This is a genomic window from Marinobacter nauticus (genome assembly GCF_003634635.1).
GTDB lineage: Bacteria > Pseudomonadota > Gammaproteobacteria > Pseudomonadales > Oleiphilaceae > Marinobacter > Marinobacter nauticus.
The window spans coordinates 173,015-223,009 of sequence record NZ_RBJB01000006.1 but is presented as its reverse complement, the minus strand read 5'-3'; the positions used below and the strand labels follow the sequence as shown (position 1 = coordinate 223,009).

Sequence of the window (49,995 nt, the reverse complement as noted above, 5' to 3'; positions counted from 1 at the left end):
ACTGGCGAGAGCCGTGCTTTCGATCAGATCGATAACGCACCGGAAGAGCGTGCGCGTGGTATTACCATCGCGACCTCTCACGTAGAGTACGATTCTCCGACCCGTCACTACGCCCACGTAGACTGCCCGGGCCACGCTGACTATGTGAAGAACATGATCACTGGTGCGGCACAGATGGACGGTGCGATCCTGGTTTGCTCCGCAGCTGACGGCCCCATGCCGCAGACTCGTGAGCACATCCTGCTGTCCCGTCAGGTTGGCGTTCCTTTCATTGTCGTGTTCCTGAACAAGGCCGACATGGTAGACGACGAGGAGCTGCTGGAGCTGGTTGAGATGGAAGTTCGTGACCTGCTGAGCCAGTACGACTTCCCGGGTGACGACACTCCGATCATCACCGGTTCTGCCCTGATGGCGCTGGAAGGCAAAGACGACAACGAAATGGGTACTACCGCTGTCAAGAAGCTGGTAGAAGCCCTGGACGACTACATCCCTGAGCCGGAGCGTGCGATCGATCAGCCGTTCCTGATGCCGATCGAGGACGTATTCTCCATCTCTGGTCGTGGTACCGTAGTAACTGGTCGTGTTGAGCGTGGCATCATCAAGGTTGGTGACGAAGTGGAAATCGTGGGTATCCGCGACACCACCAAGACCACCTGTACCGGTGTTGAGATGTTCCGCAAGCTGCTGGACGAAGGTCGTGCCGGCGAGAACGTTGGTGTTCTGCTGCGTGGTACCAAGCGTGACGACGTTGAGCGTGGTCAGGTTCTGTGTGTGCCGGGCTCCATCAAGCCGCACACCAAGTTCGAGTGTGAAGTGTACGTACTGTCCAAAGAAGAAGGTGGTCGTCATACTCCGTTCTTCAAGGGCTACCGTCCGCAGTTCTACTTCCGGACCACTGACGTGACCGGTTCTTGCGAACTGCCGGAAGGCGTAGAAATGGTAATGCCGGGTGACAACGTGAAAATGACCGTCACCCTGATCGCTCCGATCGCCATGGAAGATGGCCTGCGCTTCGCGATTCGCGAAGGTGGTCGTACCGTTGGTGCCGGCGTGGTCGCCAAGATCATCGAGTAACCTTCGGGTTACTCGTTTGTTGTTGCGCTGAGTTGTTTCGGTGCAGGCCAGTAGCTCAATTGGCAGAGCAGCGGTCTCCAAAACCGCAGGTTGGGGGTTCGATTCCCTCCTGGCCTGCCATTTTTCAACATCCGGATACATAAGCTGATTCCTATGGAGTCAAAAGCCGTTCAGTCGACCAGCCGTTTCGATGCTCTGAAATGGCTGGTTGTTTTTGTTCTGATTGCCGTTGGTGTGGTTGGTAATCAGTATTTCAGTGCCGAGTCTGTGCTGTATCGGGTTCTGGCTCTTGTTGGGCTGGGTCTTGTTGCTGCATTTGTTGCGCTGCAGACCGAGCGTGGCCGTCGTTTTGCCACCCTGTTGAAGGAAGCACGCGTAGAGATCCGGAAAGTCGTCTGGCCCACCAGGCCTGAGCTGGTTCAGACCACGATTATTGTTGTGGTGTTTGTTCTGGTTGTGGCTCTGATCTTGTGGGGTATGGATTCGCTGATCAGCTGGCTGGTCGCCGGCTTCATCGGCTAACGGGAGTGGGCAATGGCTAAACGCTGGTACGTCGTTCATGCGTATTCTGGCTTTGAAAAGCACGTAATGCGCACTCTGAAGGAGCGTGTGGCGCTCGAAGGCATGGAAGACAAGTTTGGCGAGATCCTGGTTCCGACCGAGGAAGTCGTCGAAATGCGCGATGGCAAGAAGCGCAAGAGCGAGCGCAAGTTCTATCCCGGGTACGTATTGGTCCAGATGGAAATGGATGATGCCTCATGGCATCTTGTCAAGAATACTCCTCGGGTACTCGGCTTCATTGGTGGTACCAAGGACAAGCCTGCACCTATTACCGAACGCGAGGCTGAGGCAATCCTGCGTCGTGTAGAAAGCGGTGCTGACAAGCCCAAGCCGAAGACCTTGTTCGAGCCGGGTGAGATTGTGCGCGTTGTTGAAGGTCCGTTTGCAGACTTCAATGGCGTTGTTGAGGAAGTCGACTACGAGAAGAGTCGAGTTAAGGTTGCGGTCCTGATCTTTGGCCGTTCAACTCCGGTAGAGCTGGAGTTTGGTCAGGTCGAGAAAGACTGAGCGTAGCCTGAAAACCTGAGAGCTCGCGCGCCACGGCGACGCGGGCTTTTTGTGTCTGCTGAAGGCAGTTATATAAACGGGGAGCCGAAAGGCGTCAGAACCCACAGGAGAACTATCATGGCAAAGAAAATTGAAGCCTATATCAAGCTTCAGGTTGCTGCCGGTCAGGCCAACCCGAGTCCCCCCGTTGGTCCGGCCCTGGGTCAGCGCGGCGTAAACATCATGGAATTCTGTAAGGCCTTCAATGCCAAGACTCAAGGCATGGAGCCGGGCTTGCCGATTCCGACTGTCATCACTGTATACAGTGATCGCAGCTTTACCTTTATTACCAAGACCCCGCCGGCGCCGGTGCTGCTGAAAAAAGCGGCTGGCATCAAGAGCGGTTCCGGTCGTCCTAACACGGACAAAGTGGGTACGGTAACCCGTGCTCAGCTGGAAGAAATTGCCAAGACCAAAGAGCCGGATCTGACTGCTGCCGATATGGAAGCAGCGGTTCGTACCATTGCCGGAACTGCCCGCAGCATGGGCCTGAACGTGGAGGGTCTGTAAGATGGCAAAGCTGAGCAAGCGTCAGAAGCTGATTCGTGAAAAAGTAGACTCTACCCGTGCCTACTCGGTTGATGAAGCGGTAGCACTGTTGGCCGAGCTGGGCCAGAACGTCAAGTTCAAAGAGTCTGTAGACGTAGCCGTTAACCTTGGTGTTGATGCGCGTAAATCTGACCAGGTCGTACGTAGCAGCACTGTTCTGCCGCACGGTACTGGCAAGACTGTTCGTGTAGCTGTGTTCACTCAGGGTGCCAATGCCGAGAAAGCCACTGCTGCCGGTGCAGACGTGGTAGGTATGGACGATCTGGCTGACGAAGTGAAGAAAGGCAATATGGACTTCGACGTGGTTATTGCCACTCCGGATGCCATGCGTGTTGTTGGTCAGCTGGGCCAGATCCTGGGTCCCCGCGGCCTGATGCCGAACCCGAAGGTTGGTACTGTAACTGCAGACGTTGAGACTGCGGTCAAGAACGCCAAAGCCGGCCAGGTTCGTTACCGTACTGATAAAAACGGCATTATCCACGCTCCGCTGGGTAACGTTGAATTCTCTGCGCAGAACATCAAGGAAAATCTTGAAGCTCTGGTGGCAGATCTGAAAAAGGCCAAGCCTGCATCGTCGAAGGGTGTGTATCTGAAGAAGATCACCATTTCTTCCACGATGGGTCCTGGCCTGACTATCGATCAGGGTACTCTGAGCATCTGAGGCTCTGAGCGGTAGTTACTTTGTAGTCTGGGCGGAAGCCAAGGCTGTCAAAGACCGCAGGCCCCCGCAGCGCCCTTTTGAAGGGCGCCTCAAGGGTTAAAGCAACGCCTGCGCAGACGGTGTGACGACGTTCTCTCTGAACCCAAACACCGTTAGGCGTCCCGCGAGGGACATAGATGGGTTTGCTGGCATAAGCCGGCGAAATCGAGGAGAAAACCAGTGGCAATTAGACTCGAAGACAAGAAAGCGATCGTCGCTGAAGTCAACGAGACTGCTGGTACTGCTCTGTCTGTGGTTTTGGCTGACTACCGTGGTGTCACCTCAGGTGACATGACGGCGCTGCGTGCCAAGGCTCGTGCCGAAAACGTGCGTCTGAAGGTTGTTCGTAACAACCTGGCAAAGATCGCGATTCGTGGTACCGAGTTCGAGTGCATTGATCCGGCGCTGGTTGGTCCTACCATTCTGGCTTTCTCAATGGAAGATCCGGGTGCCGCTGCGCGCCTGCTGAAGGATTTTGCCAAAGAGAAAGAGGCGTTCGAAATCAAGGGTCTGGCTGTCGGCGGTGAGCTGATGGGTGCAGAACAGATTGATCGCCTGGCTACGCTGCCGACGCTGCACGAAGCGTTGACCAAGCTGGCCATTGTTACACAGGCACCAGTTACCAAGCTTGCACGTACCCTGAACGATATTCCGGGCAGGATCACACGTGTTGTAGCTGCAGTCCGGGATCAGAAGCAAGACGCTGCTTGATTCTGTTGAACACCATTTTTTACATTTTTGGGAGAAAGTCATGGCTCTGTCTAAAGACGATATTTTGAATGCAATTGCTGAAATGAGCGTAATGGAAGTTGTTGAGCTCGTAGAAGCAATGGAAGAGAAGTTTAACGTTTCTGCTGCTGCCGCTGTTGCTGCCGCTCCGGCTGCTGCCGCTGCTGGCGAAGCCGCCGAAGAGAAGACCGAGTTCGACGTAGTTCTGACCGGCGCTGGCGAGAAGAAAGTAAACGTTATCAAGGCCGTTCGTGAACTGACTGGTCTGGGTCTGAAAGAAGCCAAGGAAATGGTTGACGGCGCACCTTCTACTGTTAAGGAAGGCGCAAGCAAGGACGAGGCTGAAGAAGCCAAGAAGAAGCTTGAGGAAGCAGGCGCTTCTGTTGAGCTCAAGTAAGAGTCGGCTGTTGATCGACACCGTGCGTTAAGCATGGACGGGCTGGTGGCTTCGTGCCACCGGCCTTTTTCTGTTGTATATGCTATAGAGTCTGGTGTGCAATTGCAGGTTGATGTCAGATCTATAACCTACAGCCAGAGTCTTGTTCAAGACGGCGCGATAAGCCGAGCAACTCGGCCCCGAAGCAGAACATTTGATTGCTTCTTGATACCAGGTATCAGGTCTAAAGCTGGGGAATGCAGATGACTTACTCCTACACTGAGAAAAAGCGGATTCGCAAAGACTTTAGTAAATTGCCTTCCGTGATGGAAGTCCCCTATTTGCTGTCAATTCAGCTGGATTCGTTCCGGGACTACCTCCAAATGGAAACTGCGCCTGAAGACCGCCGGGAAACTGGTCTTCATGCAGCATTCAAATCCGTATTCCCGATCGTCAGTTATTCTGGCAACGCCGCGCTCGAGTATGTGAGCTACCGAATCGGCGAGCCAGTCTTTGACGTCAAGGAATGTCAGCTCAGGGGCGTAACTTACGCCGCGCCGCTACGGGTGAAGGTCCGCCTGATCATTTATGATAAGGAATCGTCTAACAAGGCGATCAAGGACATCAAAGAGCAAGAAGTCTACATGGGCGAAATGCCCCTGATGACCGAGAACGGTACCTTTGTTGTTAACGGTACCGAGCGCGTTATTGTTTCCCAGCTCCACCGTTCACCTGGTGTGTTCTTCGATCACGACAAGGGTAAGACCCATTCCTCCGGCAAGCTGTTGTACTCAGCCCGGGTGATTCCTTACCGTGGCTCCTGGCTGGACTTCGAGTTCGATCCGAAGGACGCCGTCTTCGTTCGTATCGACCGCCGTCGTAAGCTGCCGGCCTCCATTCTGTTGCGTGGCCTGGGCTACACCTCCGAGCAAATGCTCGAGATGTTCTTCGAAACCAGTAAGTTCAGCCTGGGCGCGGAAGTGTGCAAGCTGGAGCTGGTACCAAGCCGTCTGCGTGGCGATATCGCAACCTTCGACATCAAAGACAATGACGGCAACGTGATTGTTGAAGAAGGCCGCCGGATCACTGCCCGTCACATCAAGCAGCTGGAAAAAGCCGGTATCACCGAGCTGGAAGTACCGACCGAGTATCTCTACGGTCGTGTCCTGGCCAAGGACATGATCGATCAGTCTACCGGCGAAGTGCTGGTGGAATGCAACACCGAACTGACCGAGGAAGTGGTTACCAAGATCCTCGATGCCGGTGTTAAAGACATCGAAACCCTGTACACCAACGACCTGGATTGCGGTCCGTTCATGTCGGATACCCTGCGTATCGACCCGACCCGCACCCCGCTCGAAGCGTTGGTGGAAATCTACCGCATGATGCGCCCGGGCGAACCGCCTACCAAGGAATCTGCGGAGAATCTGTTTAACAACCTGTTCTTCTCCGAAGAGCGTTACGATCTGTCCGCCGTTGGCCGGATGAAACTGAATCGTCGCCTGGGCCGGGAAGAAAGCACCGGCGAAGGTACGCTGACGCACGACGATATCATCGACGTACTGAAGACCTTGATTGCCATCCGTAACGGCCAGGGCCAGGTGGACGACATTGATAACCTGGGCAACCGTCGTGTGCGTTGCGTGGGTGAAATGGCCGAAAACCAGTTCCGTGTTGGTCTGGTGCGTGTTGAGCGTGCAGTGCGTGAGCGTCTGAGTCTCGCCGAAAGCGAAGGCCTGATGCCGCAGGACCTGATCAACGCCAAGCCGGTTGCGGCCGCTGTGAAAGAGTTCTTTGGCTCCAGCCAGCTGTCCCAGTTCATGGATCAGAACAACCCGCTGTCCGAGGTTACCCACAAGCGTCGTATTTCTGCGTTGGGCCCAGGTGGTCTGACCCGTGAACGCGCCGGCTTCGAAGTCCGTGACGTACATCCGACCCACTACGGCCGTGTGTGCCCGATCGAGACTCCGGAAGGCCCGAACATCGGTCTGATCAACTCGCTGGCAACCTACGCCCGGTCCAACTCCTACGGCTTCCTTGAGAGTCCGTACCGGAAGGTGGTCGATGGTGTGGTGACCGACGAGGTGGTTTACCTCTCTGCGATTGAAGAGAGCAACTACGTGATCGCCCAGGCCAGCGCTGCTACCGATGAAGGCAAGCGTCTGACTGATGAGCTGGTTACAGTGCGTCACCAGAACGAATTTACCGTAGCGCCTCCGGAAGCGGTTAACTTCATGGACGTATCTCCGCGCCAGGTTGTGTCGGTCGCGGCGTCTCTGATCCCGTTCCTGGAGCACGACGATGCCAACCGGGCCCTGATGGGTGCGAACATGCAGCGCCAGGCGGTCCCGACCCTGAAGTCGCAGGTGCCGCTGGTGGGTACCGGTGTTGAGCGCACGGTGGCTCAGGACTCTGGCGTGTGTGTAACCGCGCGTCGCGGTGGCGTGATCGAAAGCGTGGATGCGGCCCGTATCGTGGTTCGCGTCAACAACGAAGAAACCGAAGCCGGTGATGCAGGTGTGGATATCTATAACCTCACCAAGTACACCCGCTCCAACCAGAACACCTGTATCAACCAGCGTTCTATCGTGCGTCAGGGTGACGTGATTGCCCGTGGCGATGTGTTGGCGGATGGTCCTTCTGTGGATCTGGGTGAGCTGGCTCTGGGTCAGAACATGCGCATCGCGTTCATGCCCTGGAACGGTTACAACTTTGAGGACTCCATTCTCATCTCCGAGAAAGTGGTTCAGGAAGACCGTCTGACCACCATCCACATTCAGGAACTGACCTGTGTGGCTCGTGATACCAAGCTGGGCAGCGAAGAAATCACCGCAGATATTCCGAACGTGGGTGAAAGCGCACTGTCCAAGCTGGATGAGTCTGGCATTGTCTACATCGGCGCTGAAGTGGGCCCCGGCGACATTCTGGTTGGTAAGGTAACGCCGAAAGGCGAAACCCAGCTGACCCCGGAAGAGAAGCTTCTGCGTGCCATCTTTGGTGAAAAAGCGTCTGACGTTAAGGACACATCTCAGCGTGTGCCGACCGGTACCCGTGGTACGGTCATTGACGTTCAGGTCTTCACCCGTGACGGTATCGAGAAAGATGCCCGAGCGCTTTCGATCGAGAAAGAGCAGCTGGACAAGTACCGTAAGGACCTGAAAGACGAGTACCGCATTGTTGAAGGTGCGACGTTCGAGCGTCTGATGGCCGCTCTGAAAGGTCAGGAAGTGATCAGTGGTCCTGGCCTGAAAAAGGGTGCGAAGCTGGAAGAAGCCTACCTGGCGGAACTGCCGCGAGCCGACTGGTTCAAGCTGCGCATGAAAGACGAAGCTTTGAACGAGTTGCTGGAGAAATCCGAGCAGGGCCTCGAGGATCGCAAGAAAGAGCACGAAGCTCGCTTTGACGACAAGAAGGGCAAGCTTCAGCAGGGCGATGATCTGGCTCCTGGCGTACTCAAGATTGTTAAGGTTTACCTGGCAATCAAGCGTCGTATTCAGCCGGGCGACAAGATGGCTGGCCGTCATGGTAACAAGGGTGTTATCTCTGCGGTTATGCCGATTGAAGACATGCCCTACGACGAGTTTGGCAATACCGTCGATATCGTTCTGAACCCGCTCGGTGTACCGTCGCGGATGAACGTTGGTCAGGTGCTTGAAACTCATCTGGGTGCTGCGGCTAAAGGCCTGGGTGAGCGGATCAGCCGCATGCTTGATGAGCAGCGCAAGGTGGCTGAGCTTCGCAAGTTGCTGGACGAGATCTACAATCATTCGGACGAAGTGTTCAAGGTTGACCTTGACAGTCTGACTGACAAAGAGATTTTCGAGCTGTGCAACAACCTGCGTGGTGGCGTTCCCATGGCAACACCGGTCTTCGATGGTGCCAAGGAAGCCGAGGTGAAGAGAATGCTTGAGTTGGCTGGCCTGGATACTACCGGTCAGACCAAGCTCTATGACGGCCGTACCGGCGATGCGTTTGATCGTCCGGTAACTGTTGGCTATATGTACATTCTCAAGCTGAACCACCTGATCGACGACAAGATGCACGCTCGTTCTACCGGCTCTTACAGCCTGGTTACCCAGCAGCCGCTGGGTGGTAAGGCTCAGTTCGGTGGTCAGCGCTTCGGTGAGATGGAAGTCTGGGCTCTGGAGGCATACGGTGCCGCCTATACCCTGCAGGAAATGCTCACCGTCAAGTCTGACGACGTAAACGGTCGGACCAAGATGTACAAGAACATTGTCGATGGCGATCATCGTATGGAGCCGGGCATGCCTGAATCCTTCAACGTTCTTGTCAAGGAAATCCGCTCGTTGGGTATCGACATCGAGCTGGAATCCGAGTGAGCCGAATTGTTTTTGGCAGCGTGAGCGGGCACTCCGTGTGCCCGCCCGAGATTAACGCCATCCGGAGCTTTAACTGATGAAAGATTTGCTGAATCTTCTCAAGAGCCAGAATCAGAGCAAGGAATTCGACGCCATCCGCATTGGCCTGGCGTCGCCTGACATGATTCGTTCCTGGTCTTTTGGCGAAGTAAAAAAGCCTGAGACCATTAACTACCGTACCTTCAAGCCGGAGCGTGACGGTCTTTTCTGTGCCAAGATCTTCGGCCCGATCAAGGACTACGAGTGTCTGTGCGGAAAATACAAGCGCCTCAAGCACCGCGGTGTCATTTGTGAAAAGTGTGGTGTCGAGGTTGCCCTGGCGAGCGTTCGTCGTGAGCGCATGGGCCATATTGAGCTGGCCAGCCCGGTCGCCCATATCTGGTTCCTGAAGTCGCTGCCGTCCCGCATCGGTCTGATGCTGGACATGACCCTGCGTGACATCGAGCGGGTTCTGTACTTCGAGAGCTTTATTGTTATCGATCCGGGCATGACCACTCTGGAGAAGGGCCAGCTCCTGAACGATGAGCAGTATTACGAAGCCCTGGAAGAGTTTGGTGACGAGTTCGACGCCCGCATGGGTGCGGAAGCCGTCAAGCAATTGCTGGAAGACATCGATCTGCAGGCAGAAGTTGACGCGCTGCGCGAAGAAATTCCGCAGACCAACTCCGAAACCAAGATCAAGAAATTCAGCAAGCGCCTGAAAATTCTGGAAGCGTTCCTGTATTCCGGTAACAAGCCAGGCGACATGGTCATGACCGTGCTGCCGGTTCTTCCGCCGGACCTGCGCCCCCTGGTTCCGCTGGATGGTGGCCGTTTTGCCACTTCCGACCTGAACGACCTGTACCGTCGGGTGATCAACCGGAACAACCGTCTCAAGCGCCTTTTGGAGCTGAATGCTCCGGACATCATCGTGCGTAACGAGAAGCGGATGCTGCAGGAAGCTGTGGATGCCCTGCTGGACAATGGCCGTCGTGGCCGTGCCATCACCGGCACCAACAAGCGCCCGCTGAAGTCCCTGGCTGACATGATCAAGGGTAAGCAGGGTCGTTTCCGTCAGAACCTGCTGGGTAAGCGTGTTGACTACTCCGGCCGTTCGGTGATCGTGGTAGGTCCGTACCTGCGCCTGCATCAGTGCGGTCTGCCGAAGAAAATGGCTCTGGAGCTGTTCAAACCGTTCATTTTCTCAAAGCTTGAGCACCGCGGACTGGCGACCACGATCAAGGCCGCCAAGAAGATGGTCGAGCGTGAGGAAGGCGTGGTCTGGGATATCCTGGATGAGGTCATCCGTGAGCATCCGATCCTGCTGAACCGTGCGCCGACCCTGCACCGTCTGGGTATCCAGGCGTTCGAGCCGGTTCTGATCGAAGGTAAGGCCATTCAGCTGCACCCGCTGGTGTGTGCGGCCTACAACGCTGACTTCGATGGTGACCAGATGGCGGTACACGTACCGCTGACTCTGGAAGCCCAGCTCGAAGCCCGCGCGTTGATGATGTCTACCAACAACGTGTTGTCGCCCGCCAACGGCGAGCCCATTATCGTACCGTCTCAGGACGTGGTACTGGGGCTGTACTACATGACCCGTGAGCGTCACGCCGCTCTGGGTGAAGGTATGGTCTTTGCTGACGTCAAGGAAGCCCATCGCGCTTACGGTGCCGGTCAGGTTGACCTGCAGGCGAAGGTTAAGGTTCGGGTCAAGGAAGTTGCGGTTGACGAAGACGGTAATCGTACCGAGAGCTTCCGCATTGTCGATACCACCGTTGGTCGCGCTCTGCTTTACGATATCGTGCCGGACGGCCTGCCGTTCGAGATCGTCAACAAGCCGATGGTGAAGAAGGCGATTTCCAACCTGATCAACACCTGTTACCGGGATGCTGGTCTGAAAGACACGGTCATCTTCGCTGACCAGTTGATGTACATGGGTTACCACTACGCAACCCGTTCCGGTATCTCGATCGGCTTTAACGATTTCGAGATTCCGCCGGAGAAGTACGAGCTGGTGGATGCAGCCTCCGACGAAGTAAAAGACATCGAAAACCAGTACGCATCCGGTCTTCTGACCCAGGGTGAGAAGTACAACAAGGTGATCGACATCTGGTCCCGTGCCAACGACAAAGTGTCCAAGGCAATGATGGAGCGTCTGTCCAAAGAGCAGGTTATTGGCCCTGATGGCCAGCCAGTGAAGGGCGAAGACGGTGAAGACCTGATGCAGGAGTCCTTCAACTCCGTCTACATGATGGCCGATTCCGGTGCGCGGGGTTCCGCCGCCCAGATCCGTCAGCTGTCCGGTATGCGTGGTCTGATGGCCAAGCCGGATGGTTCCATCATCGAAACGCCGATTACGGCTAACTTCCGTGAAGGTCTGAACGTACTCCAGTACTTCATCTCGACTCACGGTGCTCGTAAAGGTCTGGCGGATACTGCACTGAAGACCGCGAACTCCGGTTACCTGACCCGCCGTCTGGTTGACGTGTCTCAGGATCTGGTGGTGACCGAGGAAGACTGTGGTACCGATGAAGGTCTGCTGATGACGCCGCACATCGAAGGCGGCGACGTGGTTGTCCCGCTGGGCGACCGGGTTCTGGGTCGTGTGACGGCTCGCGATGTGTTCACGCCGACTGACAAGGACAACGCCGTTGTTCCAGCGGGCACACTGCTCGACGAGAAGACCGTCGAAATGGTTGAGCGCGCGGGTGTAGACGAAATCTGGGTACGCTCTGCGATTACCTGTGAGACCCGTCACGGCATCTGTTCCAAGTGTTACGGCCGTGATCTGGCCCGTGGCCACCAGGTGAACGTGGGCGAAGCGGTAGGTGTTATCGCTGCCCAGTCCATCGGTGAGCCTGGTACCCAGCTGACCATGCGTACCTTCCACATTGGTGGTGCCGCGAGCCGGGCGTCTGCGGTAGACAATATCCAGGTGAAGCATGGTGGTACGGTACGCCTGCACAACCTGAAGTCGATCGAGAAAACCGACGGTTCGCTGGTGGTGGTATCCCGTTCCTCCGCGCTGGCCATTGCCGATGAGCAGGGGCGTGAGCGCGAGTGGTACAAACTGCCGTACGGTGCCGTGCTGTCTGTGAAGAACGGTGATCAGGTAGAAGCTGGTGTTGTGGTTGCCAAGTGGGATCCGCACACGCACCCGATCATCGCGGAAGCGAAGGGCACCGCCAAGTTCGTCAACATGGAAGAGGGCATTACTGTCCGTACCCAGGCTGACGAGCTGACCGGTCTGTCCACGATGGAAGTGATTGACCCGAAAGAGCGTCCGGCTGCGGGTAAGGACATTCGTCCGGCCATTCAGTTGGTCGACGACTCGGGAGAGGAAGTGGAGCTGCCCGGGGGCGGTACCGCGATCTTCTTCCTGCCGGCCAACGCTCTGGTAACCATGGCGAATGGTGCCAAGATCGAGCTGGGTGATGTGGTCGCCCGTATTCCGCAGGAAAGCTCGAAGACCCGGGACATCACCGGTGGTCTGCCTCGGGTTGCCGACCTGTTCGAGGCCCGTCGTCCGAAAGAGTCCGCGATCCTCGCGGAGATCAGCGGCGTGGTTTCCTTCGGTAAAGAGACCAAGGGCAAGAAGCGCCTGGTGATCACGCCGAAGGATGATGATGCCTATGAGGTTCTGATTCCGAAGCATCGCCAGCTCAACGTGTTCGAAGGTGAAACCGTTGAAAAGGGTGAGGTGATCTCGGATGGTCCGTCCAACCCGCACGACATCCTGCGTCTGCTGGGTGTGGTCGAGCTGGCCAAGTACATCACCAACGAAATCCAGGACGTGTACCGTCTGCAGGGCGTTGTCATCAACGATAAACATATCGAGGTTATCGTTCGCCAGATGCTGCGCAAGGTGGAAATCACCGATCCGGGTGATACCACTCTGCTGTCGGGCGACCAGGTAGAAATTACCCAGGTGATGGAAGAGAACGAGAAGGCGAATGCGGCAGACAAAGAGCCTGCACGCTTCGAGCGTCTGCTGCTTGGTATCACCAAGGCATCGTTGGCGACCGAGTCCTTCATCTCTGCGGCCTCGTTCCAGGAAACCACCCGGGTTCTGACCGAGGGTGCGGTGACTGGCAAGCGGGACTACCTGCGCGGTCTGAAGGAAAACGTGGTGGTAGGGCGTCTGATTCCGGCCGGTACAGGTCTTGCCTATCACAACGAGCGCCGTCGCAAGCGTGACCTGGAAGAGCAGGGCGTGACTGCGGCCGATGTTGAAGAAGCTCTGAGCGCCGAACTTAACCGCGAAAGCTGAGTTCGCGCGCGCCACCCTCGGGGTAGATACCTACCTCCAGGGTGGTTAAAAAGAGATCAGTCATCTTGACTGACTCGGGACGCAAGCTTAAACTTGCGTCCCTTAAATTTTACCCCCTGCATTGGGGGTAAGTTTCATTGGTATGGTTTTTTTGGAGTTTGCTTACATGGCAACGATTAATCAGTTGGTGCGTAAGCCTCGTAAGCGCAAGGTAGCCAAGAGCGACGTTCCCGCGCTCCAGGCTTGCCCTCAGCGCCGTGGTGTGTGCACTCGTGTATACACCACTACGCCGAAGAAGCCGAACTCAGCACTGCGTAAAGTGTGCCGTGTTCGTCTGACTAACGGCTACGAGGTTTCCTCATACATTGGTGGTGAAGGTCACAACCTTCAGGAGCACAGTGTTGTGCTGATCCGGGGCGGTCGAGTAAAAGACCTTCCGGGTGTGCGCTATCACACTGTTCGCGGTACTTTGGACACCCAGGGTGTACAGAACCGTAAGCAGGGCCGCTCCAAGTACGGTGCAAAACGACCCAAGTCCTGATGTCCCGAGCGGGTGTCTTTTATCGTTGCTTGTCAGAACGGTAAGAGTAAGGCTGAGTAGCAGATGGCTATCTCAGGGGTTCCTGAAGACCTTTTAGATATATAAGGGCTTATCGATGCCTAGAAGAAGAGTTGCAGCTAAGCGGGAAATTATTCCCGATCCGAAATTCGGCAGTGCACGTCTTGCCAAGTTCATCAACCACGTGATGGAGAGCGGTAAGAAGTCTGTTGCAGAGCGCATTGTTTATGGCGCGCTCGATATTGTTGCCGAGAAATCCAAGGAAGAGCCGATCGAAATGTTCGAGAAGGCCCTGGAGAACATCCAACCGATGGTGGAAGTAAAATCCCGTCGCGTGGGTGGTGCTACTTACCAGGTGCCTGTAGAAGTACGGCCTTCCCGTCAGAACGCGCTGGCTATGCGCTGGCTCGTCGAATACTCACGGAAGCGTGGTGAGAAGTCCATGGCGCAACGTCTGGCCGGCGAAATTCTTGACGCGGCAGACAGCAAAGGTGCCGCGGTGAAGAAGCGCGAAGACGTGCATCGTATGGCAGAAGCCAACAAAGCATTCTCTCACTTCCGTTTCTAACAAGCCGAGGTTTATATCGTGGCACGCAAGACTCCTATCAAACGTTACAGAAACATTGGTATCTGTGCGCACGTGGATGCGGGCAAGACCACTACAACCGAGCGTATTCTTTACTACACCGGTCGTAGTCACAAAATGGGTGAAACCCATGACGGCGCTTCCACTACAGACTGGATGGAGCAGGAGCAGGAGCGTGGTATCACCATCACGTCTGCCGCTGTTACAACCTTCTGGCAGGGTATGGACAAGCAATACCCCGAGCACCGCATCAACATCATCGACACACCGGGGCACGTTGACTTCACTATCGAAGTAGAGCGTTCTCTGCGGGTTCTCGACGGTGCGGTCGTTGTATTCTGTGGTTCTTCCGGTGTTGAGCCGCAGTCCGAGACTGTATGGCGTCAGGCCAACAAGTATGAAGTTCCGCGCATGGTGTTCGTCAACAAGATGGACCGCGCCGGCGCTAACTTTATGCGCGTTGTTGAGCAGATCCGTAACCGTCTGGGCGCGACCACTGTGCCCATCCAGCTGCCGATCGGCGCGGAAGACGATTTCGAAGGCATCGTTGACCTGCTGCGCATGAAGGCTATCTACTGGAACGAAGCTGACCAGGGTATGACCTACGAGCTTCGCGACATTCCGGAATCCATGAAGGCTGAAGCCGAGAAGGCTCGCGAGCAGATGATTGAAGCTGCTGCCGAAGCCAACGAAGAGTACATGGACAAGTACTTGGAAGGCGAAGAGCTGACCTACGAAGAGATCAAAAAAGGTCTGCGCGATCGTACCATCGCCAACGAAATCGTTCTGGCGACCTGTGGTTCCGCGTTCAAGAACAAGGGTGTGCAGGCGGTACTTGATGCCGTTATCGAATTCCTGCCGGCTCCGGATGAGGTTAAAGCCATCCGCGGTGAGGTTGACGACGAAGGTACAGAAGAGACTCGTCCGGTTGACGACGATGCGCCGTTCGCTGCTCTGGCGTTCAAGATCGCCACCGATCCGTTCGTGGGCACGCTGACCTTCTTCCGTGTTTACTCCGGTAAACTGGAATCCGGTAATGCTGTGTTCAACTCGGTTAAAGGCAAGAAAGAGCGTGTGGGCCGTATGGTTCAGATGCACGCCAACGACCGTGAAGAGATCAAGGAAGTTCTGGCGGGCGACATCGCTGCTGCCATTGGTCTGAAGAACGTGACCACCGGTGACACCCTGTGTGACGAGAACAACAAGATTGTTCTGGAGCGCATGGAGTTCCCTGAGCCGGTTATCTCTGTGGCGGTTGAGCCGAAGTCCAAGGCAGACCAGGAGAAGATGGGTGTGGCGCTGGGCAAGCTGGCCCAGGAAGATCCTTCGTTCCGTGTTCGCACCGACGAAGAGTCCGGTCAGACCATCATCTCTGGTATGGGTGAGCTTCACCTGGACATCATCGTTGACCGTATGCGTCGCGAGTTCAAGGTTGAGGCCAACATCGGTAAGCCTCAGGTCGCTTATCGTGAATGCATCCGTAAGCCGGTTGACGTTGAGGGTAAATTCGTTCGTCAGTCTGGTGGTCGCGGCCAGTACGGTCACGTAAAAGTGAAGTTGGAGCCGCTGCCTCTGGATGATGAAGATGGCGAAAACTTTATCTTTGTGAACGAGATCGTTGGTGGTGTGGTTCCCAAGGAATACATTCCGGCGGTTCAGCAGGGTATCGAGGAGCAGATGCAGAACGGCTGTCTGGCCGGCTATCCGCTGCTGGGTATCAAGGCGACGCTGTACGATGGTTCCTACCACGACGTCGACTCCAACGAAATGGCGTTCAAAATCGCTGGCTCCATGGCGATGAAGAAAGGCGCCCTCGAAGCAAATCCTGCCCTTCTTGAGCCGATCATGAAGGTTGAGGTTGTTACCCCTGAAGATTACATGGGTGACGTTGTTGGCGACCTGAACCGTCGTCGCGGCCTTGTGCAGGGTATGGATGAAGGCCCGGCGGGCAAGGTCATCCGTGCTGAAGTTCCGTTGTCGGAGATGTTCGGTTACGCCACCGACCTGCGTTCTGCAACACAGGGCCGGGCGTCTTATGCGATGGAGTTCTCCCGCTATGCGGAAGCTCCTTCGAACATTGCCGAAGCGATCATTAAAAAGGGTTGATCCCAGGACTTAAGAAACAGGAAGAGGTGTAACCGTGTCCAAAGCAAAGTTTGAGCGTAACAAGCCGCACGTAAACGTGGGCACCATCGGTCACGTTGACCATGGTAAGACCACTCTGACAGCCGCCCTGACTCGTGTGTGTCACGAAGTTTGGGGTACTGGCGAGAGCCGTGCTTTCGATCAGATCGATAACGCACCGGAAGAGCGTGCGCGTGGTATTACCATCGCGACCTCTCACGTAGAGTACGATTCTCCGACCCGTCACTACGCCCACGTAGACTGTCCGGGCCACGCTGACTATGTGAAGAACATGATCACTGGTGCGGCACAGATGGACGGCGCGATCCTGGTTTGCTCCGCAGCTGACGGCCCCATGCCGCAGACTCGTGAGCACATCCTGCTGTCCCGTCAGGTTGGCGTTCCTTTCATTGTCGTGTTCCTGAACAAGGCCGACATGGTAGATGACGAGGAGCTGCTGGAGCTGGTTGAGATGGAAGTTCGTGACCTGCTGAGCCAGTACGACTTCCCGGGTGACGACACTCCGATCATCACCGGTTCTGCCCTGATGGCGCTGGAAGGCAAAGACGACAACGAAATGGGTACTACCGCTGTCAAGAAGCTGGTAGAAGCCCTGGACGACTACATCCCTGAGCCGGAGCGTGCGATCGATCAGCCGTTCCTGATGCCGATCGAGGACGTATTCTCCATCTCTGGTCGTGGTACCGTAGTAACTGGTCGTGTTGAGCGTGGCATCATCAAGGTTGGTGACGAAGTGGAAATCGTGGGTATCCGCGACACCACCAAGACCACCTGTACCGGTGTTGAGATGTTCCGCAAGCTGCTGGACGAAGGTCGTGCCGGCGAGAACGTTGGTGTTCTGCTGCGTGGTACCAAGCGTGACGACGTTGAGCGTGGTCAGGTTCTGTGTGTGCCGGGCTCCATCAAGCCGCACACCAAGTTCGAGTGTGAAGTGTACGTACTGTCCAAAGAAGAAGGTGGTCGTCATACTCCGTTCTTCAAGGGCTACCGTCCGCAGTTCTACTTCCGGACCACTGACGTGACCGGTTCTTGCGAACTGCCGGAAGGCGTAGAAATGGTAATGCCGGGTGACAACGTGAAAATGACCGTCACCCTGATCGCTCCGATCGCCATGGAAGATGGCCTGCGCTTCGCGATTCGCGAAGGTGGTCGTACCGTTGGTGCCGGCGTGGTCGCCAAGATCATCGAGTAATCTGCTCGATTGATCAGGAAAAAGGGGCTGAGCGTTCAGCCCCTTTTTCTGTTTAGGTCGCAAATGTCGCTCAACCCTGTCAATGGCAATGCTGTTGACAGGGTTGGGTATTATGCATACAATGCGGCTCCTTTTTTTGAAGGTCGGCTAACTAGTAGCTGCTACGAGTGGAGTTTGGTGCATCATGCAAAGCCAAAAAATTCGAATCCGGTTGAAGGCGTTTGATTATCGCCTGATCGACCAGTCCACGCAGGAGATTGTCGATACCGCCAAGCGGACCGGCGCTCAGGTGCGTGGTCCCATTCCTCTGCCGACGCGGAAGGAAAAGTACACGGTATTGATCTCTCCGCACGTCAACAAAGACGCGCGTGATCAATATGAAATTCGTACGCATAAGCGTCTGCTCGACATTGTTGAGCCGACGGAAAAGACAGTAGATGCTCTGATGAAACTGGACCTGGCAGCAGGTGTAGACGTTCAGATCAGCCTCGGCTAATACCGCCCGGTATTAGTCTGTGTAACTGTCATAGGCCATAGAGGGTGCAAGCCCCGTACACTTAAGAGGTGAAACATGGCAATTGGTGTTGTCGGTCGTAAGGCCGGTATGACCCGTATTTTTACGGATGAAGGGCAGGCGCTGCCTGTCACGGTAATTGAGGTTGAGCCCAACCGCATTACCCAACTCAAGACCCTCGAAAGCGACGGCTACCGTGCAGTGCAGGTAACCGTAGGTTCTCGTCGTTCCTCCCGTGTAAACAAGGCGGCTGCCGGGCACTTTGCAAAAGCAGGTGTTGAAGCTGGTCGTGGCGTTTGGGAATTCCGTCTGGCTGATGGCGAAGGTGAAGACCTGGCCGCCGGTGGCGAGCTGACCGTTTCCGTGTTTGAAGACGGTCAGGTGGTTGACGCAGTAGGTCAGTCCAAGGGTAAGGGCTTCCAGGGTGGTGTTAAGCGCTGGAACTTCTCCATGCAGGACGCTACTCACGGTAACTCCCTGTCTCATCGTGCTCCGGGTTCCATTGGTCAGAACCAGACTCCGGGTAAGGTGTTCAAGGGCAAGAAGATGGCCGGTCAGATGGGTAATGCGCAGGTTACTGTGCAGAACCTGAAAATCGTCCGTGTCGATGCCGAGCGCAACCTGCTGCTGGTAAGTGGTGCCGTACCTGGCGCAACTGGCGGCGACGTTGTCATCAAGCCTGCAGTTAAAGCCTGAGGAGCGGTGCGATGGAATTGACAATTACTGGTAGCGGCAAGGGGATTTCTGTTTCCGACGCTGCGTTTGCCAAAGATTTTAACGAAGCTCTGGTGCATCAGGTGGTTACTGCTTACATGGCAGCTGGCCGTCAGGGTACCAAGGCCCAGAAGACACGTTCCGAAGTCAGTGGTGGTGGCAAGAAGCCATGGCGCCAGAAGGGTACTGGTCGTGCCCGTGCTGGTACCATTCGTAGCCCGATCTGGCGTTCAGGCGGCGTAACCTTTGCTGCCAAGCCCCGTGACTTCGAGCAAAAGGTTAACCGCAAGATGTACCGTGCGGCGATGCGTTCCATTTTCTCCGAGCTGGTACGCCAGGAGCGTCTGGTTGTGGTTGACGACATGAATGTCGATACGCCCAAGACCAAGGCCTTCACTGCCAAGCTGAGCGATCTGGGTGTGTCCAACGCCCTGATCCTGTCTGAGAATGTTGAGCAGAATCTGCACCTGGCTTCCCGCAACGTTCCCCATGTGGATGTTCGCGATGTGGCAGGTCTGGATCCGGTCAGCCTGGTTGCCTTCGAGAAAGTCGTGGTGACTGTTCCCGCTCTGAAGAAGATCGAGGAGATGCTGGGATGAATCAGGAACGTATTTACAAGGTCCTGTTGGGGCCGCACGTATCAGAAAAAGCGTCTCTGGCGGCAGAGCGTGGTCAGGTGGTGTTTCGTGTAGCGCCTGATGCGACCAAGCCCGAGATCAAGAAAGCCGTTGAGCAACTGTTCAACGTCACCGTCGAAGGTGTTCAGGTTCTGAACCGTAAGGGTAAGCTCAAGCGCACTATCCGCGGGTTCGGCAAGCGTAATGACATTCGTAAGGCTTACGTCAAGCTGGCAGAAGGTCAGGACATCGATTTTCTGGATGTGGAATAAGGTAAAGGGGTCGTAATATGCCGATCGTCAAAACCAAGCCAACATCTGCCGGACGCCGTCACGTTGTAAAACTTTACAACCCGGATCTGCACAAAGGACGTCCTTACGAGCCGTTGGTAGAAACAAAGAGTAAGTCTGGTGGCCGTAACAATGTTGGCCGCATTACTACTCGTCACATTGGTGGTGGTCATAAGCAGCACTACCGTGTTATCGACTTCAAGCGGACCAAAGATGGTATCCCGGCGGTCATTGAGCGCCTGGAATACGATCCTAACCGCTCTGCGCACATTGCGCTGGTCAAATATGCCGATGGTGAGCGTCGTTACATTATCGCTCCCAAAGGTATGAAGGCTGGTGATCCTGTGCGCTCCGGCGTCGACGCGCCGATCAAGGTGGGCTCCACGTTGCCGCTCCGGAACATTCCGGTCGGTTCCGTAATCCACTGCGTCGAACTCAAGCCTGGCAAAGGTGCACAGCTGGCTCGCTCTGCGGGCGCATCCGTACAGCTGGTTGCTCGGGAAGGGGCGTATGCCACCATCCGCCTGCGTTCAGGTGAAATGCGTAAGGTGCTTGTAGATTGCCGTGCCACTCTGGGCGAAGTGTCCAACAGTGAGCATAGCCTCAAGCAGCTTGGTAAAGCGGGTGCATCACGTTGGCGCGGCAAACGGCCAACAGTACGTGGTGTTGCTATGAACCCAGTTGACCACCCGCATGGTGGTGGTGAAGGGCGTACCTCTGGCGGACGTCACCCGGTTACTCCGTGGGGTGTTCCGACCAAAGGGCATAAGACTCGTAAGAACAAGCGTACTGACAAGATGATAGTACGTCGTCGTTCGGCCAAGTAAACGACTACATAGAGGTAATTGCTGTGCCACGTTCTTTGAAGAAAGGTCCTTTTATAGACCTGCATCTGTTGAAGAAGGTCGAGGCAGCTCTGGAAGCAAATGACAAGCGGCCCATTAAAACCTGGTCCCGCCGGTCAACAGTCTTCCCGGAGATGGTAGGCCTGACCATTGCAGTCCACAACGGCAAGCAGCACGTGCCGGTTTATGTCACCGAAGATATGGTTGGACATAAGCTGGGTGAGTTCGCGGCAACGCGTACTTATCGTGGTCATGCGGCCGACAAGAAAGCTAAACGCTGATTCTGAGGTAATAGAAATGGAAGTAGCAGCCAAGTACAAGGGCGCTCGCCTCTCAGCTCAGAAAGCACGTCTTGTCGCTGACCAAGTACGCGGCAAGGCTGTTGAGGACGCCCTGAACATTCTGACTTTCAGCCCTAAGAAGGCAGCGGTTGTGATCAAGAAAGCTCTTGAATCCGCCATTGCCAACGCTGAGCACAACGAAGGTCTGGACGTAGATGATCTGCGGGTTTCCACCGTGATGGTGGATGAGGGCCCAACGCTCAAGCGAATCAAAGCTCGAGCCAAGGGGCGCGCTGACCGTATTTTCAAGCGCACCTGTCATATCACCGTCAAGGTCGCCGACAAGTAGGAGATGCTCAGATGGGTCATAAAGTAAATCCAACCGGCATTCGCCTGGGTGTGATCAAAGAGCACAACTCAGTGTGGTACGCCGACAAAAAGGACTACGCGAAGAATCTTCTGAATGATATTCAGGTTCGCGAGTTCCTGGACAAGCGTCTGGTTAAGGCGTCTGTCAGCAAGATCGTGATCGAGCGCCCTGCTCAGAACGCCCGGATCACGATCCATACCGCCCGCCCCGGTATTGTTATCGGTAAGAAGGGTGAAGATGTTGACCGTCTGCGTCGCGAAGTCAGCGACATGATGGGTGTGCCTGTGCACATCAACATCGAAGAAGTCCGCAAGCCGGACCTGGATGCCCGCCTGGTAGCGCAAAACGTTGCCGGCCAGCTGGAGCGTCGTGTGATGTTCCGTCGCGCTATGAAGCGTGCGGTTCAAAACGCCATGCGTCAGGGAGCCAAGGGTATCAAGATTCAGGTTGGCGGTCGTCTTGGGGGTGCTGAAATCGCACGTTCCGAGTGGTATCGCGAAGGTCGTGTACCTCTGCACACACTGCGTGCAGATATTGATTATGCAACCTATGAAGCGCACACCACTTACGGCGTTATCGGCGTAAAGGTATGGATCTTCAAAGGTGAGATTCTTGGTGGTATGGAGCAGGTCCGTGCTGACAAGAAAGCCTCTGGGAAGAAAGGTTCTAAGTAAAGGGGCACTCTTATGCTGCAACCAAAACGCACCAAATTCCGCAAGGTAATGAAAGGCCGTAACACCGGTCTTGCTCAGCGCGCAAACAAGGTGAGCTTCGGTGAATACGGATTGAAGGCGACCAGCCGTGGGCGTATAACTGCGCGCCAGATTGAGGCAGCGCGTCGTACCATGACTCGCCGCATCAAGCGGGGCGGTAAGATCTGGATCCGGGTGTTCCCGGACAAGCCGATCACCGGTAAGCCGCTGGAAGTACGTATGGGTAAAGGTAAAGGTTCTGTCGAGTATTGGGTGGCTGAGATTCAGCCAGGCCGCATGTTGTACGAGATGGAAGGTGTCGCGGAAGAAATCGCACGCGAAGCTTTCACTCTGGCTGCCGCCAAACTGCCGGTACAGACCACCTTTGTTAAGAGGACGGTGATGTGATGAAAGCAACAGAGCTGCGTGAAAAGTCAGTCGAGGAGCTGAACAAAGAGCTGATCGACCTCCTGAAGGAGCAGTTCAACCTGCGCATGCGCAAGGCGACAGGTCAGCTGAATCAGTCTCACCTTCTCGGCAAGGTGAAGCGCGATATCGCTCGCGTGAAAACAGTATTGAACGAAAAGGCAGGACAGTGACATGACCGAAGCTACCCAAACTGCCAGAACTCTGAGCGGCAAGGTCGTGAGCAACAAGATGGACAAGTCCATCGTGGTCCTGGTTGAGCGTCAGGTTAAACACCCGCTGTACGGTAAGTACATGAAGCGTTCAACCAAGATTCATGCACACGATGAAAGCAATCAGTGCAACATTGGTGACACCGTAACCATCCAGGAAACCCGTCCGGTCTCCAAGACCAAGAGCTGGGCCCTGGTGGAAGTTACCGAACGCGCTGCCAAGGTGTAATTCGCCCGGAGAACAACCATGATTCAGACTCAAACAATGCTTGAAGTCGCGGATAACAGTGGTGCACGTCAGGTTATGTGCATCAAGGTCCTGGGCGGATCTCACCGGCGTTATGCAACCGTTGGGGATATCATCAAGGTAACCGTCAAGGAAGCCATCCCCCGCGGCAAGGTGAAAAAAGGCCAGGTCCTGAAGGCTGTTGTAGTACGTACCCGTAAGGGTGTGCGTCGTCCGGACGGTTCTCTGATCCGTTTTGACGGTAACGCGGCGGTACTTCTGAACAATCAGGACGCTCCCATTGGTACCCGTATCTTCGGACCGGTTACCCGTGAACTGCGTAACGAGAAGTTCATGAAGATTATCTCACTGGCACCCGAAGTACTTTAAAGGACCAGAGGCCGGTTATGAAAAAGATCAAACGAGATGACGAAGTAATCGTCACCACGGGGAAAGACAAAGACAAACGTGGTAAAGTCCTGAAAGTTCTGGACGACGGTCGCGTGCTTGTTTCTGGCATCAACATGATGAAGAAGCACACAAAGCCGAACCCGATGCTTGGCACCCCGGGCGGTATCGTCGAAAAAGAAGCGCCTATCCAGGCTTCCAACGTGGCTATTTTTAATCCGCAGACCGGCAAAGCCGATCGTGTTGGCTTCCAGATTAAGGAAGACGGCACCAAAGTGCGGATCTTCAAGTCCACGAACGAAGCTGTCGATAACCAGTAAGCGGTGGTGGTTACGATGCTTAACATGAAAGAGCAGTACACTAAGGAAGTGGTACCCGCCCTGCAGAAAGAGTTCGGTTACAAGAACGTGATGCAGGTGCCGCGTATCGAGAAAATCACCCTGAACATGGGTGTTGGCGAAGCGGTTGGTGACAAGAAGCTGATTGAAAATGCCGTGGCGGATCTCGAGCGCCTGGCAGGTCAAAAAGTGGTTGTTACCAAAGCGCGTAAATCCGTCGCGGGCTTCAAAATCCGTGAAGGTTGGCCGATTGGCTGTAAAGTGACCCTGCGCGGTGAGCGCATGTGGGATTTCTTTGATCGTCTGGTGCACATTGCGGTTCCCCGCATTCGTGACTTCCGCGGTCTGAACCCGAAATCCTTCGACGGTCGCGGTAACTACAGCATGGGTGTGCGTGAGCAGATCATCTTCCCGGAGATCGAGTACGACAAAGTCGACAAGATCCGCGGGCTGGATATCACCATCACCACCACTGCCGGTACCGACGACGAAGGTCGCGAACTGTTGAAAGCCTTTGGCTTTCCGTTCAAGAAATAAGGAACGAGTGACATGGCGAAGGTTTCAATGAAAAACCGTGAGCAAAAGCGCGAGAAACTGGTAGCAAAGTATGCTGCCAAGCGCGCCGAGCTCAAGGCGATTATCAAAAACCCGAATACCAGCGATGATGACCGTTGGGATGCACAGATGAAGCTCCAGCAGCTTCCGCGTGATTCATCTCCTTCGCGTCTTCGGAATCGTTGCCAGGTGACTGGTCGTCCCCACGGCGTTCTGCGCAAGTTCGAGCTGTCACGGATCAAACTCCGTGAATACGGCATGCGCGGTGACGTTCCGGGCCTGACCAAGGCAAGCTGGTAAGATAGGCCGCCTGACTTCGGTCAGGTGCCTGTTGGTAAGCGGTGCGGCAAGCCGCTGCACAACTAAAAAGATCAGGAGCCTCATACCAATGAGTATGCAAGACACGCTTGCGGATATGTTTACCCGTATCCGTAATGCCCAGATGGCGTCAAAAGCTGACGTAACGATGCCATCTTCAAAAATGAAGGTCTCAGTAGCCCAGGTCCTCAAGGACGAAGGCTACGTAGCAGATTTTTCTGTTTCAGCTGACGCGAAGCCCGAACTGACCATCACTCTGAAATACTTCGGTGGCAAGCCGGTTATTGAAGAGATTCAGCGGGTCAGCCGTCCGAGTCTGCGCCAGTACAAAGGCGCCGGGGAACTGCCGAAAGTAGCCGGTGGTCTGGGAGTCGCGATTGTCTCAACGTCCAGGGGCGTTATGACAGACCGCGCCGCACGAGCTGCAGGCGTGGGTGGCGAAGTCATCTGCACCGTATTCTAGGAGATACACATGTCCAGGGTTGCCAATAATCCTGTCGTGCTGCCTTCCGGTGTTGAGGTTAAGCTGAACGGACAGGAAATCAATGTGAAGGGTTCCAAAGGAGCGCTTCAGTTCACCATTCACCAGGCGGTTGAAGTAAAGCAGGAAGAAAATGTCCTGCGTTTTGCGGCCCGCGATGGTGCAAAACAGTCCCGCGCTCTTGCTGGTACTACTCGTGCGCTGGTTAACAATATGGTTACCGGCGTATCCACAGGCTGGGAGCGTAAGCTGCAGCTGACGGGCGTAGGTTACCGTGCGCAGGCGCAAGGTAAGAAGCTCAACCTGACACTGGGTTTTTCCCACCCGGTCGAGTATGAGCTGCCCGAGGGTGTTACCGCTGAAACTCCGTCCAATACGGAAGTTGTGATTCGCGGTATCGACAAGCAACAGGTTGGCCAGGTCGCTGCGGAAATCCGCGCGTTCCGTCCGCCCGAGCCGTATAAAGGCAAGGGTGTGCGTTATGCGGATGAGCAGGTCAGACGCAAAGAAGCCAAGAAGAAATAAGGCGGGACTATGAGCGCAAATAACGAAAGACTGCGTCGCGCGCGCAAAGTGCGCATGAAGATCCGTGAGCTGGGTACTGACCGTCTGTGCGTGCACCGTACACCGCGTCATATGTACGCCCAGGTTACGACTGCAGATGGCAGCAAAGTGCTTGCCACTGCCTCCACGTTGGATAAGGAACTGCGCCAGGGTGCAACCGGTAACGTGGACGCTGCCAAGAAGGTCGGTCAGCTGATTGCTGAGCGCGCCAAGGCAGCAGGCATTGAGAAGGTCGCTTTTGACCGCTCAGGTTACCGTTATCACGGTCGTGTGCAGGCTCTTGCCGACGCTGCCCGTGAAGCTGGCTTGCAATTCTAAGAGGTGGAGAAGATGAGCGTTAACGAACAGAAGGCGCCTGAGCTCCAGGAAAAGCTGGTTCAGGTCAATCGCGTCGCCAAGGTAGTTAAAGGCGGCCGTATCTTTGCCTTCACTGCACTGACTGTAGTGGGTGATGGTAAAGGTCGCGTTGGTTTCGGTCGTGGCAAGGCCCGGGAAGTTCCGGTTGCCATCCAGAAGGCCATGGAAGCTGCACGCAAAAACATGGTAGACGTAGCGTTGGACGGCACTACCCTGCAGTACCCGGTTCGGGCGCAGCACGGTGGTTCCAAGGTCTTCATGCAGCCTGCTTCTGAGGGTACCGGTATCATTGCCGGCGGTGCGATGCGCGCCGTACTCGAGGTGGCCGGTGTGCAGAACGTACTGTCCAAGTGTTACGGATCCACCAACCCGGTGAACGTAGTACGTTCCACCATCAAGGGTCTGCAGGCCATGAAGGCGCCTGAAGACGTTGCAGCCAAGCGCGGTAAATCCGTGGAAGATATTCTGGGTTGAAGTCATGGCGAACGCAAAAACGATCAAAGTAACTCTGACCCGCAGCCCGATCGGCTGTCAGCCCAAGCACAAACTGTGCGTCAAGGGCCTGGGTCTTCGTAAAATCGGTCACACCGTGGAAGTGGAAGACACTCCTTCCATTCGCGGCATGATCAACCGGGTAAATTACCTGGTTCGGGTTGAGGAGAACTAAGATGCGTCTGAACGAACTTGCTCCGGAACCCGGTTCACGTCCGTCCGCCAAGCGTGTCGGCCGTGGTATCGGTAGCGGTCTCGGCAAAACCGGCGGTCGTGGTCATAAAGGTCTGAAATCCCGTTCCGGTGGCTCCGTTGCTCCTGGTTTCGAGGGTGGTCAGCAGCCTTTGGCCCGTCGTCTGCCTAAGTTCGGTTTCACCTCGCGTCAGCAGCGTTACGTGGCGGAAATCCGCCTGAACGAGCTGGCCAAGGTTGAAGGCGACGTGGTGGATCTGGCGGCCCTGAAAAAGGCTGACATCATTCGCGAAGAAATTCGCGAGGCCAAGGTTATCCTGTCCGGCGAGCTGGACCGTGCGGTAACCGTGAAAGGCCTTCGAGTCACCAAGGGCGCACGCGAAGCGATTACCGCCGCGGGTGGTAAAGTCGAAGACTAAGACGAGTCGAGGACTAAATGGCCAAGACAGCATCATTGCCTGCGGGCGCCGGAAAAGGATTTGCAGAGCTGCGCTCGCGGCTCTGGTTCGTGTTTCTTGCGCTGCTGGTGTACCGGATCGGTGCCCACATTCCGGTTCCCGGTATCAACCCGGATCGGCTGGCGGCACTGTTTGATCAGAACCAGGGAACCATCCTGAGTCTGTTCAACATGTTCTCCGGTGGTGCGCTTGAGCGCATGAGTATCTTCGCACTCGGTATCATGCCGTACATTTCGGCTTCTATTATCATGCAGCTCATGACTGCGGTTAGTCCGCAGCTTGAGCAGCTGAAAAAAGAAGGCGAAGCTGGTCGTCGCAAGATCAGCCAGTATACGCGGTATGGTACGGTTATCCTGGCCCTGGTTCAGGGCTTTGGTATTTCTGTGGGTCTGGCATCACAGGGCGTTACCTTTAATGACAGCTTCAGCTTCCACTTTGTGGCGGTTGTTTCATTTGTCTGCGGTGCGGTCTTCATGATGTGGCTCGGTGAGCAGATCACCGAAAGAGGTATTGGTAACGGTATTTCGCTGCTGATCTTCGCGGGTATTGTTGCCGGTCTTCCTGGCGCCATTGGCCAGACTCTCGAGCAGGCTCGTAACGGTGAAATGAGCTTGCTGGTTGTTCTCGGGATTGGTGTTCTGGCGATTGCTGTTGTCGGTTTCGTGGTCTTCATGGAGCGTGGGCAGCGGCGTCTGACCATCAACTATGCCAAGCGGCAGCAGGGGCGTCGGGTATTTGCCCAGCAGTCCAGCCACCTGCCGCTGAAGGTGAATATGGCCGGCGTGATTCCGCCGATCTTCGCCTCTTCGATTCTACTGTTCCCGGCCTCTCTGGGGCAGTGGTTCGGTCAGGGCGAGGGCATGGAGTGGCTGAGCGATATCTCCCAGGCATTGGCACCGAGCCAGCCGTTGTATATTATCCTGTTCGCAGCAGCAGTTATCTTCTTCTGCTACTTCTATACAGCGCTGATGTACAACCCCAAGGAAGTTGCGGATAACCTCAAGCGTTCCGGCGCGTTTATCCCCGGTATTCGTCCCGGCGAACAGACGGCCAAGTACATCGATGGTGTGCTGACCCGTTTGACTCTGTTCGGTGCTATGTATATTGCAGCAGTGTCCCTGTTCCCTCAGTTCCTGATGGTGGCCGGGAATGTGCCTTTCTATCTTGGGGGCACCTCTCTGCTGATTGTTGTAGTCGTGGTGATGGATTTCATGGCTCAGGTTCAGTCGCACCTGATGTCTCACCAGTATGAATCGCTGATGAAGAAATCCAATCTCAAGGGCTATGGACGGAACGGCTGAACAAGCCGTTCCCCTTGAAAACTGGAGTCGACAATGAAAGTACGCGCTTCGGTAAAGAAAATTTGCCGTAACTGCAAAGTAATTCGACGCAATGGCTCAGTTCGAGTCATCTGCTCGGAGCCTCGTCACAAGCAGCGCCAGGGCTGATCCGTTTCGGATAAGCGCTGACATTGTAAAAGGGGTTCGGAATAGTGGCGCTTGACTCACAGGTGGGTCAGGCGCTATTATTTCGCGCCCTTTTTGTGGCGGAAAATTCACACAGCAAAGCTTTGAACGCGGAGTAATTTGGATGGCACGTATAGCCGGTGTCAATATACCCGATAACAAACATGCTGTTATCTCGCTGACCTACATCTTCGGTGTTGGCAAGACAACAGCCCAGAAGCTTTGCGATGCAACCGGCGTTAAGCCGGACGCCAAGGTCAAAGACCTGAGCGACGAGCAACTTGAAGCACTTCGTACTGAAGTGGGCAAGTTTACCGTCGAAGGCGATCTGCGTCGTGAAGTACAGATGAACATCAAGCGTTTGAAGGATCTCGGTTGCTTCCGTGGTCTGCGTCATCGTCATGGCCTTCCGGTCCGTGGCCAGCGCACCAAGACCAACGCCCGCACCCGTAAAGGTCCTCGCAAACCTATTCGTAAGTAACAGGTAGGCAAACATGGCAAAGCCAGGTACACGTACCCGTAAAAAGGTGAAAAAGACGGTTGTTGATGGCGTCGCGCACATTCACGCGTCCTTCAACAACACCATCGTGACCATTTCGGACCGTCAGGGCAACGTCCTGTCCTGGGCCACTTCTGGTGGTTCCGGTTTCCGCGGCTCACGTAAGAGTACACCTTTTGCTGCGCAGGTAGCAGCTGAAAGAGCCGGTAATGCGGCTGCTGAATACGGCCTTAAAAACCTGGACGTAGAGGTTAAGGGTCCTGGGCCCGGACGTGAATCTGCAGTTCGCGCGCTGAATGCGTGTGGCTACAAGATCACCAACATCACTGATGTGACGCCGATTCCCCACAACGGCTGTCGTCCGCCCAAGAAGCGCCGCGTCTAACACAGGAGACAGTGAAATATGGCTCGTTATATAGGCCCGAAGTGCAAGCTGTCTCGTCGTGAAGGGACAGATCTTTTTCTGAAGAGCGGCGTTCGCGCGCTCGATTCCAAGTGCAACATCGAGACTCCGCCGGGTATGCACGGCGCGCGTCGCGGTCGTCTGTCCGAGTACGGCGTTCAGCTTCGTGAAAAACAGAAAGTCCGTCGTATCTACGGCGTTCTTGAGAAGCAGTTCCGCAACTATTACAAAGAGGCCGCCCGAGGCAAAGGTGCAACTGGTGAAAACCTGCTGCAGCTGCTGGAAGGCCGTCTCGATAACGTTGTATATCGCATGGGCTTTGGTTCTACCCGTGCAGAAGCCCGTCAGCTCGTCTCTCACAAGGCGATCCTGGTCAATGATAAGCCGGTTAACATCCCGTCCTATCAGGTCAAGCCGGGCGACGTTGTGAGCGTGCGCGAGAAAGCCAAGAATCAGTTGCGTGTTAAAGGCGCTCTGGATCTGGCTTCAAGCCGTGCACCGGTAAGCTGGGTAGAGGTTGACGCCAACAAGATGTCCGGCGTTTACAAGTCAGTACCTGAACGTACTGAACTGCCGGCCGACATCAACGAGAACCTCATCGTCGAGCTTTACTCCAAGTAAAGCCCAGTTAGCAACGATAGCAGATAGGGGCGTCTATGCAGCGTTCAGTACATGAGTTATTGACACCTCGTACCATTGACGTGAAAGAATCCAGCGCCACGCGCGCCAAGGTGACCCTGGAGCCGCTCGAACGCGGTTTCGGGCACACCCTGGGCAGCGCGCTGCGTCGTATTCTTCTGTCTTCGATGCCGGGCTGCGCCGTGACTGAAGCACAGATCGACGGTGTCCTGCACGAGTACAGTGCCATTGAAGGTGTCCAGGAAGACGTCATCGAGATTCTGCTGAATCTCAAGGGCGTTGCCGTAAAGATGAACGGCCGTGACGATGCTGAGCTCACCCTCAGCAAGAAAGGTCCGGGCGTGGTGACTGCCGGCGATATCAAGCTGGACCACGATGTGGAAATCGCTAACCCGGAGCACGTGATCTGTCACTTGAGCGAAAACGGCGAAGTGAACATGCGCTTGCGCGTGGCACGAGGCCGTGGCTACGAGCCGGCTGATCAGCGTGGTCTGGACGAGGACGAAACTCGTGCCATCGGACGCTTGCAGCTGGATGCAACGTTCAGCCCGGTTCGTCGCGTGGCCTATGCCGTCGAGAGCGCTCGGGTTGAGCAGCGTACAGATCTGGACAAGCTGGTTATTGATCTGGAGACCAACGGTACCATCGATCCGGAAGAAGCGATTCGCCGGGCCGCTACCATTCTCCAGCAGCAGCTGGCTGTGTTCGTCGATTTCGATCATGAGAAAGAGCCTGAGCGTGTAGAGGAAGAGGAAGAAATCGATCCGATTCTGCTGCGCCCGGTTGATGATCTGGAGTTGACTGTGCGTTCAGCTAACTGCTTGAAGGCTGAAAACATTTACTATATCGGCGATCTGATCCAGCGCACGGAAGTGGAGCTGCTGAAGACGCCTAATCTAGGCAAAAAGTCGCTGACCGAGATCAAGGACGTTCTTGCGTCCCGTGGTCTGTCTTTGGGTATGCGTCTTGATAACTGGCCGCCGGCAAGCCTTCGTGGTGATGACCGGGTTCTGGGCGGTTGATCGCCGATTAGTTTAAGGTAAGGAATCAGAGCAATGCGTCATCGTAAGAGTGGTCGTAAGTTCAACAGGACCAGTGCGCATCGCAAGGCCATGTTCCGTAACATGACTGCGTCACTGGTTGAGCACGAGCTGATCAAAACGACGCTCCCGAAAGCCAAAGAGCTGCGTCGGGTAGCTGAGCCGTTGATCACGCTCGCAAAGAATGATTCGGTAGCAAATCGTCGTCTGGCGTTCTCTCGCCTGCGTAGCGATGCTGCGGTAGCCAAGCTGTTTGATGAGCTGGGCCCCCGTTACAGCGAGCGTCCGGGTGGTTATCTTCGTATTCTGAAGTGCGGTTTCCGTGCTGGCGACAATGCCCCGATGGCATTCGTTGAGCTGGTCGGCCGTCCTCTGGACATCGAAGCTGAAGAGATGGACGACGACGAAGAGTAAGTTCTTCTGAGTCCATAAAAAAACCGGGTTCCGCAAGGTTCCCGGTTTTTTTGTGCCCGTCGTTCGGGCGGGCTATTTGGTAAGCATCGGTTTGAGGTACCGTCCGGTGTGCGACGCCGGATTGGCGGCGACTTCCTCGGGCGTTCCTTCGGCAATAATCTGTCCCCCACCGGACCCACCTTCCGGACCGAGGTCGACAATCCAGTCTGCGGTCTTGATGACGTCCAGGTTGTGCTCGATGACGACGATGGTGTTGCCGTGATCGCGCAAACGCTCCAGTACGTTCAAAAGTTGCTGGATATCGTAGAAGTGCAGGCCGGTCGTGGGCTCGTCCAGGATGTACAGGGTTTTGCCTGTGTCCCGTTTGGACAGCTCCTTGGCCAGCTTGACCCGCTGTGCTTCGCCCCCCGACAGGGTCACTGCGCTCTGGCCCAGACGAATGTAGGACAGGCCCACGTCGATCAGCGTTTGCAGTTTTCTGGCGATGAAGGGGACTGCGTCGAAAAACTCCCGGCCCTCCTCAACGGTCATTTCCAGAACCTCGTGAATGTTTTTGCCTTTATACCGGACCTCGAGGGTCTCCCGGTTGTAGCGTTTGCCCTTACAGATGTCGCAGGGCACATAGACGTCTGGCAGGAAGTGCATTTCGACTTTGATGACACCATCGCCCTGGCAGGCCTCGCACCGGCCGCCCTTCACGTTGAAGGAGAAACGGCCAGGTTTGTAGCCGCGTGAGCGTGCCTCCTGAGTGCCGGCGAAGAGTTCCCTGATGGGGGTAAACAGGCCGGTGTAAGTGGCGGGGTTAGACCTGGGGGTCCGTCCGATAGGGCTCTGGTCAATGTCGATCACCTTGTCGAGCTGATCAAGTCCTTTCAGGCTCTTGTAGGGCGCATGATTGAGGCTGGTCGCTTTGTTCAGTTTGGCGGCCGCGACCGGATAGAGGGTGCTGTTAATCAGAGTGGATTTGCCTGAGCCCGATACCCCGGTAACGCAGGTCATCACGCCTAGCGGCAGCGTGAGCGTTACGTCCCGGAGATTGTTGCCGGAGGCGCCGGTCAGTACCAGCTTCTTGCCATTGCCCTTGTTTCGCTCAGAAGGTACCGAGATCTCCTTCTCGCCACTGAGATACTGACCTGTCATTGAAGCCGGGTTGGCAATAATCTCTTTCGGGGTTCCCCGCGCGACAATCTCTCCGCCGTGGACGCCAGCGCCGGGGCCAATGTCAATAACGTAGTCGGCAGCCCGGATAGCATCTTCGTCGTGTTCCACCACAATCACCGTATTGCCGAGGTCCCGGAGGTGGGTGAGGGTGGCAAGCAGTCGGTCGTTGTCCCGCTGATGCAGTCCAATGGACGGCTCGTCCAGAATGTACATCACGCCCACCAGGCCTGCGCCTATCTGGCTGGCCAGCCTGATGCGCTGGGCCTCGCCGCCTGAGAGGGTGTCTGCGCTGCGTTCCAGGGTGAGGTACTCGAGGCCCACGTTGACCAGAAATTGCAGGCGCTCCCGCACCTCTTTCAGGATTTTTTCGGCGATCTCACCTTTACGCCCGGGCAATGCCAGAGTGCTGAAGTAGCGATGGGCATCACCCACGGGGAGGTGGGTTATTTCCGGGAGGTTTCGCTCTTCGATAAAGACGTGACGGGCACTGCGACGCAGGCGCGAACCGCCGCAGTCTTTACAGGGCTGTGTGCTCAGGTTGCGAGCCAGTTCCTCGCGCATGCTCTGAGATTCCGTCTCGCGGTAACGGCGTTCCAGATTCGGCAGTATGCCCTCGAACGGGTGGGCCTTTTCCATGATATGACCGCGAGAGTTCACATAGCGAAAGGGAATGTCCTCGTTGCCGGAGCCGTACAGGAGCACCTCCTGGAAGTTTTCGGGCAGCTCTTCCCAAGGCGTTTCCAGGTCAATGCCGTAGTGTTCGGCAACACTGGTCAGCATCTGGAAGTAGTACACCGCACGACGGTCCCAGCCTTTGATGGCTCCTGAAGCGAGGGTCGCTTCCGGGCTCTGGATCACCTTTTCGGCATCAAAGAACTGGCGCACCCCCAGACCGTCGCAGGTGGGGCAGGCGCCGGCCGGGTTGTTGAACGAAAACAGGCGAGGTTCCAGTTCGCTCAGGGAGTAGCCGCACTGGGTGCAGGCATAGCGCGCCGAGAAGGTGTGTTCCTCGCCTTCTCCACTCATGGGCGCCACCAGAGCGATGCCGTCGGCCAGCTCCAGGGCGGTTTCGAAGCTCTCGGCCAGTCGTTGCTCCAGCCCCTCCTTGACTTTGAATCGATCGACCACAACGTCAATCTGGTGCTTGCGCTTCTTGTCCAGGGCAGGAACGTCGTCTATGTCGTATACCGCTCCGTCCACTCTCAGGCGGATGAAGCCCTGGCTGCGCATGGTGTCGATCACCTGCAGATGCTCACCTTTGCGATCCCGGATCACCGGCGCCAATATCATCAGCTTGCTGCCTTCCGGCATGGCGAGAACCTGGTCAACCATCTGGCTCACGGTCTGGGCTTCCAGCGGCTGGCCGTGATCCGGACAGCGGGGTTCACCAGCGCGAGCGAAAAGCAGTCTCAGATAGTCATAGATCTCGGTGATGGTCCCCACGGTAGAGCGGGGGTTGTGAGACGTGGATTTCTGCTCGATGGAGATGGCTGGCGACAAGCCTTCAATGTGATCCACATCGGGCTTTTCCATCATCGAGAGGAATTGCCGTGCGTAGGTGGACAGCGACTCGACATACCGGCGCTGGCCCTCGGCATAGAGCGTATCGAACGCCAATGAGGACTTGCCGGAGCCGGACAGACCGGTAATGACGATCAGTTTGTCCCTTGGCATATCCAGGTCGATGTTTTTCAGGTTGTGGGTGCGCGCGCCCTTGATCTGGATATGGTCCATAACACCTCGCTTGGTAAAAACTGCCAGTATATCGGTTTCGGGTCGTTCCGGCTAAGTGCGGAACGACCCGCTGTGCGGGTGTCCCGTCGCCGGGGTGGTTCTGGTACAATGCGTCGCCTGTGGTTACCGGCCGCTCACCATTCATTCAAACCGCACGGGTAGGCATGAACGCGCTCGAAAAACGCTCAGTTGTGGCTCTGGCTTCGGTATACGCCATGCGTATGCTGGGCCTGTTTATGGTCATGCCCGTGTTTGTGCTGCTGGGTACGGACCTGCAGGGTGCGACGCCAGCGCTATTGGGCCTGGCGATTGGTGCTTACGGCCTGAGTCAGGCGCTGCTTCAGATCCCCTTCGGCCTGTTGTCGGATCGGGTTGGCCGCAAGAAGATGATCTACCTGGGGCTTATTCTGTTTGCCAGCGGGAGCCTGCTGGCCGCGTCGACCGACTCAATATACGTTGTGATCGCCGGTCGGATTCTTCAAGGTGCCGGTGCCATCGCCAGTGTTTTGATGGCACTGCTGTCAGACCTCACCCGAGAGGAAGAGCGCACCAAGGCCATGGCCACGGTGGGCATTTCCATTGGCCTGTCGTTTTCCGTGTCGCTGGTGCTGGGCCCGTTGCTGGGCGCGGCCTGGGGCTTGTCTGGCATCTTCCACGTGACGGCAGTGATGGCCCTGTTGGCCCTTGTTGTGGTCGCCAGGGTGGTGCCTACGCCACATACCCATAAAGTCAGCGCCGATACCCATCCTGCCCGCGAAATGGTCGGGCGCGTTCTGGCCGATGGCCGCCTGCTGCGGCTCGACTTCGGAATCTTTGTGCTGCACCTGGTTCTGACGGCCCTGTTCCTGGTCTTTCCGACCATGCTTCAGGATCAGTTGGGATTGGCCAGCAGCTCCCACTGGTGGTTCTATTTGAGTGTGATGGTGCTTTCTTTCTTTGCCATGGTGCCCTTTATCATCATTGGCGAAAAGAAACGCAAAATGAAGCCGATACTGTGCATGGCCATTGCCTTGCTGACAGCGGCAACAGCAACGCTGACTCAGGTGAATGCCAGCCTCTGGGCAGCCTGGGGTGTGCTGTTTTTCTTTTTTATGGCGTTCAATCTTCTGGAAGCCAGTCTGCCTTCGTTAATCAGTAAAGAGGCTCCGGCTGCCAGTAAGGGAACGGCCATGGGGGTTTATTCCACCTCCCAGTTTTTTGGTGCTTTTCTGGGTGGAGCTCTGGGAGGTTATCTGCTGCAGAGCGCTGGCGTGGAGGGAGTGCTCTGGTTGATGGCCGGGTGCCTCCTGGTGTGGCTGCTGGCAGCCTTGACCATGCCGGCCCCGAGCTACACGACCAGCCTGGTTCTGGAGCTGAGGGATGCGCTGGAAAATACCTTTGACGACGTGGACCGTCAGCTACGAAGGCTGCCGGGCGTGAAGGACGTTGTGATTGTTGAAAATGCATCGACAGCCTACCTGAAGGTGGACCGTCAGCATTTTCGGGAAGATCAGCTTGCGGACTTTGACTTTGTCCGGCAGGGTAAGAGTACTTAAACACAGGATGCTGGCATGGATGGCTGGCACTCCGCAAAACATGATCAGGAGCATACGATGGCACGAGGCGTAAACAAGGTAATTCTCATTGGTAACCTGGGGCAGGACCCGGACACTCGCTATACCCCCAACGGCAACGCTGTGGTTAACCTGAACCTCGCCACAGACGAGAGTTACAAGGATCGCCAGACCGGACAGCTGGTGCCGAAGACCGAGTGGCATCGGGTTGTGCTGTTCGGCAAGGTGGCTGAAGTGGCTGGGCAATACCTGCGCAAAGGCTCCAAGGTCTACATTGAAGGCAAGCTGCAGACCCGGAAATGGCAGAACAAGGAAGGGCAGGATGTCTACACCACCGAAGTGGTTGTGGATATCAATGGCCAGATGCAGATGCTGGACAGCCGTGGCTCTGAGGGCGGTATGAATCAGGGGGCGCCCCAGGGACGGCCGCAGCAACAGCCGCAATACAATGCGCCGCCCCAGCAGGGTGGGCAGGCTGGTGGCTACAACAACCCGGCACCCCAGCAGCAAGGTGGCGGCATGCCTGAACCGATTGATGATTTTGATGACGATATTCCGTTCTAGTGATTAGTATATGGAGTTTGTAACGTTTTAGACGTTTCTAAGAGTTTAAGGCCCCGCTTTTGCGGGGTTTTTCTTTTTCTAGCCATTGAAAAAACTGTAAATAATTGTTTGGCGAAATAGGTAATGTTAAGTAGTATGATATTTGTAACTTACTGGGGTTTTTATGTGGAAGATTCGGCTAATGAAGTTGGAGACGGGAGAGAGAATCTATCTCCCTCTTGATGAAGATGGGTTGCCTGTTTTTTATCCGACGTACTTCGTGAGTCGAATGCTGAGAAGCAAAACCATCAACACCCAGAAAAACCAACTGCAGGAGTTGCGTTTGCTGAGTCGTTGGGAGTCCGAAAGCAAAATTTCAGTGGAAGATCGGTTTAAGCAAGGACAATCTCTTACTGAGTCAGAGATTATGTCCCTTGTGGATTTCTGCGGGTTTTCGCTAGGTACTGTTCGCAAGCTGGAATCTGGCGTCTCGCTGATGAGAGATGCTTATGGTTACGTCAATAGCAACGTCAAGCGGATGCGTTTGACCGTAATTCGCAATTACCTCGAGTTTTTGTGCAAACAGGTTTCAACTGATCCTAATCGGGGTGTTGAGGCAAAGAAACTGGCGAGTGCGTTAAAAAGCTACACGCCTAAAGGAAGAAATCACTTCGTTCATAAGGAAGAAAAAAAGCTTACTGAAGACCAGATTGAGGTTGTCGAAAAGCATCTCCTGCCTGGCTCCCCGGAAAATCCCTTTAAGTCTGACGCCTTGCAGTTGCGAAACATGCTAATGCTTCACCTGATGTTCGAGACTGGCGTTCGCCTCGGTGAGCTGATGGGTCTTCATGTTGAGGACATTGATGTGTATGAATCCCTCTTGAAGATTCGTCGTAGGCACCATGATCCCCGCGATCCTCGCAAACACCAGCCTCTAGCAAAGACGAAAGAGCGAGACATTCCTATTCCAAGTGACCTGGCTGAATTGATTGAATTTTATCTCTCTGAGTTTCGCGGTCGAATAAAAGCTGCTCGGAGACATCCAATTCTCTTCGTTGGACACCACAAAAAAGGTGAAGGTGAGCCTCTTTCTCTAGAGGGCGCAAATTATGTGATGAAAAAAATTAGGGAAGCGTTCCCTGTGATGGCCAGTGTCCACCCGCATTTGATGCGACATCACATGAATTACCGCTTTTCAAAGATGCTAGAAAACATCGAGGGTTGGGATGAAATGACACCCGAAGAGAAAGCTAACTTCGATTCACAGACTCGCGCAAATCTTATGGGCTGGTCAGAGAACAGTTCCATGCAGCAATACTACAACAGGCGGTATAACAGAGAGCTTATGGAGAGTGCGATGCGAAAGAGGGCAAAGCTCCAATCCGGAATCAGTAAGGGCGTGGAGAGAAGATGAGCATGCTTGCCGCACAGAAAATGGCTGCTCCTGAAGTAGAGCGCCTATTAAATAGTCCCCATATTTCGCGTAGTGGGTGTGAGTTCACTCCAAGTGAAGATCGCTGGCAGTTGGTTTATCACGGGGACAGTGGTGTATCCATGAGTAAGATTGAAGCTCTGTTCGAAGAAGAAGTTGCGCCCTATTTTCGACTGGCTGCTGCTCGTTTTTCAGGAGTGAACTCCGGTGATAGCGTTCTGAATGTCCTCAAGTACATGTCGATGATTGTCAATGACCATCCAGGCATCAATATCCTCGACCCAATCCAATTTATCTCACTCAAGGCTAAACGTGGGCAAAAACAAGAGTACCAGCTTTCGACTTTGAGGGGGTTTTTCCGATATTGGCATTCATCGGGATTATGGGGAGTTAGCAATGACTTCATTGATGCCACCCAAAACATCGTCTTTTCAGGTAATGAGAAAGGACGAGCGGTCAAAGAGTCCTGTCCTTATCAGGGACCATTCACTCCGATTGAAATGTCTGGAATTCTTTCAGGCATTAATAATGCCTACGGTACGAAACGGATTTCAATTTCTGATTATTTATTGGTCAAGCTGCTTGCTGAACTTGGTGTGAGGCGAAGACAGGTCGCTGAGTTAGTTTTTGGCGATTTTAGAGTGGAAGATAACAAGTTAACAGTCAGTATGCCGAGGGGTAAGCAGCGAGGAGAGGACTACCGAGAACAGTTTACAGATTTTGATGTTTCTGAAGATCTTTACCAAGCCGTTTTGCTTTGTAAAGAACAAGTCACTGATGAATTATCTGAGATTCAAAGTGACATTGGTTCTATTGCTGAGCACCTGCCGGTGTTCCCCAGATTCAACCGATTTCTTGTAGGCCAAGTGCGCTCAAGAAAAGATATAACTGCTGAGCATCATGAGACCCGCAACTCTCTGTCTAGCAGGCTAGATCGGATTGCACGTGTCATTGATATCCGTTCAGAGCGCACAGGAGAATGCCTACATTTGAGTGCGTCGCGATTTCGACGGACCCTGGCGACCGATCTGGTTCGGGAGGGTTACGGTCTCGGTCTTGTACAGCGGGCGCTCGACCATACTGATAATCAGAACGTTGGGGTTTACGCGGAAACTGCCGCCGAGATAGCCACTCGCATTGATATGCGTATCGGAAAGCTGATGGCACCTCTGGCGCAGGCTTTCGCGGGGGTGATCGTCAAATCTGAAAATTCCGCAATTCGGGGTACTGATGCAACCAGTCGTATCCGGACCCTGGATGGTCACGAAGCTATCGGGAACTGCGGAGATATGGGTTTCTGCGGTGCTGCAGCCCCCGTAGCCTGTTACACCTGTGTGAAATTCCAGCCATGGCTGGATGCCCCTCATGAAGAGGTCTTAGTGGAACTCTACGAGGATCGGAAAAGACACCTTGAAATCACGGGTGATGAGACCATCGCAGGAATACTGGATCGCCAAATCTTGGCAGTCGAAGACGTCATCAACCGCTGTGCCGCAATGAAGCAAGAGATGGCATTGGATTCCCAAGGAAAGGACCTTAAGCATGGCTGATGTCATTCATTTTAAGCCCCGCGGACAAGTTTCTGCTGAAGAAAACGTGTCGGCATTCATCGCTGATGTAAAGCGCATTACGGCGTTTGATCTACCCAACTACCCGCTTAAATGGAGTGCGGTAAACTGGACCGATTGGCTGAAAGGGGCAGGGTTTGTGAAACTCGGCATAAATGCCCCTCGGTTGCGCAAAAACGCAAACCCTCCACTTCAAGATGACGAAATTTTAGATGAAAAGATCATCGATTTTGCAAAAGCTTATTTTCTCTATCACCAGGCGATCCAGCGAACGAAGAGCATGCTGGAAATTCCCGTAGTGCGAGCGATTGAAGTCGCTCTTCTCGATTTGAGAGGTGCAGCAGACATCACTCTGTGTAATGAATCGGTGTTTGACCGAGCAGCGGAAATCGCTAAAGCGCATTTTTCGGAGGGTCGTGCTTATCACATCGGCGGTGCGCTTCAAAAGCTTGCCGCTTTTCTGAGCGAAAAAAAGATGGTGTTGGCGCCTCTTACCTGGAAAAACCCGATTTCGAAGCAAAAAGACCTCTCGCTGAACCATCAAAAGCGCAAGGAAGATGCAGATAAAAAGTTGCCGAGCACGGAGGTAATGGATGCGATTGCCGAGATCTTTGCCAGCCGCCCTATTGCTATCAGGGATATCGTGACAACCTCGACGGCAGCAATTCTATTGTGCGCTCCTGCACGAATTGGAGAAGTGAACGAGGCTGTAAAAGCACCGTTTATTGAAAAGATAACCCAAGATGGGAAGGTAGAGGTTTTCGTTAAATGGCATGGCGAAAAAGGTTATGGGCAGCACAACAAGCCCATTCCAGAAACCATGGTGCCGGTATACAAAGAAGCTGTCAGGCGGATTGTCGAAGTTACTGAGGATGCTAGGGCACTTGCGAACTGGCTTGAGCAAAATCCGGATGAGTTCCCGCCGCATCCTAATTGTCCAAAGATTGAAGCAGATGCCTTACTTACCCCTTTGCAGGCACTTGCCGCGCTCAATCTTGCAGAAGGCCGCACGGCTAAGACCTCGCTCAAACAGGCTCTCAAATCTCGAATTGCTTTACTCAAAAAAAGTGGTGGTGAAGCGCGCTATCCAGAGGCATGGAAAATCCTCAATGAGGGGATTAACAGCCTAGAAGGCATAGGTCGTGGAGATTCATCTTCAACATGCAATTTGACACTCAGAAAACTCAATACAGTATTGAGGCAATGCTGGCTGCCGCCATCGTTTCCCTATGTGAGTGATAAAAAAATCACTAAGTACAGCGATGCTCTTTTCTGTTTCTTTGAAAATGCACTCGCTACCTCTAGAAACCGGCCGACGCAGCTTTATAACCTAGAGCGGTTCACGAGTAATACCGTGAATATAGACCTTACTAAAGTGTCTGAGGGCCGCGACTATCTCAATCTGTTTGATCGTTGGGGTTATGTTGGCGATCGATACGCTTTGACAACTCACCAGTTCCGGCACTACATCAACACGATTGCGAACAAAGGTCATTTGGGCCAGTTAGAAATTGCGCGGTGGTCTGGTAGAGCAGATGTTTCTCAGAACCCGGTATACAACCATATGACCCCAGAGGAAGAGGTCGCCAACATGCGTCGGGCCGGAATCGGTAAAGAGACCTCAGTAGGCGTCTCTAATCTTGCGACTCGATCTCGAAATAACCAACCGATTCTAGTTTCTGAAGTCGGAGGGGACACCAGTCGTGGTGATCGCATTGCCCACGTTACTATCTACGGGCGGTGTGAACATGATTTTTCTCAAGAGCCATGCGGCAAATACCGCGGCTGCATTACCTGTAAAAAGCACAAATGCATCAAAGGTGATGAGGAAAAACTCCTGCGCATAAAGTTTGAGAGGGACCATATAAAAGTCGAGCTCGACAAAGCTGCTGCGGCTGCTAATGACGGGTGGGATGGCGCCGATCGTTGGCTCGAACACAAAATGAAGGCTTACGAAGCAGCGAATCAGCTTATCTCAATTTTGGAAAATCCCGAGATCGAAGATGGTGCTGTCATCAGGGCCACTGACGATGGCTTTACACCGCTCAATCGATCCATTGAGATGCGTGGAGAAACCAAGCGTTCAGAAAAAGCCAATCTAGCCGCGCCTCAGGATAAAAAAGCTGCCGATCTGCAGCGTCTAAGAGGCATTCTGGGGAGGTAGTTGTGGCAAAGCACTTAACTCAAAATGATGTGAAGAAAATTGTCAGAATGCTGCACGAGTGGCGCTACGAGCTTACCTGGAATCTGCTTGTTGATGCGTGCGAAGAAAAGCTGGGAATTTCAACCACGCGACAATCGTTACACCGCAAGTTTGAGATTAAAGAGACCTATAAACAAACCAAAGAGCGGCTGAAGGTCAAAGGGCAATACTACGCCAGGCCCAACTCTATCGATGTCGCGCATAAGCGAATCGAACAGTTGGCTGAAAAAGTGGTGGCTCTGGAAAGAGCAAATGAGGCATTACTTGAAAGGTTTGTTCGCTGGCAATACAACGCCTTGTCGAGGGGGTTAACCATGGAGCAGTTGGATAGACCCCTACCACCGCAAGACTTTGGCACCAGCACTAAAAGCGCTAAATAAGGGAGCCTAGTTCGGTATGAGTATGGACATGGGGCAGATCGGGATATTCCACATCTGTTTGCGGATCCCTTGCGTCTTCAAACTACTGACCTGGATGCCGCCATCGAATCAGGGCCTTAAATCGTATCGAGGCACGACGGATTATCCGGTTTTGGTGAGGCCGAATGAGGGCGTCTTTGAGCGCCCATGGTTTTATAAGAGGGCGGCTCGCGCGGTCCAGGGTCCTTCGATTTGATGAGCGTTTCCCTAAAACGCCGCTTGGAATTGGGTGCTAAGAACGCTTCGGTGCAGGTCAGCTTTCCTGCATCGTGGTTTAGCGAAGAGTTTGTCCCCGCTTTTGAGTAACCACATCTTTGATGCTCTCAACGAATGTCTCATAGCCTTTTGGAATGGCCAGATTCCTCTGGGCCCGGGTTATGGCGAGGTATACCCGAGAAAGGTTATCCGAAATGAAGGTCTCGTTCTTTTGTGGCGAGAACAGCTCTGGGCTAACCATGACGTTTGGAAATTGCCAGTTTTTGGAGTGATCGACTAAGCCTATGACGTAGTCGGTCTTACCCAGCTCCCCGATCCTCGAAGCAACATTCCGGAAATCCTCCTCTGAATAGCCTTTTTCAAACATTCGCCCAATCTTTTGAAAGACGAACCAGTTTCCAAATGCCGCTGTCAGCTCGTCCCAGTTGGCATACTTGAAGAGCAATGGGTGCCGGCCTCTTTGGCCCTTTCGAAGCCGAAATAAGCTTTCCGAAAAATAGATAAAGTCAGAGTGCGTTGCCGGTAGAAGCGCTACTGTAGAGTGGGAGTTCACCATCTGGTGTAAGTATTCGAAGATGGAGAATTGGCTGCCGCACAATATTGTGTATGCAGAGTTGGGTATCCTTCGTACATCATAAAAATGGATTTTCGTACTTGTATCCCGAACGCCCTCGAAAGGCTTCATGTTTTGGAATCGCGGGTGAACACTAAGTATCGGGTTAACGACCGAATCCATTTCGGGTCCGGCGCGCATGGAAAGCTCAATTTCTTTCTTCCTGATGCTCGTTGGAATTGCAGGAGGCTGCCCACCAATTCTCTGGAAGGAATCACTGAGCGAGCAGACGGACACGCCGGTGCTGTACAAAAGCTGCGTAAGTGCTGGTGTCAAATCATGGGCTTCGTCAACAATCGCAAATTTCAGATCGATAGCTCTCTGCTCAAGTCCTTCGCCGGTATAAATTCTGATCGCTTTCTTGGTCGGTACAAGAGAGGCCAATTTAATCAGGTGGTAAGTGCGAAGCGGCTGCCACTTTGAGGAGCGCTCACTGATCAGCTCATCCCAATACCTTTGCGTGTAGTCAATCAGACGAATTTGATCGTCAAACCGCAGTGAACGATGTTTCTTAATTAAATGCTGTTCCGTGACTCTTAAGTCGGTTGATTCGCAGAATTGATATAAGATTTTCCGAACGACGTTCTTGGCGACTTCCTCCGGGCTCATGGCTCCGATCTGAGTAAATCCCATATTGCGAGCGATAGTGAGATCAGTCACGTTATAGTCAGATCCTGTCCTGTCCCTCGAAATCAAAGATCGGGGCACGCCTGCTCCAGTAAGATGAGCCCAAGCTAAATTGGCGAACGTGAACTTATTTACAGGACCGTCCAGACCCTGGGTTAACGCGTCCAACTGCGCTCGTGTCTGTGCGAGGACAGCGGCATGCTTATCAGGCAAATCACGGTATATCTGCCTAATCAGATGCGTTTTCCCTACGCCACCAAAACCTTGGACATGAAGGTGCTCTTCGGGGTCATTCCGAACCACTGAGAAGATTCGATACTGGCGATCGTTTAGGCCTGTGGCTCTTACGTCGGGGCTTGCATTCCGCGGAACCTTTCCCAGCCGTCGATTGATGATCTCCGTGTTGAATTCAGGGTTAACTGAGCCGTTTGCGTGCGTCGGATCGGGTGCATCCCACTCTGAGTCGTGTTGCAAATCCACCCCTAATCGTGGGAGCAAGTCCAAACCTTTTCGCAGCGCTTTAGGGCTAAAGGTACTCTCGATGTGATCACGGAGTGCTCGATACACCTCCAAACTCTTCGTTTGCTCAAACAAGTCGTTTAGCTGGAACTGAATTAAATCTGCGGCCTTGAGTGGTTTATCAGCGAGACTTCTCACTTTGCTGAGTAGCAGCACACTTAGAATTTCTGGTCGATTGAGCGCTTTGAGGGCTTCGAGAGTTTCATCCTGATTGGACCTGTTCAGTAAGTCGAGAACTGAGCTTCTTTTTAGCGGAAGTACTGTCTTTGAGTATGTTGGTCTGGAGCCTTCCATGGGGGTGGTCCCTTTTCAGTTATCTGAATGTCTGAGAATAAAGTCCCATTCATTTTTTTTGAATTCTCGCGGCCAAATTCTGTGAACTTTTTGTGTCTCATTCGCGATTCCGCGAACGGCTGCATGGTAATCATTGATGGGGACAATTATGCTATCCGGGAGTCTGTCGGTTAGGAAGATCAACGGCTCACCGCCGGCACGGATGCCAGGCGAACGCGACACCTGCAAAGTGGTGTGACTGCCAGGGAGAGGACTGGCTTCGTACTGCGATTTCCAGTTCTCTGCGGCTTTCTGTCCTCAAAGTGAAAACATTGATCGGGTCGTGCCAGTAAGGCTAGACGCCATTGAATCTTGCCGCCGGCGCGGCCATCCGATTCATCCGCTCTCTCCGCTTTGCGCGTCTCCTTGTCGCTCTGTCCATCAGTTCAACTCTTCGCCCACTTGTTTAAGCAATCTCGTCAATGCAGTAACCTCTCTGACGAGACTATTCCCGGCATTGGCGGTAAAAAAAGGTGAGCTGAGTATGACCGAACCCAATTTGTTGGTTGTGGACCTGGAAGCCACCTGCTGGAGTGACCAGTACACGCCGGGTGGGGTGCCCCAAAGCATCCATAATATGGAAATTATCGAACTCGGTTGTGCTTTAGCCAATCGACAGGGGGATCTACTCGACGTGCACTCTTTTTTCGTAAGACCGTCCCGAAATCCCCTGTTAAGCGATTTCTGCACCGAGCTGACCGGCATCACTCAGTCGATGGTTGACTCAGCGATGACTCTGCCGCAAGCAGTTGAGGCCATGAACGACTGGTTGGGTGATTTGTCGGATGACTTCGTGTGGTGTAGCTGGGGCAACTACGACCGATTGCATTTGGAAGCCCAGAGCCGTTTGGATGGGGCGCAGCCGAAAATTCTATCGTGCGCTCACCTGAACCTAAAGCGGATCTGGCGTAGAACAACCGGCCAAAAGAAAAAGAACGGTCTGGCCAACGCACTGGCCTTTCATGATCTGGTTTTCGAGGGCAACCATCATCGGGGCGTGGACGATGCTCGCAACATTGTAAGGCTGCTGCCGTTCATGGACTGGTCGTTGGAATCGGAACTGCTGACAATTCCCATCTCAGACAATTCCTGAGGGTTTTGGTTTTGTGCTGAGTCATCTGAAGGATCATTTGTTCCATTCAGTCGATTGGTTCGATTGTGACTGCCCCAGCGAGGTCCAGCCCGTTGTTGATCAGTAATGTGAATAAATCGTCCGGGTCGATTCGTTGTTCGAATGCCTGTATGCGCCTCAGCCATCCTTCGGAACACAAACCACTGAAATAGGCCGGCAATCCCTCTGATTCGAATGGTTCCGACTGCAGTGGGAGACTGAGGCTTAGGCGCCGCCCGAATAGCAGATACTGCTTATCGTATTGAAATCGAACCCGACTACCGAATCTTTCGAGGTAGCCAGCCAAGCTACCGTCCATATACACGGCTGCTTTTGTACTGGTACGTCTCATAAAAGATGTCTCTTCAGCCATGAAGTCGTCTGTGGCGGGATCTTCTGAATCGAACCATTCATCCCAAACAGGCTCCATTGGGCGCTCATAACGTTCCACAGAACCTTTAAGGCGCTCGAGTGGTGTCAGTTCGTGAGCTAGTGGCTTGGCGAGCTCATCCGCGTGGGAAGTGTGCTTGTCCAACCCTTCCAGAAGCTCCTTCTCGGTGGGCCTTTTGTTCGTCATGGTCTTCTGTGCTCCGTCCTCATCAACTCATAGTAAAGCATTTGAGAGGGAAGCTTTTCCAATGACATTCACTACGTCTCATAAACTGGTCCATTAGTACCGATTAGTAACGCGGTTTACTAATTAGTAAATTTCGCTACTAATCGCTACTAAATGACCTGCACTTGTCTAAGAAGCTTTGAAACCACGCCGTCTCATGGGGCAAGGGCTGAAGATCGTACACGCGTACCACCCGAGCGAACCTCGCTACATAACCGCACCGGCCTTTGGGAGGCAACCACTGGTCGGGACCTTTGGCGCCCTTGCTCCGGTTCAAGGTAGCTTCGACGGGAAGTAAATTTGCGGGGTCATTTGCGAATCTTAGCCGCCTCTCATCACTCCAATCGCGAGCGCCGCGAGACCATGACCAGGCGAGCGGCACCACATGATCAATATCGATATCCGACGCATTCTGGATAACTTTGCCAGTGAAAGCGCTCACCCATCGGCCTGTTACCACTCGGCAACCCGTGTCCGTCGAAAACTGAACGTGTGTAGTGGAACTTGCCACCAACGCTTCAGCCCGGCTATTGCGGCAATCATTGTTGGCATCATCCCAGCCGTGGCCAAAGGCCGATCGCTGATATCCCTCCAGACCCTCTGAGGCGGCCTCAGAGGGCTTTATGGCGTTACCCAGTGATCCAGTCGATATTCCCGCAGGCAGCCGTCCAGCGGCCTCGAGGCAAGCTTTGACGGTCTCAAAAGGCTCGTAGTTCTGAGTTCGGTCGTACCAGGGGCTATGCGGCGGATGGCAAAAGCCACTGGTTGATCGTTTGATGACTCCTTCCGTTGCCCGTGCGTCAGTAAGCAGTAGGGCAAAGAGAATTAGAAAACTAGGAAGAATGAAAGCGCTCTTCATCATTCAGTCTTGGCTAGAAGGGTGTGGTATCGGTGCTTCCAATGGGGCCATTCAGCTTGGATCACTCTCATGAATCAGGACTATCATTGCCGTCGCCTTTGGAAATCGCAACTGCAATGCTGGCTGAGCAACCAACCGCATATTTTCCATAATCCAGAGATTATGCGCAGTGATAATCCTCCGAGGCGGCACTTACTCGTCTTGTCCTTTTCTTTCATTAATTTTCTTTGCCCAAAGACCTGTATGCATAGCCAGTATTAATTCAGGATAGTCGATATATGGTGTATATTGTTTATGCCTGGCCACTAAATGTGGGCCCGGCATCTCCTGAAGCAATGGCAATACGGAGGAATTCCAATGCCTATTTATGCAATATCGTATGACCTGAATTCGCCAGGTCAGAAATATCAGCGAGTAAAAGAGGCTATTGAAAGCTGCGGAGATTCCATCAAACCAATGGAATCATTCTGGCTTGTAGATAGCAATCTAACGTATTCCCAGATTTCCGAAAAAGTCAGGCAGGCCCATGATGCTAACGATCGGCACTTGGTTATGCGAATGTCGAGGGAGTATCAGGGATGGCTAACGCAAGATGCTTGGGACTGGATCAACCGACGTCAACACAAACTTGCGGCTTGAGGAACAGTGATGGCAGCGACGAAAGGTGGTAAGAAAAAGGTTCACGTGCCAGAGCACGTAAGGGTAGGGAAGAACGGAAAGCGCACAAAAGTACGAGAGCATTACCGTTCTACCCCAAATTGAAGCACTTAACTAAGGAATACTTCGTCACCGGGCTGCCACCCGGTGACGGTATTAAAGTTCTCACCGCTTCTTATATCAACCATCCGCGTGATTTTTTTTGTAACCGCGAGATTCTTTCCGGGGCTGAGAGTATGAGGGTTACGCTTGGTTATCGGAATCGTTTTCCGACCTTTGACCATTTACCACGCGCAAAGCGTTATCTGAGAGCGATCGGAGTTCTTTTATTTCCGATACCATCATTTTTAAGTGTTCCGCTATCTGCTTGTCCCAATTTCTGTCACTAACGTCGAAGTTTTCAAAGGACTGAATATCAATCCTAGACACGGTTTGGTGGGTACGCTTCCAAAAAGCCAGTGAGGGTTGGCTGCGGTAGGTGGCGGTTATGTCGAGGTAGTCACCATCAATACCTTGTCGGATTCCATCAAACTGACCCCAGGTAATGACACGTTTTGATCCGGGCCCAAAACAAGGGATCCCGTTCACGACTGGCCCCCGGTTCATCTGCGCAGGTTTAGGTGCCTTCTCAATGCCAAAGGCCTCTTGGGGGACAGGTTTTGTTGATTGAAAAGTAACATCCCATGCGGCACTTCGGCCTGTATTTTCGATAATCAGATTAATGACCGATGGCCGTTTCAAGTCTGGATCAGCGTAGACCACGACGTGCGGATCCTTCGCATCGCGGAACAGAAGGTAACTTATAAGTGTCGAAGTGGTTGCAACAATAACTGCGACAAGACTCACGATGAATGCGCTGAGTTCCACAGAACCTCCTTAACCGCTGGGCGTGGTCTGTCTGGAACTTGTCATACCGTATGCCATGTTTGAGCTTCCGGGTCGTATTCGGCAACACCTACAGCTACAAGTGACTGCAAGCCTTCCTCAACCGACTTCATAGGTTTGCGCTTGAACATCTCAGCCAAACTTTCCGTCGTGTGAGATCGCTTTGCGAGGGCCTCTCGGAGCACCCGAAGCTGATCGGGAATGGCTTTAGGGAACGTGACTTTGCCTTTGCTGGTAACAGCTTCCGATTTTGTAGCCGCGGCCTTTGGCGCGATATCTACTTCGGTCTGTACTGCATCGGGCGACTGGTACTCCGGACGCAGCCAGCGAACGATGCCACGAGATTCTTCCTCGGCACGCTGCTTGTTGAGCTCGACCAGTCGTATCAACAGTTCTTCCTCAGCTTCTGCTTGGTCGGCCGGTTTATCTGGAATTGGGGTTGTGGCTCCAGGGCGTCCTACCAGAATGTCGGCGAGGTCTGACCAGCCGTAGGCTTCGAAGACAGCTCGATCCAGATCGTCATAAAGTTCGCGCAAGACAGACACTATGCCATGTTTGTAGATGGTCTTTTCTTGGCCTTTAAGGTGCTGACCTGACCGAACCTTATCTAGAACGTTATAAATACCGGTTAGACTAAGGTCAGAATATTCGGATTGCTGTCGCTTTCTATAGTTGTCGATGGATTTTGCAAGCTCCCCGATTTTAATGGCCTGCTCAGCCTTGAGCAGAGGAAAAGGGAAAGTCTCGAAACATTGTCTTTTGTTATATCGAGGATCATTGCCAACACCTAATCGACCACCTGTGGAAAGGGACCATATAGTATGAACTCTGCTAGAGAGGATGCCCAGAACAGAGGGTTCTTCCGACGCAATGGCTATCAAAAGGTTACTGGGTGCAACATCCGCTGGGAGAAACTGAAAGAACCTGTGCTTCGAAGTTTCGACAGTAGCGATATATTGATTTAGTCCACCTAGCATCTTTCGTAAATCTGTACGAAGGCGTCTGTGAAGCCACCAATTTTCTCTCAATTTAATATCTCTATTTTGGTCGCGCTCTGGCTTCACTCGATCAACAATCCAATGATAGATCTCTGGGTACCTATCCCGAGTCTGCGTAACATCCAGACCATAGAGGTCTATAACAACCATACCACGCTTTTTACCAGTCAAATCTTGACCGTTTAAATATGTCCTAACGACAGGTTTCTCCAACGGCGGATGTGCTTCAAAGCAAGCCTTTCCGAAGGATTCCCGAGCAAAGCGTTCCGTGATGACAAAGCCATTATTCCCCGGTTCGAAGCCCTTATTGCTTATACCGAGATTACTTTGTAAAACTTCAGCAGCGGATGTGTTTGCACCTAAAGACAAGCCCGCAGAAATTTTCCCACAAGATTTTGATAAAAAAACCTTTTTAAAATCTTGTCCTGTATCGGCTTCACCAAGAACGCTATTTATTAGTCCCTCCGTATTCCCCGCAACTCCGACGGT

55 protein-coding genes and 1 tRNA gene (1 of these 56 running past the window's edge) are annotated in these 49,995 nt (G+C 54.0%); 50 read left to right on the top strand and 6 right to left on the bottom strand.

From position 1 onward, the window contains the following. The 42 genes from tuf (C7436_RS17485) to rplQ all read left to right on the top strand — a co-directional run. Positions 1 to 1,074: elongation factor Tu (tuf, locus tag C7436_RS17485; RefSeq protein WP_121208604.1), on the top strand; the 1,074-nt coding region annotated here is incomplete at its 5' end. Positions 1,075 to 1,118: 44 nt separating this feature from the next. Continuing rightward, positions 1,119 to 1,194 (top strand) — tRNA-Trp (locus C7436_RS17480). Positions 1,195 to 1,227: 33 nt separating this feature from the next. Continuing rightward, positions 1,228 to 1,596, top strand: coding sequence for a preprotein translocase subunit SecE (gene secE, locus C7436_RS17475; protein WP_011784235.1), 369 nt, complete (start codon positions 1,228 to 1,230; stop codon positions 1,594 to 1,596). A 12-nt stretch (positions 1,597 to 1,608) separates the two neighbouring features. Continuing rightward, positions 1,609 to 2,142 carry a transcription termination/antitermination protein NusG gene (nusG, locus tag C7436_RS17470; RefSeq protein WP_011784236.1) on the top strand — a complete coding sequence of 178 codons (534 nt, stop codon included), beginning with the start codon at positions 1,609 to 1,611 and terminating at the stop codon, positions 2,140 to 2,142. Between the two features lie 117 nt (positions 2,143 to 2,259). After that, on the top strand, positions 2,260 to 2,691 hold the full coding sequence (gene rplK / locus C7436_RS17465) for a 50S ribosomal protein L11 (RefSeq protein ID WP_011784237.1): 432 nt from the start codon (positions 2,260 to 2,262) through the stop codon (positions 2,689 to 2,691). 1 nt (position 2,692) lies between these two features. Further along, entirely contained in the window at positions 2,693 to 3,391 is a 699-nt protein-coding gene (rplA, locus tag C7436_RS17460; protein ID WP_011784238.1) for a 50S ribosomal protein L1, read from the top strand. Between the two features lie 219 nt (positions 3,392 to 3,610). Further along, the gene (rplJ, locus tag C7436_RS17455) at positions 3,611 to 4,141 is read left to right on the top strand and encodes a 50S ribosomal protein L10 (RefSeq protein WP_014420483.1); all 531 of its coding nucleotides are present in this window, start codon (positions 3,611 to 3,613) and stop codon (positions 4,139 to 4,141) included. Between the two features lie 40 nt (positions 4,142 to 4,181). Continuing rightward, positions 4,182 to 4,556 carry a 50S ribosomal protein L7/L12 gene (gene rplL, locus C7436_RS17450; RefSeq protein ID WP_011784240.1) on the top strand — a complete coding sequence of 125 codons (375 nt, stop codon included), beginning with the start codon at positions 4,182 to 4,184 and terminating at the stop codon, positions 4,554 to 4,556. Between the two features lie 242 nt (positions 4,557 to 4,798). Further along, complete coding sequence (rpoB, locus tag C7436_RS17445; protein WP_011784241.1) at positions 4,799 to 8,875, top strand: DNA-directed RNA polymerase subunit beta; 4,077 nt, start codon at positions 4,799 to 4,801, stop codon at positions 8,873 to 8,875. A gap of 76 nt (positions 8,876 to 8,951) precedes the next feature. After that, positions 8,952 to 13,166: a DNA-directed RNA polymerase subunit beta' gene (rpoC, locus tag C7436_RS17440; RefSeq protein WP_011784242.1), complete on the top strand. Its 4,215-nt coding sequence runs from the start codon at positions 8,952 to 8,954 to the stop codon at positions 13,164 to 13,166. Positions 13,167 to 13,332: 166 nt separating this feature from the next. After that, the gene (rpsL, locus tag C7436_RS17435) at positions 13,333 to 13,707 is read left to right on the top strand and encodes a 30S ribosomal protein S12 (RefSeq protein ID WP_008174844.1); all 375 of its coding nucleotides are present in this window, start codon (positions 13,333 to 13,335) and stop codon (positions 13,705 to 13,707) included. A gap of 115 nt (positions 13,708 to 13,822) precedes the next feature. Further along, on the top strand, positions 13,823 to 14,293 hold the full coding sequence (gene rpsG, locus C7436_RS17430; RefSeq protein ID WP_011784243.1) for a 30S ribosomal protein S7: 471 nt from the start codon (positions 13,823 to 13,825) through the stop codon (positions 14,291 to 14,293). Positions 14,294 to 14,311: 18 nt separating this feature from the next. Next, entirely contained in the window at positions 14,312 to 16,417 is a 2,106-nt protein-coding gene (gene fusA / locus C7436_RS17425; RefSeq protein WP_114434839.1) for an elongation factor G, read from the top strand. 34 nt (positions 16,418 to 16,451) lie between these two features. Beyond that, complete coding sequence (gene tuf / locus C7436_RS17420; protein ID WP_011784245.1) at positions 16,452 to 17,648, top strand: elongation factor Tu; 1,197 nt, start codon at positions 16,452 to 16,454, stop codon at positions 17,646 to 17,648. Positions 17,649 to 17,832: 184 nt separating this feature from the next. Next, entirely contained in the window at positions 17,833 to 18,144 is a 312-nt protein-coding gene (rpsJ, locus tag C7436_RS17415) for a 30S ribosomal protein S10 (RefSeq protein WP_004580743.1), read from the top strand. 75 nt (positions 18,145 to 18,219) lie between these two features. Next, positions 18,220 to 18,858, top strand: a complete 639-nt coding sequence (gene rplC, locus C7436_RS17410; protein ID WP_011784246.1) for a 50S ribosomal protein L3 — start codon at positions 18,220 to 18,222, stop codon at positions 18,856 to 18,858. Between the two features lie 11 nt (positions 18,859 to 18,869). Then, complete coding sequence (gene rplD / locus C7436_RS17405) at positions 18,870 to 19,475, top strand: 50S ribosomal protein L4 (protein ID WP_011784247.1); 606 nt, start codon at positions 18,870 to 18,872, stop codon at positions 19,473 to 19,475. Continuing rightward, positions 19,472 to 19,765: a 50S ribosomal protein L23 gene (rplW, locus tag C7436_RS17400; RefSeq protein ID WP_008174862.1), complete on the top strand. Its 294-nt coding sequence runs from the start codon at positions 19,472 to 19,474 to the stop codon at positions 19,763 to 19,765. Before rplD ends, rplW begins: the two co-directional genes overlap by 4 nt. Positions 19,766 to 19,782: 17 nt before the next feature. Continuing rightward, entirely contained in the window at positions 19,783 to 20,610 is an 828-nt protein-coding gene (gene rplB / locus C7436_RS17395; RefSeq protein ID WP_011784248.1) for a 50S ribosomal protein L2, read from the top strand. 23 nt (positions 20,611 to 20,633) lie between these two features. Beyond that, entirely contained in the window at positions 20,634 to 20,909 is a 276-nt protein-coding gene (gene rpsS, locus C7436_RS17390; protein WP_007154011.1) for a 30S ribosomal protein S19, read from the top strand. A gap of 16 nt (positions 20,910 to 20,925) precedes the next feature. Beyond that, positions 20,926 to 21,258, top strand: coding sequence for a 50S ribosomal protein L22 (gene rplV, locus C7436_RS17385; protein ID WP_008940674.1), 333 nt, complete (start codon positions 20,926 to 20,928; stop codon positions 21,256 to 21,258). 11 nt (positions 21,259 to 21,269) lie between these two features. Beyond that, positions 21,270 to 21,953 carry a 30S ribosomal protein S3 gene (gene rpsC, locus C7436_RS17380; RefSeq protein WP_011784249.1) on the top strand — a complete coding sequence of 228 codons (684 nt, stop codon included), beginning with the start codon at positions 21,270 to 21,272 and terminating at the stop codon, positions 21,951 to 21,953. A gap of 12 nt (positions 21,954 to 21,965) precedes the next feature. Then, a complete protein-coding gene (rplP, locus tag C7436_RS17375) occupies positions 21,966 to 22,379 on the top strand; it encodes a 50S ribosomal protein L16 (RefSeq protein ID WP_011784250.1) in 414 nt (137 codons plus the stop codon). Further along, a complete protein-coding gene (rpmC, locus tag C7436_RS17370) occupies positions 22,379 to 22,570 on the top strand; it encodes a 50S ribosomal protein L29 (protein ID WP_008174877.1) in 192 nt (63 codons plus the stop codon). The genes rplP and rpmC overlap by 1 nt, the downstream gene beginning before the upstream one ends. Position 22,571: 1 nt before the next feature. After that, positions 22,572 to 22,838: a 30S ribosomal protein S17 gene (gene rpsQ, locus C7436_RS17365; protein WP_011784251.1), complete on the top strand. Its 267-nt coding sequence runs from the start codon at positions 22,572 to 22,574 to the stop codon at positions 22,836 to 22,838. An 18-nt stretch (positions 22,839 to 22,856) separates the two neighbouring features. Continuing rightward, on the top strand, positions 22,857 to 23,225 hold the full coding sequence (gene rplN / locus C7436_RS17360; RefSeq protein ID WP_011784252.1) for a 50S ribosomal protein L14: 369 nt from the start codon (positions 22,857 to 22,859) through the stop codon (positions 23,223 to 23,225). Positions 23,226 to 23,242: 17 nt separating this feature from the next. Further along, positions 23,243 to 23,563 (top strand): 50S ribosomal protein L24, encoded by a 321-nt coding sequence (gene rplX / locus C7436_RS17355; protein ID WP_011784253.1) that lies wholly within the window; start codon positions 23,243 to 23,245, stop codon positions 23,561 to 23,563. A 15-nt stretch (positions 23,564 to 23,578) separates the two neighbouring features. After that, a complete protein-coding gene (gene rplE, locus C7436_RS17350) occupies positions 23,579 to 24,118 on the top strand; it encodes a 50S ribosomal protein L5 (protein ID WP_011784254.1) in 540 nt (179 codons plus the stop codon). A gap of 12 nt (positions 24,119 to 24,130) precedes the next feature. After that, on the top strand, positions 24,131 to 24,436 hold the full coding sequence (gene rpsN, locus C7436_RS17345; RefSeq protein ID WP_011784255.1) for a 30S ribosomal protein S14: 306 nt from the start codon (positions 24,131 to 24,133) through the stop codon (positions 24,434 to 24,436). A gap of 88 nt (positions 24,437 to 24,524) precedes the next feature. After that, positions 24,525 to 24,917: a 30S ribosomal protein S8 gene (gene rpsH / locus C7436_RS17340; RefSeq protein ID WP_011784256.1), complete on the top strand. Its 393-nt coding sequence runs from the start codon at positions 24,525 to 24,527 to the stop codon at positions 24,915 to 24,917. Positions 24,918 to 24,926: 9 nt separating this feature from the next. Continuing rightward, positions 24,927 to 25,460: a 50S ribosomal protein L6 gene (gene rplF, locus C7436_RS17335; RefSeq protein WP_011784257.1), complete on the top strand. Its 534-nt coding sequence runs from the start codon at positions 24,927 to 24,929 to the stop codon at positions 25,458 to 25,460. A 9-nt stretch (positions 25,461 to 25,469) separates the two neighbouring features. Continuing rightward, entirely contained in the window at positions 25,470 to 25,817 is a 348-nt protein-coding gene (gene rplR / locus C7436_RS17330; protein WP_011784258.1) for a 50S ribosomal protein L18, read from the top strand. Between the two features lie 12 nt (positions 25,818 to 25,829). After that, positions 25,830 to 26,330, top strand: a complete 501-nt coding sequence (rpsE, locus tag C7436_RS17325; RefSeq protein ID WP_011784259.1) for a 30S ribosomal protein S5 — start codon at positions 25,830 to 25,832, stop codon at positions 26,328 to 26,330. Between the two features lie 4 nt (positions 26,331 to 26,334). Next, positions 26,335 to 26,523: a 50S ribosomal protein L30 gene (gene rpmD / locus C7436_RS17320; RefSeq protein WP_008174894.1), complete on the top strand. Its 189-nt coding sequence runs from the start codon at positions 26,335 to 26,337 to the stop codon at positions 26,521 to 26,523. Position 26,524: 1 nt separating this feature from the next. Next, on the top strand, positions 26,525 to 26,959 hold the full coding sequence (gene rplO, locus C7436_RS17315) for a 50S ribosomal protein L15 (RefSeq protein WP_011784260.1): 435 nt from the start codon (positions 26,525 to 26,527) through the stop codon (positions 26,957 to 26,959). Between the two features lie 17 nt (positions 26,960 to 26,976). Further along, a complete protein-coding gene (secY, locus tag C7436_RS17310; RefSeq protein ID WP_011784261.1) occupies positions 26,977 to 28,299 on the top strand; it encodes a preprotein translocase subunit SecY in 1,323 nt (440 codons plus the stop codon). Between the two features lie 33 nt (positions 28,300 to 28,332). Beyond that, positions 28,333 to 28,446, top strand: coding sequence for a 50S ribosomal protein L36 (rpmJ, locus tag C7436_RS17305; RefSeq protein WP_008174902.1), 114 nt, complete (start codon positions 28,333 to 28,335; stop codon positions 28,444 to 28,446). 142 nt (positions 28,447 to 28,588) lie between these two features. Next, positions 28,589 to 28,945, top strand: coding sequence for a 30S ribosomal protein S13 (rpsM, locus tag C7436_RS17300; protein WP_011784262.1), 357 nt, complete (start codon positions 28,589 to 28,591; stop codon positions 28,943 to 28,945). Between the two features lie 13 nt (positions 28,946 to 28,958). Continuing rightward, positions 28,959 to 29,348, top strand: a complete 390-nt coding sequence (rpsK, locus tag C7436_RS17295) for a 30S ribosomal protein S11 (RefSeq protein ID WP_007153992.1) — start codon at positions 28,959 to 28,961, stop codon at positions 29,346 to 29,348. Between the two features lie 18 nt (positions 29,349 to 29,366). Continuing rightward, positions 29,367 to 29,987 (top strand): 30S ribosomal protein S4, encoded by a 621-nt coding sequence (gene rpsD / locus C7436_RS17290; RefSeq protein ID WP_014420494.1) that lies wholly within the window; start codon positions 29,367 to 29,369, stop codon positions 29,985 to 29,987. Positions 29,988 to 30,022: 35 nt separating this feature from the next. Beyond that, positions 30,023 to 31,027, top strand: a complete 1,005-nt coding sequence (locus C7436_RS17285; RefSeq protein ID WP_008174911.1) for a DNA-directed RNA polymerase subunit alpha — start codon at positions 30,023 to 30,025, stop codon at positions 31,025 to 31,027. A 33-nt stretch (positions 31,028 to 31,060) separates the two neighbouring features. Beyond that, positions 31,061 to 31,459 (top strand): 50S ribosomal protein L17, encoded by a 399-nt coding sequence (gene rplQ / locus C7436_RS17280; RefSeq protein ID WP_011784264.1) that lies wholly within the window; start codon positions 31,061 to 31,063, stop codon positions 31,457 to 31,459. A 72-nt stretch (positions 31,460 to 31,531) separates the two neighbouring features. Here rplQ and uvrA read toward each other — a convergent pair whose 3' ends face one another. Continuing rightward, the gene (gene uvrA, locus C7436_RS17275) at positions 31,532 to 34,354 is read right to left on the bottom strand and encodes an excinuclease ABC subunit UvrA (protein ID WP_121208603.1); all 2,823 of its coding nucleotides are present in this window, start codon (positions 34,352 to 34,354) and stop codon (positions 31,532 to 31,534) included. 164 nt (positions 34,355 to 34,518) lie between these two features. Between uvrA and C7436_RS17270 the strand changes: the two genes are divergently transcribed. The 6 genes from C7436_RS17270 (at position 34,519) to C7436_RS17245 (ending at position 42,033) form a co-directional block, all read left to right on the top strand. Beyond that, positions 34,519 to 35,889 carry an MFS transporter gene (locus C7436_RS17270; RefSeq protein WP_121208602.1) on the top strand — a complete coding sequence of 457 codons (1,371 nt, stop codon included), beginning with the start codon at positions 34,519 to 34,521 and terminating at the stop codon, positions 35,887 to 35,889. A 57-nt stretch (positions 35,890 to 35,946) separates the two neighbouring features. After that, a complete protein-coding gene (ssb, locus tag C7436_RS17265; RefSeq protein ID WP_011784267.1) occupies positions 35,947 to 36,471 on the top strand; it encodes a single-stranded DNA-binding protein in 525 nt (174 codons plus the stop codon). 181 nt (positions 36,472 to 36,652) lie between these two features. Continuing rightward, positions 36,653 to 37,864 carry a tyrosine-type recombinase/integrase gene (locus C7436_RS17260; RefSeq protein ID WP_158595274.1) on the top strand — a complete coding sequence of 404 codons (1,212 nt, stop codon included), beginning with the start codon at positions 36,653 to 36,655 and terminating at the stop codon, positions 37,862 to 37,864. Continuing rightward, a complete protein-coding gene (locus C7436_RS17255; protein WP_121208600.1) occupies positions 37,861 to 39,432 on the top strand; it encodes a site-specific integrase in 1,572 nt (523 codons plus the stop codon). Before C7436_RS17260 ends, C7436_RS17255 begins: the two co-directional genes overlap by 4 nt. Continuing rightward, positions 39,425 to 41,614, top strand: coding sequence for a hypothetical protein (locus C7436_RS17250; RefSeq protein WP_121208599.1), 2,190 nt, complete (start codon positions 39,425 to 39,427; stop codon positions 41,612 to 41,614). The genes C7436_RS17255 and C7436_RS17250 overlap by 8 nt, the downstream gene beginning before the upstream one ends. Before the next feature lie 2 nt (positions 41,615 to 41,616). After that, a complete protein-coding gene (locus C7436_RS17245; RefSeq protein WP_121208598.1) occupies positions 41,617 to 42,033 on the top strand; it encodes a hypothetical protein in 417 nt (138 codons plus the stop codon). Positions 42,034 to 42,346: 313 nt separating this feature from the next. On the opposite strand, the gene C7436_RS17235 is transcribed toward C7436_RS17245, so the two are convergent. Continuing rightward, positions 42,347 to 44,341, bottom strand: a complete 1,995-nt coding sequence (locus C7436_RS17235; RefSeq protein ID WP_121208596.1) for a hypothetical protein — start codon at positions 44,339 to 44,341, stop codon at positions 42,347 to 42,349. Positions 44,342 to 44,864: 523 nt separating this feature from the next. Between C7436_RS17235 and C7436_RS17230 the strand changes: the two genes are divergently transcribed. Beyond that, on the top strand, positions 44,865 to 45,473 hold the full coding sequence (locus C7436_RS17230; RefSeq protein ID WP_121208595.1) for a 3'-5' exonuclease: 609 nt from the start codon (positions 44,865 to 44,867) through the stop codon (positions 45,471 to 45,473). A 46-nt stretch (positions 45,474 to 45,519) separates the two neighbouring features. On the opposite strand, the gene C7436_RS18770 is transcribed toward C7436_RS17230, so the two are convergent. Both C7436_RS18770 and C7436_RS18985 read right to left on the bottom strand, forming a co-directional pair. After that, positions 45,520 to 46,068, bottom strand: a complete 549-nt coding sequence (locus C7436_RS18770; RefSeq protein WP_158595273.1) for a HipA N-terminal domain-containing protein — start codon at positions 46,066 to 46,068, stop codon at positions 45,520 to 45,522. Positions 46,069 to 46,207: 139 nt separating this feature from the next. Further along, on the bottom strand, positions 46,208 to 46,549 hold the full coding sequence (locus C7436_RS18985) for an HNH endonuclease family protein (protein WP_228198190.1): 342 nt from the start codon (positions 46,547 to 46,549) through the stop codon (positions 46,208 to 46,210). Between C7436_RS18985 and C7436_RS18980 the strand changes: the two genes are divergently transcribed. After that, on the top strand, positions 46,493 to 46,711 hold the full coding sequence (locus C7436_RS18980; protein WP_228198191.1) for a hypothetical protein: 219 nt from the start codon (positions 46,493 to 46,495) through the stop codon (positions 46,709 to 46,711). The genes C7436_RS18985 and C7436_RS18980 overlap by 57 nt on opposite strands. Before the next feature lie 1,155 nt (positions 46,712 to 47,866). Here C7436_RS18980 and C7436_RS17210 read toward each other — a convergent pair. Next, positions 47,867 to 48,490 (bottom strand): hypothetical protein, encoded by a 624-nt coding sequence (locus tag C7436_RS17210; protein WP_121208592.1) that lies wholly within the window; start codon positions 48,488 to 48,490, stop codon positions 47,867 to 47,869. 41 nt (positions 48,491 to 48,531) lie between these two features. Beyond that, positions 48,532 to 49,995, bottom strand: the final stretch of a protein-coding gene (locus tag C7436_RS17205) for a class I SAM-dependent DNA methyltransferase (protein WP_121208591.1). The gene runs 2,028 nt beyond the window's last position; the window shows 1,464 of its 3,492 coding nt (coding positions 2,029-3,492); its start codon lies off the right edge, out of view; its stop codon occupies positions 48,532 to 48,534.

Coding starts and splice junctions, on each gene's coding strand:
- secE (WP_011784235.1), top strand. CDS start 1,228: ATGGAGTCAAAAGCCGTTCAGTCGACCAGCCGTTTCGATGCTCTGAAA.
- nusG (WP_011784236.1), top strand. CDS start 1,609: ATGGCTAAACGCTGGTACGTCGTTCATGCGTATTCTGGCTTTGAAAAG.
- rplK (WP_011784237.1), top strand. CDS start 2,260: ATGGCAAAGAAAATTGAAGCCTATATCAAGCTTCAGGTTGCTGCCGGT.
- rplA (WP_011784238.1), top strand. CDS start 2,693: ATGGCAAAGCTGAGCAAGCGTCAGAAGCTGATTCGTGAAAAAGTAGAC.
- rplL (WP_011784240.1), top strand. CDS start 4,182: ATGGCTCTGTCTAAAGACGATATTTTGAATGCAATTGCTGAAATGAGC.
- rpoB (WP_011784241.1), top strand. CDS start 4,799: ATGACTTACTCCTACACTGAGAAAAAGCGGATTCGCAAAGACTTTAGT.
- rpoC (WP_011784242.1), top strand. CDS start 8,952: ATGAAAGATTTGCTGAATCTTCTCAAGAGCCAGAATCAGAGCAAGGAA.
- rpsL (WP_008174844.1), top strand. CDS start 13,333: ATGGCAACGATTAATCAGTTGGTGCGTAAGCCTCGTAAGCGCAAGGTA.
- rpsG (WP_011784243.1), top strand. CDS start 13,823: ATGCCTAGAAGAAGAGTTGCAGCTAAGCGGGAAATTATTCCCGATCCG.
- rpsJ (WP_004580743.1), top strand. CDS start 17,833: ATGCAAAGCCAAAAAATTCGAATCCGGTTGAAGGCGTTTGATTATCGC.
- rplC (WP_011784246.1), top strand. CDS start 18,220: ATGGCAATTGGTGTTGTCGGTCGTAAGGCCGGTATGACCCGTATTTTT.
- rplD (WP_011784247.1), top strand. CDS start 18,870: ATGGAATTGACAATTACTGGTAGCGGCAAGGGGATTTCTGTTTCCGAC.
- rplW (WP_008174862.1), top strand. CDS start 19,472: ATGAATCAGGAACGTATTTACAAGGTCCTGTTGGGGCCGCACGTATCA.
- rplB (WP_011784248.1), top strand. CDS start 19,783: ATGCCGATCGTCAAAACCAAGCCAACATCTGCCGGACGCCGTCACGTT.
- rplV (WP_008940674.1), top strand. CDS start 20,926: ATGGAAGTAGCAGCCAAGTACAAGGGCGCTCGCCTCTCAGCTCAGAAA.
- rpsC (WP_011784249.1), top strand. CDS start 21,270: ATGGGTCATAAAGTAAATCCAACCGGCATTCGCCTGGGTGTGATCAAA.
- rplP (WP_011784250.1), top strand. CDS start 21,966: ATGCTGCAACCAAAACGCACCAAATTCCGCAAGGTAATGAAAGGCCGT.
- rpmC (WP_008174877.1), top strand. CDS start 22,379: ATGAAAGCAACAGAGCTGCGTGAAAAGTCAGTCGAGGAGCTGAACAAA.
- rpsQ (WP_011784251.1), top strand. CDS start 22,572: ATGACCGAAGCTACCCAAACTGCCAGAACTCTGAGCGGCAAGGTCGTG.
- rplN (WP_011784252.1), top strand. CDS start 22,857: ATGATTCAGACTCAAACAATGCTTGAAGTCGCGGATAACAGTGGTGCA.
- rplX (WP_011784253.1), top strand. CDS start 23,243: ATGAAAAAGATCAAACGAGATGACGAAGTAATCGTCACCACGGGGAAA.
- rplE (WP_011784254.1), top strand. CDS start 23,579: ATGCTTAACATGAAAGAGCAGTACACTAAGGAAGTGGTACCCGCCCTG.
- rpsN (WP_011784255.1), top strand. CDS start 24,131: ATGGCGAAGGTTTCAATGAAAAACCGTGAGCAAAAGCGCGAGAAACTG.
- rpsH (WP_011784256.1), top strand. CDS start 24,525: ATGAGTATGCAAGACACGCTTGCGGATATGTTTACCCGTATCCGTAAT.
- rplF (WP_011784257.1), top strand. CDS start 24,927: ATGTCCAGGGTTGCCAATAATCCTGTCGTGCTGCCTTCCGGTGTTGAG.
- rplR (WP_011784258.1), top strand. CDS start 25,470: ATGAGCGCAAATAACGAAAGACTGCGTCGCGCGCGCAAAGTGCGCATG.
- rpsE (WP_011784259.1), top strand. CDS start 25,830: ATGAGCGTTAACGAACAGAAGGCGCCTGAGCTCCAGGAAAAGCTGGTT.
- rpmD (WP_008174894.1), top strand. CDS start 26,335: ATGGCGAACGCAAAAACGATCAAAGTAACTCTGACCCGCAGCCCGATC.
- rplO (WP_011784260.1), top strand. CDS start 26,525: ATGCGTCTGAACGAACTTGCTCCGGAACCCGGTTCACGTCCGTCCGCC.
- secY (WP_011784261.1), top strand. CDS start 26,977: ATGGCCAAGACAGCATCATTGCCTGCGGGCGCCGGAAAAGGATTTGCA.
- rpmJ (WP_008174902.1), top strand. CDS start 28,333: ATGAAAGTACGCGCTTCGGTAAAGAAAATTTGCCGTAACTGCAAAGTA.
- rpsM (WP_011784262.1), top strand. CDS start 28,589: ATGGCACGTATAGCCGGTGTCAATATACCCGATAACAAACATGCTGTT.
- rpsK (WP_007153992.1), top strand. CDS start 28,959: ATGGCAAAGCCAGGTACACGTACCCGTAAAAAGGTGAAAAAGACGGTT.
- rpsD (WP_014420494.1), top strand. CDS start 29,367: ATGGCTCGTTATATAGGCCCGAAGTGCAAGCTGTCTCGTCGTGAAGGG.
- C7436_RS17285 (WP_008174911.1), top strand. CDS start 30,023: ATGCAGCGTTCAGTACATGAGTTATTGACACCTCGTACCATTGACGTG.
- rplQ (WP_011784264.1), top strand. CDS start 31,061: ATGCGTCATCGTAAGAGTGGTCGTAAGTTCAACAGGACCAGTGCGCAT.
- uvrA (WP_121208603.1), bottom strand. CDS start 34,354: ATGGACCATATCCAGATCAAGGGCGCGCGCACCCACAACCTGAAAAAC.
- C7436_RS17270 (WP_121208602.1), top strand. CDS start 34,519: ATGAACGCGCTCGAAAAACGCTCAGTTGTGGCTCTGGCTTCGGTATAC.
- ssb (WP_011784267.1), top strand. CDS start 35,947: ATGGCACGAGGCGTAAACAAGGTAATTCTCATTGGTAACCTGGGGCAG.
- C7436_RS17260 (WP_158595274.1), top strand. CDS start 36,653: ATGAAGTTGGAGACGGGAGAGAGAATCTATCTCCCTCTTGATGAAGAT.
- C7436_RS17255 (WP_121208600.1), top strand. CDS start 37,861: ATGAGCATGCTTGCCGCACAGAAAATGGCTGCTCCTGAAGTAGAGCGC.
- C7436_RS17250 (WP_121208599.1), top strand. CDS start 39,425: ATGGCTGATGTCATTCATTTTAAGCCCCGCGGACAAGTTTCTGCTGAA.
- C7436_RS17235 (WP_121208596.1), bottom strand. CDS start 44,341: ATGGAAGGCTCCAGACCAACATACTCAAAGACAGTACTTCCGCTAAAA.
- C7436_RS17230 (WP_121208595.1), top strand. CDS start 44,865: ATGACCGAACCCAATTTGTTGGTTGTGGACCTGGAAGCCACCTGCTGG.
- C7436_RS18770 (WP_158595273.1), bottom strand. CDS start 46,068: ATGACGAACAAAAGGCCCACCGAGAAGGAGCTTCTGGAAGGGTTGGAC.
- C7436_RS18980 (WP_228198191.1), top strand. CDS start 46,493: ATGATCAATATCGATATCCGACGCATTCTGGATAACTTTGCCAGTGAA.